The 57,029-nt window shown below is 73.4% G+C and carries 54 protein-coding genes (2 of these 54 cut by a window edge); 31 read left to right on the top strand and 23 right to left on the bottom strand.

The features are described from left to right. The 7 genes from AC5L34_RS20185 to AC5L34_RS20155 form a co-directional block, all read left to right on the top strand. On the top strand, nt 1-2,272 hold the 3' portion of the coding sequence (locus AC5L34_RS20185) for a DUF2961 domain-containing protein (RefSeq protein ID WP_494826392.1). It extends 1,004 nt beyond the left edge of the window; 2,272 of the gene's 3,276 nt are visible here — the last part of the coding sequence; the start codon falls outside the window, past its left edge; it ends in the stop codon at nt 2,270-2,272. Next, nucleotides 2,272-4,395, top strand: coding sequence for a family 43 glycosylhydrolase (locus tag AC5L34_RS20180; RefSeq protein WP_494826391.1), 2,124 nt, complete (start codon nt 2,272-2,274; stop codon nt 4,393-4,395). The genes AC5L34_RS20185 and AC5L34_RS20180 overlap by 1 nt, the downstream gene beginning before the upstream one ends. 122 nt (nt 4,396-4,517) lie before the next feature. Then, the gene (locus AC5L34_RS20175) at nt 4,518-6,074 is read left to right on the top strand and encodes a sugar ABC transporter ATP-binding protein (protein ID WP_494826390.1); all 1,557 of its coding nucleotides are present in this window, start codon (nt 4,518-4,520) and stop codon (nt 6,072-6,074) included. Further along, on the top strand, nt 6,071-7,138 hold the full coding sequence (locus AC5L34_RS20170) for an ABC transporter permease (protein WP_441177615.1): 1,068 nt from the start codon (nt 6,071-6,073) through the stop codon (nt 7,136-7,138). Before AC5L34_RS20175 ends, AC5L34_RS20170 begins: the two co-directional genes overlap by 4 nt. A 26-nt stretch (nt 7,139-7,164) precedes the next feature. Then, on the top strand, nt 7,165-8,166 hold the full coding sequence (locus AC5L34_RS20165) for a substrate-binding domain-containing protein (RefSeq protein WP_494826389.1): 1,002 nt from the start codon (nt 7,165-7,167) through the stop codon (nt 8,164-8,166). A 52-nt stretch (nt 8,167-8,218) separates the two neighbouring features. Beyond that, nucleotides 8,219-9,760: an FGGY-family carbohydrate kinase gene (locus AC5L34_RS20160; protein ID WP_494826388.1), complete on the top strand. Its 1,542-nt coding sequence runs from the start codon at nt 8,219-8,221 to the stop codon at nt 9,758-9,760. Beyond that, nucleotides 9,757-11,391 (top strand): fucose isomerase, encoded by a 1,635-nt coding sequence (locus AC5L34_RS20155; protein ID WP_494826387.1) that lies wholly within the window; start codon nt 9,757-9,759, stop codon nt 11,389-11,391. The genes AC5L34_RS20160 and AC5L34_RS20155 overlap by 4 nt, the downstream gene beginning before the upstream one ends. Before the next feature lie 24 nt (nt 11,392-11,415). Here the strand turns inward: AC5L34_RS20155 and AC5L34_RS20150 are convergent, their stop codons facing one another. Further along, nucleotides 11,416-12,471: a LacI family DNA-binding transcriptional regulator gene (locus AC5L34_RS20150; protein ID WP_441177620.1), complete on the bottom strand. Its 1,056-nt coding sequence runs from the start codon at nt 12,469-12,471 to the stop codon at nt 11,416-11,418. A gap of 305 nt (nt 12,472-12,776) precedes the next feature. Between AC5L34_RS20150 and AC5L34_RS20145 the strand changes: the two genes are divergently transcribed. Next, a complete protein-coding gene (locus AC5L34_RS20145; protein WP_494826386.1) occupies nt 12,777-13,085 on the top strand; it encodes a hypothetical protein in 309 nt (102 codons plus the stop codon). On the opposite strand, the gene AC5L34_RS20140 is transcribed toward AC5L34_RS20145, so the two are convergent. From AC5L34_RS20140 to AC5L34_RS20105, 8 genes are all read right to left on the bottom strand, one after another. Further along, a complete protein-coding gene (locus AC5L34_RS20140) occupies nt 13,072-14,343 on the bottom strand; it encodes a glycoside hydrolase domain-containing protein (protein WP_441177622.1) in 1,272 nt (423 codons plus the stop codon). The two genes, AC5L34_RS20145 and AC5L34_RS20140, sit on opposite strands and share 14 nt — an antisense overlap. Before the next feature lie 102 nt (nt 14,344-14,445). Continuing rightward, a complete protein-coding gene (locus tag AC5L34_RS20135; protein WP_441177623.1) occupies nt 14,446-15,906 on the bottom strand; it encodes an SDR family NAD(P)-dependent oxidoreductase in 1,461 nt (486 codons plus the stop codon). A gap of 139 nt (nt 15,907-16,045) precedes the next feature. Continuing rightward, a complete protein-coding gene (locus AC5L34_RS20130) occupies nt 16,046-17,089 on the bottom strand; it encodes a fatty acid desaturase family protein (protein WP_441177624.1) in 1,044 nt (347 codons plus the stop codon). Further along, entirely contained in the window at nt 17,086-17,469 is a 384-nt protein-coding gene (locus AC5L34_RS20125; RefSeq protein WP_441177625.1) for a DUF3618 domain-containing protein, read from the bottom strand. Before AC5L34_RS20125 ends, AC5L34_RS20130 begins: the two co-directional genes overlap by 4 nt. Beyond that, nucleotides 17,466-17,906: a phage holin family protein gene (locus tag AC5L34_RS20120; protein ID WP_441177626.1), complete on the bottom strand. Its 441-nt coding sequence runs from the start codon at nt 17,904-17,906 to the stop codon at nt 17,466-17,468. Before AC5L34_RS20120 ends, AC5L34_RS20125 begins: the two co-directional genes overlap by 4 nt. 129 nt (nt 17,907-18,035) lie before the next feature. After that, nucleotides 18,036-18,251 (bottom strand): hypothetical protein, encoded by a 216-nt coding sequence (locus AC5L34_RS20115; protein WP_441177627.1) that lies wholly within the window; start codon nt 18,249-18,251, stop codon nt 18,036-18,038. Nucleotides 18,252-18,420: 169 nt separating this feature from the next. After that, the gene (locus AC5L34_RS20110; protein ID WP_494826382.1) at nt 18,421-19,278 is read right to left on the bottom strand and encodes a SigB/SigF/SigG family RNA polymerase sigma factor; all 858 of its coding nucleotides are present in this window, start codon (nt 19,276-19,278) and stop codon (nt 18,421-18,423) included. A 91-nt stretch (nt 19,279-19,369) separates the two neighbouring features. Beyond that, nucleotides 19,370-20,098 carry a GAF and ANTAR domain-containing protein gene (locus AC5L34_RS20105; protein WP_441177629.1) on the bottom strand — a complete coding sequence of 243 codons (729 nt, stop codon included), beginning with the start codon at nt 20,096-20,098 and terminating at the stop codon, nt 19,370-19,372. A gap of 332 nt (nt 20,099-20,430) precedes the next feature. On the opposite strand from AC5L34_RS20105, the gene AC5L34_RS20100 reads away from it, so the two are divergent. After that, nucleotides 20,431-20,817 (top strand): LapA family protein, encoded by a 387-nt coding sequence (locus tag AC5L34_RS20100; protein ID WP_494826380.1) that lies wholly within the window; start codon nt 20,431-20,433, stop codon nt 20,815-20,817. 93 nt (nt 20,818-20,910) lie between these two features. On the opposite strand, the gene AC5L34_RS20095 is transcribed toward AC5L34_RS20100, so the two are convergent. Beyond that, nucleotides 20,911-21,327: a sigma-70 family RNA polymerase sigma factor gene (locus AC5L34_RS20095; protein ID WP_441177631.1), complete on the bottom strand. Its 417-nt coding sequence runs from the start codon at nt 21,325-21,327 to the stop codon at nt 20,911-20,913. Nucleotides 21,328-21,749: 422 nt separating this feature from the next. On the opposite strand from AC5L34_RS20095, the gene AC5L34_RS20090 reads away from it, so the two are divergent. Further along, on the top strand, nt 21,750-22,949 hold the full coding sequence (locus AC5L34_RS20090; protein ID WP_494826378.1) for an ice-binding family protein: 1,200 nt from the start codon (nt 21,750-21,752) through the stop codon (nt 22,947-22,949). Between the two features lie 181 nt (nt 22,950-23,130). Here the strand turns inward: AC5L34_RS20090 and AC5L34_RS20085 are convergent, their stop codons facing one another. From AC5L34_RS20085 to AC5L34_RS20065, 5 genes are all read right to left on the bottom strand, one after another. Further along, nucleotides 23,131-24,609: a glycoside hydrolase family 130 protein gene (locus tag AC5L34_RS20085; protein WP_441177633.1), complete on the bottom strand. Its 1,479-nt coding sequence runs from the start codon at nt 24,607-24,609 to the stop codon at nt 23,131-23,133. Next, nucleotides 24,606-25,610 carry a glycosyltransferase gene (locus AC5L34_RS20080; RefSeq protein ID WP_494826403.1) on the bottom strand — a complete coding sequence of 335 codons (1,005 nt, stop codon included), beginning with the start codon at nt 25,608-25,610 and terminating at the stop codon, nt 24,606-24,608. Before AC5L34_RS20080 ends, AC5L34_RS20085 begins: the two co-directional genes overlap by 4 nt. A 29-nt stretch (nt 25,611-25,639) precedes the next feature. Further along, entirely contained in the window at nt 25,640-26,779 is a 1,140-nt protein-coding gene (locus tag AC5L34_RS20075) for a glycosyltransferase (RefSeq protein ID WP_494826376.1), read from the bottom strand. Nucleotides 26,780-26,976: 197 nt separating this feature from the next. Continuing rightward, nucleotides 26,977-27,990: a glycosyltransferase family 4 protein gene (locus tag AC5L34_RS20070; protein ID WP_494826374.1), complete on the bottom strand. Its 1,014-nt coding sequence runs from the start codon at nt 27,988-27,990 to the stop codon at nt 26,977-26,979. Further along, nucleotides 27,987-28,778, bottom strand: coding sequence for a DUF5994 family protein (locus AC5L34_RS20065; protein WP_441177638.1), 792 nt, complete (start codon nt 28,776-28,778; stop codon nt 27,987-27,989). The genes AC5L34_RS20070 and AC5L34_RS20065 overlap by 4 nt, the downstream gene beginning before the upstream one ends. Nucleotides 28,779-29,358: 580 nt before the next feature. Between AC5L34_RS20065 and AC5L34_RS20060 the strand changes: the two genes are divergently transcribed. From AC5L34_RS20060 to AC5L34_RS20050, 3 genes are all read left to right on the top strand, one after another. Then, entirely contained in the window at nt 29,359-30,102 is a 744-nt protein-coding gene (locus AC5L34_RS20060) for a DUF8817 family protein (RefSeq protein WP_441177639.1), read from the top strand. A gap of 88 nt (nt 30,103-30,190) precedes the next feature. Then, entirely contained in the window at nt 30,191-31,291 is a 1,101-nt protein-coding gene (locus AC5L34_RS20055) for a calcium:cation antiporter (RefSeq protein WP_441177640.1), read from the top strand. 113 nt (nt 31,292-31,404) lie between these two features. Continuing rightward, complete coding sequence (locus AC5L34_RS20050; protein WP_441177641.1) at nt 31,405-32,154, top strand: neutral zinc metallopeptidase; 750 nt, start codon at nt 31,405-31,407, stop codon at nt 32,152-32,154. A 16-nt stretch (nt 32,155-32,170) separates the two neighbouring features. Here AC5L34_RS20050 and AC5L34_RS20045 read toward each other — a convergent pair whose 3' ends face one another. Continuing rightward, on the bottom strand, nt 32,171-32,719 hold the full coding sequence (locus AC5L34_RS20045) for a hypothetical protein (RefSeq protein WP_494826371.1): 549 nt from the start codon (nt 32,717-32,719) through the stop codon (nt 32,171-32,173). Nucleotides 32,720-32,902: 183 nt separating this feature from the next. On the opposite strand from AC5L34_RS20045, the gene AC5L34_RS20040 reads away from it, so the two are divergent. Then, complete coding sequence (locus AC5L34_RS20040; protein ID WP_441177643.1) at nt 32,903-33,556, top strand: HAD family hydrolase; 654 nt, start codon at nt 32,903-32,905, stop codon at nt 33,554-33,556. A gap of 48 nt (nt 33,557-33,604) precedes the next feature. Here AC5L34_RS20040 and AC5L34_RS20035 read toward each other — a convergent pair whose 3' ends face one another. The 5 genes from AC5L34_RS20035 to AC5L34_RS20015 form a co-directional block, all read right to left on the bottom strand. Further along, nucleotides 33,605-36,154 carry an ABC transporter permease gene (locus tag AC5L34_RS20035; RefSeq protein ID WP_441177644.1) on the bottom strand — a complete coding sequence of 850 codons (2,550 nt, stop codon included), beginning with the start codon at nt 36,152-36,154 and terminating at the stop codon, nt 33,605-33,607. Continuing rightward, entirely contained in the window at nt 36,154-36,921 is a 768-nt protein-coding gene (locus AC5L34_RS20030; protein ID WP_121398229.1) for an ABC transporter ATP-binding protein, read from the bottom strand. The genes AC5L34_RS20035 and AC5L34_RS20030 overlap by 1 nt, the downstream gene beginning before the upstream one ends. 340 nt (nt 36,922-37,261) lie before the next feature. Then, entirely contained in the window at nt 37,262-37,948 is a 687-nt protein-coding gene (locus AC5L34_RS20025) for a response regulator (protein WP_441177646.1), read from the bottom strand. Between the two features lie 26 nt (nt 37,949-37,974). Next, nucleotides 37,975-39,171: a sensor histidine kinase gene (locus AC5L34_RS20020; protein WP_441177647.1), complete on the bottom strand. Its 1,197-nt coding sequence runs from the start codon at nt 39,169-39,171 to the stop codon at nt 37,975-37,977. A 118-nt stretch (nt 39,172-39,289) separates the two neighbouring features. Next, complete coding sequence (locus tag AC5L34_RS20015) at nt 39,290-40,213, bottom strand: RecB family exonuclease (protein ID WP_441177648.1); 924 nt, start codon at nt 40,211-40,213, stop codon at nt 39,290-39,292. Between the two features lie 191 nt (nt 40,214-40,404). On the opposite strand from AC5L34_RS20015, the gene AC5L34_RS20010 reads away from it, so the two are divergent. From AC5L34_RS20010 to AC5L34_RS20000, 3 genes are all read left to right on the top strand, one after another. Continuing rightward, nucleotides 40,405-41,496, top strand: a complete 1,092-nt coding sequence (locus tag AC5L34_RS20010; protein WP_441177708.1) for a M50 family metallopeptidase — start codon at nt 40,405-40,407, stop codon at nt 41,494-41,496. Further along, on the top strand, nt 41,493-42,488 hold the full coding sequence (locus tag AC5L34_RS20005) for a tRNA (adenine-N1)-methyltransferase (protein WP_441177649.1): 996 nt from the start codon (nt 41,493-41,495) through the stop codon (nt 42,486-42,488). The genes AC5L34_RS20010 and AC5L34_RS20005 overlap by 4 nt, the downstream gene beginning before the upstream one ends. Nucleotides 42,489-42,569: 81 nt before the next feature. Continuing rightward, nucleotides 42,570-43,142 carry a hypothetical protein gene (locus AC5L34_RS20000; RefSeq protein WP_441177650.1) on the top strand — a complete coding sequence of 191 codons (573 nt, stop codon included), beginning with the start codon at nt 42,570-42,572 and terminating at the stop codon, nt 43,140-43,142. Between the two features lie 84 nt (nt 43,143-43,226). Here AC5L34_RS20000 and AC5L34_RS19995 read toward each other — a convergent pair whose 3' ends face one another. Beyond that, nucleotides 43,227-43,523 carry a ferredoxin gene (locus tag AC5L34_RS19995; protein ID WP_089000442.1) on the bottom strand — a complete coding sequence of 99 codons (297 nt, stop codon included), beginning with the start codon at nt 43,521-43,523 and terminating at the stop codon, nt 43,227-43,229. A gap of 177 nt (nt 43,524-43,700) precedes the next feature. On the opposite strand from AC5L34_RS19995, the gene arc reads away from it, so the two are divergent. The 9 genes from arc to AC5L34_RS19950 all read left to right on the top strand — a co-directional run bounded on the left by arc (nt 43,701) and on the right by AC5L34_RS19950 (nt 52,655). Then, the gene (arc, locus tag AC5L34_RS19990; protein ID WP_089000441.1) at nt 43,701-45,482 is read left to right on the top strand and encodes a proteasome ATPase; all 1,782 of its coding nucleotides are present in this window, start codon (nt 43,701-43,703) and stop codon (nt 45,480-45,482) included. 165 nt (nt 45,483-45,647) lie between these two features. Then, on the top strand, nt 45,648-47,165 hold the full coding sequence (gene dop, locus AC5L34_RS19985) for a depupylase/deamidase Dop (protein ID WP_121398237.1): 1,518 nt from the start codon (nt 45,648-45,650) through the stop codon (nt 47,163-47,165). 106 nt (nt 47,166-47,271) lie between these two features. Then, the gene (locus AC5L34_RS19980) at nt 47,272-47,487 is read left to right on the top strand and encodes a ubiquitin-like protein Pup (protein ID WP_363899676.1); all 216 of its coding nucleotides are present in this window, start codon (nt 47,272-47,274) and stop codon (nt 47,485-47,487) included. A gap of 21 nt (nt 47,488-47,508) precedes the next feature. After that, complete coding sequence (locus tag AC5L34_RS19975) at nt 47,509-48,195, top strand: endonuclease VII domain-containing protein (protein WP_441177652.1); 687 nt, start codon at nt 47,509-47,511, stop codon at nt 48,193-48,195. Further along, entirely contained in the window at nt 48,114-48,953 is an 840-nt protein-coding gene (prcB, locus tag AC5L34_RS19970) for a proteasome subunit beta (protein WP_192581475.1), read from the top strand. Before AC5L34_RS19975 ends, prcB begins: the two co-directional genes overlap by 82 nt. 61 nt (nt 48,954-49,014) lie before the next feature. Further along, entirely contained in the window at nt 49,015-49,854 is an 840-nt protein-coding gene (gene prcA, locus AC5L34_RS19965; RefSeq protein WP_494826364.1) for a proteasome subunit alpha, read from the top strand. Between the two features lie 444 nt (nt 49,855-50,298). Further along, the gene (pafA, locus tag AC5L34_RS19960) at nt 50,299-51,657 is read left to right on the top strand and encodes a Pup--protein ligase (protein ID WP_357881540.1); all 1,359 of its coding nucleotides are present in this window, start codon (nt 50,299-50,301) and stop codon (nt 51,655-51,657) included. 68 nt (nt 51,658-51,725) lie between these two features. Further along, nucleotides 51,726-51,911, top strand: coding sequence for a hypothetical protein (locus AC5L34_RS19955; RefSeq protein ID WP_494826361.1), 186 nt, complete (start codon nt 51,726-51,728; stop codon nt 51,909-51,911). 195 nt (nt 51,912-52,106) lie between these two features. After that, on the top strand, nt 52,107-52,655 hold the full coding sequence (locus AC5L34_RS19950) for a carboxymuconolactone decarboxylase family protein (protein ID WP_494826360.1): 549 nt from the start codon (nt 52,107-52,109) through the stop codon (nt 52,653-52,655). 18 nt (nt 52,656-52,673) lie between these two features. Here AC5L34_RS19950 and AC5L34_RS19945 read toward each other — a convergent pair whose 3' ends face one another. Further along, nucleotides 52,674-53,759, bottom strand: a complete 1,086-nt coding sequence (locus AC5L34_RS19945; protein ID WP_441177655.1) for a DUF3866 family protein — start codon at nt 53,757-53,759, stop codon at nt 52,674-52,676. A gap of 284 nt (nt 53,760-54,043) precedes the next feature. Between AC5L34_RS19945 and AC5L34_RS19940 the strand changes: the two genes are divergently transcribed. The 5 genes from AC5L34_RS19940 to tatC all read left to right on the top strand — a co-directional run. Then, nucleotides 54,044-55,042: a helix-turn-helix transcriptional regulator gene (locus AC5L34_RS19940; protein ID WP_101409810.1), complete on the top strand. Its 999-nt coding sequence runs from the start codon at nt 54,044-54,046 to the stop codon at nt 55,040-55,042. Next, nucleotides 55,039-56,103, top strand: coding sequence for a helix-turn-helix transcriptional regulator (locus AC5L34_RS19935; protein ID WP_494826358.1), 1,065 nt, complete (start codon nt 55,039-55,041; stop codon nt 56,101-56,103). The genes AC5L34_RS19940 and AC5L34_RS19935 overlap by 4 nt, the downstream gene beginning before the upstream one ends. Nucleotides 56,104-56,113: 10 nt before the next feature. Continuing rightward, the gene (locus AC5L34_RS19930) at nt 56,114-56,362 is read left to right on the top strand and encodes a hypothetical protein (RefSeq protein ID WP_089000431.1); all 249 of its coding nucleotides are present in this window, start codon (nt 56,114-56,116) and stop codon (nt 56,360-56,362) included. Between the two features lie 208 nt (nt 56,363-56,570). Further along, a complete protein-coding gene (tatA, locus tag AC5L34_RS19925; protein WP_121398247.1) occupies nt 56,571-56,897 on the top strand; it encodes a Sec-independent protein translocase subunit TatA in 327 nt (108 codons plus the stop codon). A 17-nt stretch (nt 56,898-56,914) separates the two neighbouring features. Continuing rightward, nucleotides 56,915-57,029: the 5' portion of a twin-arginine translocase subunit TatC gene (gene tatC / locus AC5L34_RS19920; RefSeq protein WP_494826356.1), read on the top strand. 836 nt of this gene lie beyond the right edge of the window; the window shows 115 of its 951 coding nt (coding positions 1-115); it begins with the start codon at nt 56,915-56,917; the stop codon falls past the right edge of the window.

Genomic DNA, 57,029 nt, shown 5'->3' with positions numbered 1-57,029 from the left:
GGCGACGCTCTCCGTCGCCAACACCACCGGCGCCGCCGTCGCCGGCGTCCAGGCGGAGGTGACCACCGCGCCGGGCGCCGCCTGGGCCGCAGCGCTCGCCGCCGACGGCGCCGCCGGCTACTTCACCACCCAGTCGCGCCGCGCCGAGACCGTGGGGGGCAACGACTGGATCGTGGCCGACCAGCCGGGCCGGGGGCGCTTCGTCGGGGTGTCGCAGACCGCCCGTGGACACATCATCGGCGGCAACACCCGCAACTACCTGGAGGGTGACGAGCGCATCCACGTCGACGGCTCGCCCACGCCGCAGATCTACGGCACCGGCACCGAGGACTTCTACGAGTCCGGGTGGTACTTCAACCGGGGGGAGTACAGCGGCGTCTTCACCGGCAACACCGCCCACCTGTTCCGCTCCGGCGGCTGCGTCGACGAGTGCGACGCCATGTACCGGCTGATGATCGGCGACGCGGTCCCCTACGCCACGGCGCTGCGCTTCGGCATCGAGCACGGCCCGACCAACGACATGCCGGCCGACTACGCCTCGACGGCCTTCCTCTACACCCAGCCGACGGTCGCCCTGCGCCGTACCGACACGCTGGTCACCGGCGACGCCGCCAGCCGCGCCGGGCACGCGTACACCGACTCCGGCACCCAGCATTCGCTGACGGCGCCGTACGAGGGCGACGACGACAACGTCCCCGTCACCGGCCAGGTGCGCGCCAGCGGCGGCGCCGTCAGCTTCCGGCTCGCCGTCGACCCCGGCAACCAGGGCGTACGGCTGCGCCGGCACGGCGACCAGGCCGCCGCGTACCAGCAGGCCGCCGTCTCGGTCGACGGCAGGCCGGCCGGGGTGTGGCGGCAACCGCTGGGCAACGACCGGCAGCGCTGGCTGGCCGACGAGTTCGTCCTCCCGGCCGCGCTGACCGCCGGCCGGTCGACGGTCACAGTCACCCTGACCCCGGCCGCCGGCGCCCCGGCGTGGACGGCGGCCCGCTACGAGGCCGACAGCATGGTCGCCCCGTTCCTCGACATCACCAGGCCGGGTGCGGTCGCCGGTCTCGCCCTGGCCGGCGGGCGGGTGCACGCCATCGGCCTGTCCTGGTCGCCCTCGCCCGACGACGTGGGAGTCGCCGGCTACCGGGTCTACGCCTCGCGCAACCCCGGCGTCGCGATCACCCCGGCCAACCTGGTCGGCACGACCCGCGCGACCACCTTCCGGCACGGCCCGCTGCCGGCCGGGCAGACCCGCCACTACCGGGTCGTCGCGGTCGACGGCGCCGGCAACGCCTCCGCGCCGTCGGCCGAGGTGTCGGCCACCACCCGTACGCGCAACACCAGCGACGCCAACGGCGACCGCCGCGACGACGCCGTCGCGTTCACCCGGGGCGCCACCGCCGACGTGACGACCTCCCTGTCGGACGGCGCCAGGTTCGTGCCGGACAGCCGCGTCTGGAACGACTTCTTCGCCGTCGGCGAGGAGATCCCGCTCACCGGCGACGTCGACGGCGATGGGCGGGCCGACATCATCACCTTCACCCGGGGCGACAGCGCGGACGTCTACGTGGGGTTGTCGACCGGCACGACGTACGCCGCCGGGGTCAGGTGGCACGACTTCTTCGCCACCGGCACGGAGATCCCCGCGGTCGGCGACGTCAACGGCGACGGGCGCGCGGACATCATCACCTTCACCCGGGGCGCCACCGCCGACGTGTACGTGGCGCTGTCGACCGGCAGCGGCTTCGGCCCGGGCGTCAAGTGGCACGACCACTTCGCCCTCGGCGACGAGCTGCCGGCGGTGGGCGACGTCGACGGCGACGGTCGCGACGACGTGGTGACGTTCACCCGGGGCGCCACCGGCGACGTGTTCGTCTCCCTCTCCGACGGGACCCGGTTCGTCGAGGACGGCTGGAAGTGGCACGACTCGGTGGCGCTCGGCGATCAGCTGCCGGCGCTGGGCGACGTCGACGGCGACGGTCGCGACGACGTGGTGACGTTCACCCGCGGCGCCACCGGCGACGTGTTCGTGGCGCTGTCCGACGGGACGCGGTTCGTCCCGCAGGTCGCCAGGTGGCACGACTGGTTCTCGGTGGACGACGAACTTCCCGGCATCGGCGACTTCAACGGCGACGGAAGGGCGGACCTCGTGACGTACACCCGGGGGACCAGAGCGGACACGTACGTGGCGCTGTCGACCGGCGGCGGGTTCGGCGCCGGGGTCAGGTGGCACGACCAGTTCGCGCCCGGCACCGACCTGCCCCGCCCGAGCGTGTCGTGATGCGCGCGCCCCGGATGCTCGCGGTGCTCCTGCTCGGCGCCGCGCTGCTGACCGTCCCGGCCGCGCCGGCCGCCGCCGAGGACGTCGTACGGGCCGAGGCGGAGTCGCTGGCGGTGGTGTCGGCCACCGCCCCGGTCGAGGCGCAGTCGAACTGCTGCGGGGTCGCCTGGTCGGCCGGCCGCCAGCTGTGGCTGCGGGGCGCCCGGGCGGGGGACTCGGTCACCGTGACGCTGCCGTCGGTGCCGGCCGGGCAGTACGACATCGGCGCGGTGCTCACCCGCGCCGCCGACTACGGCACCCTGCGCTTCGCCGTCGACGGGGTGGCCGTCGGTCAGCTCTTCGACGGCTACGCCCCCACCGTGCGGCGCGTCGAGGCGGTGCCGCTGGGGTCGGCCTCGCTCGCCGCCGGCAGCCACCGGCTGACGGTGACGGTGACCGGCCGCTCCGCCTCCTCGACCGGGTTCTTCGCGGGCCTGGACACGCTCACCCTGCGCCGCGTCGGCCCGCTGGCGGCGGTCACCACGACGGCGTACGAGACGGTGGGCGAGACGCCGGCGCGCGGGCCGCTGACCCGGGTCTACGACCCGGGCGTGGGGGAGCCGACAGCGTGGTACTACAACGACCACACGATCGTGCGCGACCAGCGGACCGGGGTGTGGCACGCCTTCGCCATCGCCCACGCCGAGCCCGGCGCGCCGCAGGACGAGAAGAGCTTCGGCCACGCCACGGCGCCGACGCCCACCGGGCCGTGGACGAAGCAACGACCGGCGTTGACGGCCGACCCGGCGAGGGGCGAACAGTGGATCTGGGCGCCCCACGTCGTCTACGACCAGGGCGTCTACCACATGTTCTACGCCGCCGGCAGCCCCGACTACGCCAACTACCGGATGCACCTGGCCACCTCGACCGACCTGTTCACCTGGACCCGCAGCCCCGCCAACCCGCTGTTCACCGACGGCTGGGAGGCCCGCGACCCGATGGTGACCCGCGTCGGCGACCGGTGGGTCATGTACTACACGGCGACCTCGAACCCGCAGGGCGGCAACCACGTGGTCGCGTACCGCACCAGCACCGACCTGCGCACGTGGAGCGGCCGGGGCGTGGCGTACGCGTCGCCGCACACCGGCCGGGCGGCCGGGCAGACGGAGTCGCCGTTCGTGGTGCGCCGGGGGGACTGGTGGTACCTCTTCGTCTGCTGCCACGGCACCGACTACGGCGCGGCGTACCGGCGCACCGCGGTCTACCGCAGCCGGGACCCCCTGCGCTTCGAGGGGGCGGAGAAGGTGACCGTGCTCGACGCGCACGCCGCCGAGGTCGTGGTGGACGGCGACAACTGGTACCTCAGCCACGCCGGCTGGGGCCAGGGCGGGCTGTGGCTCGCCCCGCTGACCTGGTCCAGTCAGGTGGTCGCCCGGGGCTACCAGGTGAGCACCGGCTTCCTGCGCGCCGACGTACGCACCTGGCCGCACACGCGCCTCGCGTCGCTGGCGGTCGACCCGGCCGGCGGCGGGGCGTACCGGGCGGCGCTGGACTCCTCGCACCGGGGCACCGGTCCCTACCTGGCGGTCGGGCGCTTCGACGTCACCGACCGGGCGGGCCCGCCGGCCCGGGTGGACGTCTCCGCCGACGGCTCCCGGATCCACCTGGTCGGCATGCGCATGGGCGACGAGCCGGTCACCGCCGACTGGCTGCTGACGGTGGCGCCGCGCTGGAGCGGGCCGGCGTTGCAGAGCGACGTCACCTGGTCGGTGACCGGCCCGACGACGGCGCCGGTGTGGGAGGTGGCGTTCAACGTCGACGGCGCCCTGCCGTCGGTGGGCGACCCCGCCGTGGCGGCCCGCCCGACCGGTGACGTGACCGGGATGCCGACGTGGTCGATGACCTCCGGGGCGAACCTGTCCCTGGTGGCGGCGCACCGCTGGGCCTCCGCGTGGCGCGGCGACAACACCTGGTACGACGCCGGTCACGCGATGGCGGCCTGGCAGCCGCTCTGGCGAAACGGGGGCGTGGCGTGGCCGCCGGGGGCGTACGCGGGCGGCACATGGCGGTTCGCCGCCAGCGGGGCGGGGCGGGACACCGCGTTCGCCGAGACCGTGCACGCGGCGGTCAACGCGGTGCCCTGAGGGGGGCCGCCGGTGCGGGTCGGGCGGCGGGGCGGCAGCCCGGCCCGTACCGGGGCGTTGACACGACTTCGACGCTCCTCTATGTTGCCAGAAATCGATTTCCGATCTCTCCGGAGGCCCGCATGAGCGACCAGGTCGTCGTCGCCATGTCCGGCATCGCGAAGCGCTTCGGCGGCGTGCACGCCCTGCGCGGCGTGGACCTCGTCCTGCGGGCCGGCGAGGTGCACGCCCTGCTGGGGGAGAACGGGGCCGGCAAGTCGACCCTGATCAACATCCTGTCCGGCGTCGTCACCGACCACGACGGGCAGATCTCGGTCGGCGGCGAGCCCGTACGCTTCGCCGGTCCGGCCGCCGCCCAGGCCGCCGGCATCGCCACCATCCACCAGGAACTCGACCTCGTGCCGGCGCTCTCCGTCGCCGAGAACCTCGTGCTCGGCCGGGAGCCGCGCACCCGGCTGCGGACGCTCGACCGGCGCGCCATGACCCGCACCGCCCGCGACTGGCTGGGCCCCCTCGGCGCGCAGATCGACCCACGCCGGCCCGTCGGTTCGCTGCGCGTCGGCGAGCAGCAGCTCGTCGAGATCGCCAAGGCGCTCTCCCTCGACGCCCGCGTGCTCATCATGGACGAGCCGACCGCCGCGCTCGGCGATGCCGAGGTGCGGCGGCTGATGTCCACCATCCGGGCGCTACGCGAGCGCGGCGTGGCCGTCGTCTACATCTCGCACCGGCTCGAGGAGATCGAGCAGATCGCCGACCGGGCCACCGTCCTGCGCAACGGCGAGGTGGCCGGCACGCTGCGCCCGACGCGCGCCGACCGGCAGCGGATCATCACGCTGATGGTGGGCCGTCCGGCGGAGGCGCTGTTCAGCGAGGGATCCACCGGGCCCGCGCGCCCCGCGGGGGACCCGGTGCTGGAGATCGACGACCTGACCGTACGGCCCCGGGGCACCCGCCCCGGGCGCTGCGAGCCCGCCGGCGTCAGCCTGAGCGTCCGCGCCGGGGAGATCGTCGGCCTGGCCGGCCTGATGGGGGCGGGCCGCACCGAGCTGCTGGAGACCCTGTACGGCGCCGGCCCGCCCGGGCGCCGCAGCGGCCAGGTCCGGTTGGCCGGCCGCCCGTACGCCCCGCGCGACCCCCGCGCGGCCCTGCGCGCCGGCGTCGGCTTCGTGCCGGAGGACCGCCGCCGCTCCGCCCTGGTCCTCGAGCACCCCGTGGGTCGCAGCATCGTGCTGGCCGCCCTGAGCCGGCTCACCACCGCCGGATTCGTCCGCGGCGGGCGCGAGCGCGACGCGGTACGCCAGCAGGTCGCCGCCCTGGCGATCAGGACGTCGTCGGCCGCCGCGCCGGTCGGCTCCCTCTCCGGCGGCAACCAGCAGAAGGTCGTCTTCGCCCGGCACCTGCTCACCCGCCCACGCCTGCTGCTGCTCGACGAGCCGACCCGGGGCGTCGACGTCGGCGCCAAGGCGGAGATCTACCGGCTGCTGCGCCGGCTCGCCGACGACGGCATGGGCATCCTGCTCGCCTCGTCGGAGCTGCCCGAGCTGACCGGCGTCTGCGACCGGATCGTGGTCCTGCGGCGCGGGCGGGCCGTCGCCGAACTGCCGGCCGACGGGTGCACCGGCGAGGACATCCTGACCGCGGCGATGGGCGGCACGTCCGCCGGAGGAGACGACCGATGACCCACCTGCGCGCACCGGAGAAGGGGTCCGGCACGCCGGTGCCGGGCGGCGGCGGCGACCGGTGGTGGCACCGCCCCGGCGGCCGGGGCGAGCTCGTCGAGCGGCTCTTCGCCGTGCAGAGCCTCTTCGCACTGCTGGTGGTGTTCGTGCTGGCCATCGCCGTCTCGCCCCGCCGCGACGGCGAGATCCTGTTCCTGTCCACCGAGAACCTCGGCAACATCGTCCGCGCGGTCTCCGAGATCGGGATCATCGCGGTCGGCATGACGTTCGTCGTGCTGCTCGGCGGCATCGACCTCTCCGTCGGCGCCATCCTCGGCCTGTCCGCCGTCGGCACCGCGACGCTGATGGTCGACTCGGGGCTCGGCATCCTTCCGGCGGTCACCGTCGTCCTGCTGATCGGCGCCCTCTTCGGCGCGTTGCAGGGCTACGCGACGGCCCGGCTCGGCATCCAGTCGTTCATCGTCACCCTCGCCGGACTCCAGGTCGCGCGTGGCCTCGCCCGGATCTGGTCGGGCGGGCTCGGCATCCCGATCGCGTACGGCGACGGCCCGCAGGAGGCGCCCCCGGCGTTCGAGATCCTCAACGGCACCATCAACGGCGTGGTGCCCGTCCCCGCGGTGCTGTTCATCGGCATCGGCGTGGCCGCGATCGTCGTGCTGCGCAAGACCGCGTTCGCCCGCCACGTCTACGCCATCGGCGGCAACGAGAAGGCCGCCCGCCTCTCCGGCGTGCCCGTGCTGCGCGTCAAGGTCGCGGTCTTCGCCATCGCGGGCCTGCTCGCCGCCGTCGCCGGCATCGTCCACGCCGGACAGCTCAACCAGGGCAGCCCCAACGACGGCGCCGGTTACGAACTCGACGCCATCGCCGCCGTGGTCATCGGCGGCACCAGCCTCGCCGGGGGCACCGGCTCGATGGGCGGCACGCTCGCCGGGGCGCTGCTGCTCGGCATCCTCAACAACATCCTCGCGCTCAACAACATCGACGCCAACGTGCAGCTACTGATCAAGGGACTGGTGATCGTGGCCGCCGCCGGGCTGCAGAAGCTCCGCCGCAGCATCGTCTGAACCGCCACCGAACAAGGAGCGTCATCATGCGCACCCGTACCGTCCTTCTCGCCCTGCTGTGCACCGGCGCGCTCGCCGCCTCCAGCGCGTGCAGCGTGGAGAAGCCGTCCGACGGCCGCGACGCCGCCGCCAGGAACTGCGGCACCGGCAAGGACTTCCTGATCGGCATGTCGCAGGCCAACAACGCCGAGCCCTACCGGCAGGTCATGAACAACGACGTGCAGACGGCGGCGAAGTCCGTCCCCGGGTTCAGCGTGGTGGTCTCCGACGCCGCGCAGGACAACAGCAAACAGGTCGCCGACGTGGAGAACTTCCTCACCCAGAAGATCGACCTGCTGATCATCTCGCCGAACGAGGCCAAGCCGCTGACCGCCGTGGTGCGCAAGGCGTACGACCGGGGGGTCCCGGTGATCGTGCTCGACCGCAAGGTGGAGGGCGAGGCGTACACGGCCTTCGTCGGCGGGGACAACGTCGCGATCGGCAGGGCCGCCGGCGAGTTCTACGCCACGACGCTGCTGCCCGACGGCGGCAAGGTCATCGAGATCGCCGGGCTGCCCGGCTCCACGCCGGCGGCCGAACGCGCCCAGGGCTTCCGGGAGGGCATCGCGGCCAACCCGAAGATCGAGGTCGTCGCCTCCCAGCCGGGGGACTGGCTGCGCGAGAAGGGCCAGTCGGTGGCCGACGCGCTGCTCAAGGCTCACCCCGACGCCGCCGCCGTCTACGCCCACAACGACCCGATGGCCGAGGGCGCGTACCTGGCGGCGAAGGCGGCCGGGCTGCACACGAAGGTGAAGTTCACCGGCATCGACGCCCTACCGGTGCCGTCGGGCGGCATCAAGGCCGTCGAGCAGGGCCGGCTCGCGGCGACCTTCCAGTACGCCACGGGCGGCCGGGAGGCCGTCGACCTGGCCCGCAGGATCCTCGTCGACTGCGCCGGGGACGTCCCGCGTACCACGACCCTCGACACGATGCGCGTCACGAAGGAGAACGCGACCGAGACGTACGCGAAGCTCGGCGGCGTCGCCTGAGCACCGACCCGTCACGGCCCGACGGCCGCGACCCGCACCTGAAGATCGGGGGATGGCTGGCATGACGGTGGCCGCGGTGCTCGGCGTCGACATCGGCACGTCCAGCAGCAAGGGCGTCCTGGTGGACCTGTCCGGGGGCGTGCTGCGCTCCGCGGTGCGGGAGCACCGGGTGGACCGGCCGCGACCCGGCTGGGTGGAGATGGACGGCCGCATCTGGTGGGACGAGTTCGTCGGCCTCACCCGTGAGCTGCTGGCCCCGCGCGACGCCCACGTGGTGTCGGTCGGGGTCAGCGGCATGGGGCCGTGCGTGCTGCTCACCGACCCTGCCGGCACGCCCCTGCGTCCGGCCATCCTCTACGGCGTGGACACCCGCTGCACGCCGCAGATCGCCCGGCTCACCGAGCGCTTCGGCGCCGACGAGATCCTGCGCCGGTGCGGCTCGGCGCTGTCGACCCAGGCGGCGGGGGCGAAGGTCGCCTGGGTCGCCGACGCCGAGCCGGAGCTCTTCGCCCGGGCCCGGCGGCTGTTCATGCCGAGCTCCTGGCTGCTCTGGCAGCTGACCGGCCGGTACCTGCTCGACCAGCACTCGGCCAGCCAGTGCACGCCGCTGTACGACAGCGCGGCGCAGACCTGGTACCGCCCCTGGGCCGACGAGATCGCCCCGGGGCTGGAGCTGCCCGAGCTGCGGTGGCCCGGCGACGTGGCGGGGACGGTCACCGCCGGGGCCGCCGCGACCACCGGGCTGGCGCCGGGCACCCCGGTCGTGACCGGAACGATCGACGCCTGGTCGGAGGCGGTCAGCGTGGGCGCCCAGGGCGTCGGCGACCTGATGCTCATGTACGGCACCACGATGTTCCTCGTGCACACCGTGCCGCACCCGCTGACCAGCCCGTCGCTGTGGGGCACGGTCGGCGCGCTGCCGGGCACCCGCAACCTGGCCGGCGGTATGGCGACCTCCGGGGCGATCACCGGGTGGCTGCGGGAGCTGTTCGACGCCGCCGACTACCCCGAGCTGCTGCGCCTGGCCGAGCGGTCCGGGCCGGGCGCGCGGGGCCTGCTCATGCTGCCGTTCTTCGCCGGCGAGCGCACCCCCATCCTCGATCCCGACGCCCGGGGCGTGATCGCCGGCCTGACGCTCTCCCACGGGCGCGGCGACATCTACCGCGCGGCGCTGGAGGCGACCGGGCTGGCCGTGCGCCACAACATCGAGACGATCGAGGCGGCCGGCGGCGACATCCGCCGCGTCGTGGCGGTGGGCGGCGGCACCCGGGGCGACCTCTGGACGCAGATCGTCTCGGACGTCACCGGCCGGGCGCAGCACGTCCCGTCGATCACCATCGGCGCCAGCTACGGCGCCGCGTACCTCGCCGCCGGGGCGGTGCAGCCGGTCGACATCCACCGCTGGAACCCGATCCGGGAGGTCCGCGAGCCGCGCGCCGAGCTCGCCGCCGACTACGACGAGCTGTACGGGCTGTACCGGCAGTTGTACGCCGGCTCGAAGTCCGTGGCCCACGCGTTGGCGGCCCGCCAGGCGCGCCTCGCGACCCCGCCCCAGCCAGGAACCGACGAGCCGATGGAGGAAGTCAACCCGTGAGCAACTACACCATTCCGGTGCTGGTCGAGCCGCCGGCCGCCGTCCCCCGGACGGTCTACACGGTCGCCAGCGGCGACCTGCGGCCCGCCGCGAACGTCACCGGTTGGCCGACCCAGCAACGCCTCGAGTCGGACCTCGCGGCCGCGGTCACCGCCCTGGGCTGGCAGACCCGGCGGACCCACCCGGTCGACGACCGCGCCGGTCACGGCTTCATCGACAGCCAGCGCGCCGGCATCGAGGTCTTCCAGCAGATCCCCCTCGACGCCCCGCTCGTCGTCGTGGAGGCGGTGTGGCAGTACAGCCACCACGTGCTGGCCGGGCTGCGCGCCCACCGGGGCCCGATCCTGCTCGTGGCGAACTGGAGCGGCGAGTTTCCGGGCCTGGTGGGCCTGCTGAACCTCGCCGGCAGCCTCACCAAGGCGGGCGTGCGGTACTCGGCGTTGTGGAGCGAGGACTTCACCGACGAGTGGGCCCGCAACGGGCTGAAGGCCTGGCTGGAGACCGGCGAGGTGGTCCACGACGAGAGCCACGTTCGGGATCTGCCGCCGCTGCCGTCCGACCCCGAGGTAGCGCTCGGCGTGGCGTTGGCCCGGCAGCTCCGGCGCCGGCCGGCCGTCATCGGCGTCTTCGACGAGGGCTGCATGGGCATGTACAACGCGATCATCGACGACGAGCTGCTCAACCCGCTCGGCATATACAAGGAACGGCTGTCGCAGAGCGCGCTGGTGGCGGAGATGTCGCGGGTGTCCGACGAGGAGGCGCAGGCGGTGCGGGCGTGGCTCGACGCCGCCGGGATGACCTTCCACACCGGCACGGACGAGGCCATCGAGCTGACCGACGCCCAACTGCTCAGCCAGTTCAAGATGTACGTCGCCGCGCTGCGCATCGCCGACGACTTCGGCCTGGACGCGGTCGGCATCCAGTACCAGCAGGGGCTCAAGGACACCGTGCCGGCGAGCGACCTGGCCGAGGGGCTGCTCAACGACGTGTCCCGGCCGCCGGTCACCAGCCGGGACGGCACGCGCGAGCTGTACGCGGGGCGGGCCCTGCCGCACTTCAACGAGGTCGACGAGGGCGTGGCGGTGGACTCGCTGGTCACCAACCGGATCTGGACCGCGATGGGGATGGACCCGGCCACGACCCTGCACGACATCCGCTGGGGGGAGTCGTACGGGCCGGACTTCGTCTGGGTGTTCGAGATCTCCGGCTCGGTGCCCGCCTCGCACAACGGCGGCTACGACCGGTCGTACAGCATGCGGCAGCCGCCGATGTACTTCCCGCTGGGCGGCGGCACCCTGAGCGGTGTCTCCCGACCGGGCGAGATCGTCTGGTCGCGGATCTTCATCATGGACGGCGTGCTGCACGCCGACCTGGGCCGGGGCACCGTGGTGGAGCTGCCGGCCGCCGAGACGCAGCGTCGGCTGCGGGCCACCACCCCGCAGTGGCCGATCATGCACGCCGTCCTGCACGGCGTGGGCCGCGACCAGCTGATGGCCCGGCACAGGGCCAACCACGTCAACGTGGTCTACGCCGATGACGCCGACGCCGCCGACCGCGCCCTGCGGGTCAAGGCCGCGATGCTCGACGCGCTCGGGGTGCGGGTGCACCTGTGCGGCGACGTGTCGCTGTGATCCCGGGCGCGCTGCGGCGCGGGTTCAGCGGGCCTGGGCGGGCAGCCCGCCCCGCCCGGCGGTGGGCTGCCCGCCCGGCCCACCCGGCGAGCGGACCGAGCTTTCGCGTATCCGCAGGGTGGTCCGCAGGGTGACGGTCGAGGAGGCCTTCGCGGGGTTGGCGATCCGCTCGGTGAGCAGCGACGCCGCGGCCCGCCCCAGGTCGTACGTGGGCTGTGCGACCGTGCTCAGCGAGGGGCGCACCAGGTGGGCCCAGGGGATGTCGTCGAACCCCACCACGCCGCACCGGGCGGGCACGGTGACACCCCTGTCGACCAGGCACTCCATCGCGCCCACGGTCATCAGGTTGTTGGTGACGAAGACCGCGTCCGGCGGCTCGGCCGCGCCCAGCAGGGACGCCATGGCCCGGTAACCGCCGTCCTCGCGGAAGTCGGCGTGGCGGACCATGTCCTCCGGCACGCTCCGGCCGGCCGCGCGCAGGGCCTGCTGGTAGCCGCGCAGCCGCTGCACCGCGGTGGAGATCCGGCGCGGTCCCGTGATGCAGGCGATCCGGCGGTAGCCGCCGTCGACCAGGTGGGCGGTGGCCGTCTCGGCGCCGTGGACGTTGTCGACGAGCACGGTGTCCACGGCCACCCCGTGGGGCTGCCGGTCGATGGCCACGACCGGCATCCCGGCCTCGGTGAGCCGGTTGATCAGGGCCGGTCGCCCCGACGGCGAGATGATCACCCCGGCCATGCGTTCGGCCAGGGCCGCCGTCACGTAGCGGGTCTCCTTGTCGGGATCCTCGTCGCCGTTGCAGAGCACCACGGAGAAGCCGGCCTCCTGCGCCACGTCCTCGATGCCGCGTACCAGCGAGGTGAAGAACGGGTTGCCGATGTCGGAGATGATGACCGCCCAGAGGCTGGTGCGCTGCCGGCGCAGGCTGCGGGCCACCGCGTTGGGTCGGTAGTCCAGGTCGAGCATCGCCTGGCGTACCCGCGCCGCCAGGTCCGGATCCACCGACGAGTGGCCGTTGAGCACCCTCGACACCGTCGACGCCGAGACCTCGGCCACCCGAGCCACGTCGTAGATGGTCGTCATGTGGCCGCCCCTGTCGGTGTCGTACGCTCGGTCCCGCGTCGGCCCCGGAGGCAGCCGTACGCGCGAGCGCCACCGTGCGTCGCGACCCGCCGTCCGAGAGTGTCCGCCTGAGATCCTATAGGGCAGGCAATCGATTTCTCCCCACCGTCCCAGCCCCGCCCGCCGACGGCGGATCCGGGCCCCGCCAGCGGCACCCCGCCGCACGCCGGGACGGTGGCGCGAGCCGTGCAGAGTGGGGATGCCCGCACCGGCGTGGACGTCCGGCAGCGGTCGGGAGTGCGCGGTGGTGTGGGGAGGAGCGGGGCGTGACGTCAGACGGGGCGAGTGATCTGTCGCGGGACACCGCCCGGACCATCGGGCTGGCGAGCCGGATCCTGCTGGCCTACTTCGACGACGACATGGCCCAGGTGGCGGCCCTGGTCAACCCCCGCCCGCAGGAGGCCGTCGAGGCGCTGATCGTCCTGGCCCAGTCGGCGATGGTGCAGGCCACCGGCGGGCCGGACGAGGCGATGACGAAGCTGCGCGAGTTCGCCGTACGGGCCGAGATCGAGCTGGGCGAGTGCTACCCGGACCGACGCGTCGACCCGGGTAGCACTCCGCTCAGGCGCGGGTGAGGCGTACGGCGTCGGCGACCACGTAGCCGCTGCCACTGGTCCAGCGGCTCACCCCGACCTTGTTGGCGTCGCCGGCCGCGAGGGTGAACACGCCGATCGACACCCACCGGCCGCCGTTGACGCGCTGGTCGACCGGCACCGTCCGGTTGCCCGAGGCGGTGGCGACGATGTACGGCGTCTGGCCGTTGTACCCGGGATCGGCCGGGTACCAGACCGAGATCTCGTACGTCCCCGTCTCCGGGATGTTCGCCCGGTACCAGGCGACGTCGCTGGCCGACGCCGGGTTCGCGAAGCGGTAGTCCGTGCCGAACCGGCTGCCGGAGTACGCCGACGTGCTCCAGTTGGTGCTCGCCGTGAACCGGCCGGACGTGGTGTTGTCGACGGTGGTGCTCCACTGCTGCGGGGGCGGCTGCTGGGACGTGCTGACGTCCAGGTAGTTGCGGTCGATCTTCATCGTCACGCCGCCCCAGGTCTCCGTCACGTCGCCGGCGTACTGGTGCAGCCGTTGGTGGTTGGCGTAGTACGCGTCGGAGCAGTAGGCGCCGGCGTCGGTGTCGGCCACGCCGTTCCACCAGGCGATCCAGATCTGGTCCAGCCTGGTGTAGCTCGCGTTGTCGTACTCCAGGCAGACGTCCCGGATCCCGGAGGATCCGCTGGAGTACATGCCGGCCAGGTAACCCCGGGTGTGCAACCGGTCGACCCAGCCGGACAGGAACGACAGCACCGCGGCGCGGCACGCCGTGGTGGTCGGGTAGTGCTCGATGTCGTTGTAGATGGTGCTGCCGGCGCCGATGCCCAGCGCCTGCGCGGCGTTGGCGGCGCTGTCGGCGGCGGTGCGGCCCTGCGAGCGCGCGGTGGCGGGGTCGGCGGACATCTTCGGCGCGCGGGTGCCGCAGGGCGCCTGGTAGCCGAGTTCGATGGGGATGAGCCGCCAACCGTTGGCGGTCTGGTTGCTGACCCAGGTCGCCGTCAGGTTGGGCTGCGCACAGGTGCGGCTGGCGCCGCTGATGTAGATGCCCACCGCGCGGTACGGCGAGCTGGCCCGCCAGGCGTTCATCGCCGACTGCGACGGGGCGGCGCAGGTGTCGAAGCCCTTACCGACGAAGGTGCCGGGCTGCGGACCGACGGCCGACACCGCCACGGACTGCGGCTGCGGCGGTGGGGCCGGCGTGGACTCCGCCGCGGCCGCCGATCCGAGCGCGGTGGTGAGCGCCGCCGTGGTGGCGAGGCTCATCAGCCAGGTGGTGGTCCTCTTCATCCGGTCTCCCTCGAAGAATTTTTACACGAGGATGAAATCAGTGAAGAACTTTTACACAGCTGATCGACGGTTGGCAATAGCTTCGATCGATGGACGTGCCGGTCACCAGGCGCAGGGCGCGTAGTCCTTCAGGAAGCAGCCGTACAGGTCCTCGCCCTGCTCGCCACGGACGATCGGGTCGTACACCCGGGCCGCGCCGTCGACCAGGTCCAGCGGGGCGTGGAAGCCGGCGTCCGCCAGCCGCATCTTCGTCGGGTGCGGACGCTCGTCGGTGATCCAGCCGGTGTCGACGCTGGTCATCAGGATGCCGTCGGTCAGCATCTCCTGGGCGCTGGTGCGGGTCAGCATGTTCAGCGCGGCCTTGGCCATGTTGGTGTGCGGGTGCCCCGGGCCCTTGTAGCCGCGGCCGAACTGGCCCTCCATGGCCGAGACGTTCACCACGTACTTGCGGCGGGCCGGTGCCGCGGCCATCGCCGCCCGCAGACGGCTGACCAGCACGAACGGGGCCGTCACGTTGCACAGCTGCACTTCCAGCAGCTCCACCGGGTCCACCTCCTGCACCCGCTGCACCCAGCTGTTGACCGGGTCGAGGTCCGGCACCAGGCCGCCGGCGTCGATGGCGGTGGCCGCCGCGATCCGTTCCGGCGAGGCGGAGCCACTGGTCAGCGCGAGCGCCGTGAGCGCGTGCGGGGTGAGCGGAGTCGACTGCGGCGCGGCGGTCAGGCTGCCCGCCGGGTCGCTCCCGCCGGCAGGCTTGGCGAACGTGACGATCTCCGGCAGGGGACCGTCCGGCAGGGCCGCGGCCTCCGCGGCGACGAGCTGAGCGTACGCCCCGGGGCTGCGCCGTACGGTCTGCGCCGCGTTGTTGATCAGGATGTCGAGCGGACCCTGGCTGCTGACCGAGTCGGCGAGCGCGATCACCTGGGCGGGGTCGCGCAGGTCGATTCCGACGACCCGCAGCCGGTGCAGCCACTCCGCGCTGTCGGGCATCGCCGCGAACCGGCGCACCGCGTCGTGCGGGAACCGGGTGGTGACCGTGGTGTGCGCGCCGTCGCGCAGCAGCCGCAGCGCGATGTACATGCCGATCTTCGCCCGGCCGCCGGTGAGCAGCGCCCGCCGGCCGGTCAGGTCGGTGCGGGCGTCGCGGCGCTCCCGGTTGAGCGCCGCGCAGGTCGGGCAGAGCTGGTGGTAGAAGGCGTCCACCTCGCGGTAGCGCTGCTTGCAGACGTAGCAGCCGCGCGGGTTGTGCAGGAAGCCGGCCGTGGTGCCCTCGGTGGGGGAGGCGAGCGGGATCCCCTGGGTCTCGTCGTCGATCCGGCCCGGGGCGCCGGTGGCGGTGGCCGCCGTCACCGCGCGGTCCGCCGCCGCGATCGCGTCGCGCCGCTCCTCGCGCCGGCGCTGCTTGATCACCTTGTAGAGCCTCGCCGTGGCCCGCTGCACGCGCACCACGTCGGGGTGATCGGGAGGAAGGTCCTCCAACGCCTCGAAGACGCTGAGACAGATCTCCAGTCGGCCCTGGTCGATGCCGTCTTGACCGGTTTCCGTAATTTTGTCCGCCGCCATGCCGTCGCTGTCTCGTCCCGTTTCCCGCGCCGGGTCTTCCCGGCCCACGCCAAGTCCGACCCGGAACTGTACGCACCACGCCGGCACCAGCGCATCCCGCGCCCGTCGACCGGCCCGGGAACCGCCTCCCGGCCGTGTCTCAGCGGGGGCCGACGTCGTCGGCCGGCCGACTCGATCCGACCTCGTGCAGGTGCCCCAGCACCTGGGCCCACGAACGCGTCAGGCTGGTCTCGTGGTAGGGGATGGCGTGGTCGGCGCAGAACTGGCGGACCAGTGGCCGGGCGCGCCGGAGGTTGGGTCGCGGCATGCTGGGGAAGAGGTGGTGCTCGATCTGGTAGTTCAGGCCGCCGAGCAGGGCGTCGATGAACCAGTTGCCGCGCACGTTGCGGGAGGTGAGCACCTGGCGTCGGAGGTAGTCGAGCCGGTCGTCGGCGGCGAGGATCGGCATGCCCTTGTGGTTGGGGGCGAAGGCGCTGCCGAGATAGAGCCCGAGCAGGCCCTGGTTGACGAGGACGAACGCGACGGCCTGCGCCGGGCTCAGCACGAGCAGCACGGCCCCGAGGTATCCGACGACGTGCAGGGCCAGCAGCGCGGCCTCCGCGGGGCGTCGCCTGAGCCGACCCGGGCCGACGACCGCCTTGACGCTGTTGGCGTGCAGGTGCAGGCCCTCCAGCAGCAGCAGCGGAAAGAACAGGTACGCCTGGTACCGGACCACGACCGCGCCCGCCCCGCGCTGCCCCCGCGCCTGCTCCCGGGTGAACGACAACGGCCGGACGACGATGTCCGGGTCGTGGCCCTCGGTGTTGGGGTGCGCGTGATGGCGGTTGTGCTTGTCGATCCACCAGCCGTAACTGAGGCCGATCAGGAGATTGCCGTGCACCAGGCCGACCAGGTCGTTGGCGCGGCGGGTACGGAAGATCTGGCGGTGACCGGCGTCGTGACCGATGAACCCGGCCTGCGCGAAGACCACCGCCAGGACGGCTGCGACGCCCAGTTGCCACCACGACTCACCGAGCCACCCGAACAGCGCCCACGTGCCGACGTAGCACCCGCCGAGGGCGCCGATGCGCAGCGCGTAGTAACGACGCCGACGATCGAGCAGGCCCGCGCGCCGGATCACGCGCGACAGCTCCGCGTACTGACTGCCACCGTGGCGTTGGGTGTCGAGGGTGGCGTCGCTCATGGTCGACGCTCGTACTGACGCATCGTCACGACGAGACCAACGGTGGTGGCGACGACCACGACCAGGAGGGGGTGTCGGCGGGCGGCCGATCCGATCCCGCCCAGCCGGTCGCGAAGCGCACGGGCTGCTCCGTCGAGCCCCGCGCCGTCGGTCTTCGGCCGGGCGGTCTGAACCGCCTTCGCCGCCCTGTCGCGCAGCACCTGAGCCGAGTCGGTCAGGCGCCGCCGGGCCCGGCCCCCGATCTCGAGGGCACTGTCCCGACCCCGGGCCCGCACGTTGGTCCTGGCCGCCAGAGCCTGCACGGTGGCACCGAGTTCGGCGCGGGTCGCCTCGATGTCCGCACGGGTGCGATCCGGGTCGCTGCTCGCGTTCGGGGTCATCGTCCTCGTCCCTCCCTGGCCGCCTGCCGCACCGACTCCGCGTCCGCGCGTACGCTGTGCAGCGTCGCCTCCGGCTTGACGGGCATCGTCTGCTTCACCTGCTTCTTTCCGAACAGCGCCAGCAACCCGGCCATCGCGAAGAGAGCCACCGCGACGACCAGCGCGGCCACCCACGCCGGCATGAACTCGGCGAGGACCAGGACGAGCGCGGCGACGAGCGTTCCCGTCCCGAACAGCGCCAATCCGCCGGCGCCGCCGACCATCGCGGCGCCGGAGCCGGCGTGTCTACCCTTGGCGGTCAACTCCGCCCGGGCCAGCGCCAGTTCCTCCCGTACCAGGCGGGTGATCTGGTCCGTCGCACGCTGTACGAGTTCGGCGACCGTGACGTCCTCGCGTGGCCCGTCGGCCGCCCGGGCGCCGCTGGGCGGGTCACTCATCCGCCGTCACCTCCACAGGCAGTTGGGCACGCGCCGGGGCGCGTTCGTCCAGGGCCGTCGGGCGGGCGCCGCCTGGTCACGCCGGGCCGGCGTGGTGCCTGCCTGGTCGTGGGGCGGCGCTCCCCGTCCTCACCGCGCTGCGGCTGCCGATGACGCAGTCTGCTTGTCCCGGCCGGCCGCGCCGCCGGAGACCGGCATCCCGACCGTGCTCGCGTCGGCGAACGCGCCGTCGCGCAGGGCGGGAAGATCGCCGCCCATCGTGTCGCCCACGGCGCGACGGCGCCGAGCCCGTACGACGGCTGCCGCCGCCACCACCGCTGCCAGGGACATCGCCGCCGCCTGCATCAGCGGGACCCTCCTGCTACGTCGACGCCTCATGCCGCACTACCCCTCTCGGTTGCGAATCCGACCTTGTTCTCATCGTGGAGACAGCGCAGGGGCAGTGGGTGGCGATTCGGCGCATTCGACCCGGTCGGGGCATTCGGGCCGGTGATACGCCGCGGGCCGGGGACGGTCAGCGCGGCATGCCGGCACGGAGCCGGGCAAGGGACTGCTTCAGCAGCCGTGACACGTGCATCTGCGACAGCCCGCATCGCTCGGCGATCAGCTTCTGGGTCAGCTGGCCGTGGAACCGCAGCGTGAGGATCCGACGCTCCCGCGGGGGAAGGTCTGCCAGGAGCGACCGCAGTACGAGGTGATCGTCCACCCGGGCGAAGGCGGGATCGACGGCACCGATGAGCGCGAGCGTCCCGAGGTCGTCGGTGTCGTGACGCGGCGCGTCGAGCGACATCAGCCGGTAGGCCTGCGCCGCGAGGGCGGTGGCCTGGATCTCCTCGACGCGCACCTCAAGGTGCTCGGCAAGTTCCGCGGCACTCGGGTGGTGGCCCCGCGACTGCGTCAACTCCGCCGTGCCGGCGCGCATCCTGCCGTTCAGCTCCTGGGCCCGGCGCGGTACCCGCATCGCCCACGTGGTGTCGCGGAAGTGCCGACGGAGGGCACCGAGAATGCTCGGGACCGCGTAGCCGGAGAAGGGCACACCTCGCTCGACGTCGAACCCGTCGACCGCTCTGACCAGGGCCAGCGCCGCAACCTGCGCCAGGTCGTCGTACGGCTCGCCGCGTCCGGCGTACCGGCGGGCCAGCCGGTCGGCCATCGGCAGGCCGTTCTCGATGATCCGGACACGGAGCCTCGCGCGACCGGGATCGTCGCAGTCCAACGCGGCGAGGTGGCGCAGCGACTGCTCGCGGCTGTCCGGCACGTCGAACAGTCGAGGACGGCGAACGGCCGGGGTGGAGTCGAGCATCGTTGGACGCCCCTTCGGGTAGGTGGCGGCGATCTCGGCGGCCACCGGGGACCCGGGCGACAGCCTCACCGTACGCGCTGTCAGGGGTCCGTGCACCACGGGACGGAGCCCTGGCGGAACCCGGCGAGGAAGAGGACGCCGCCGGCGGCTGAGCCGATGCTCAGGTGGGCCGCCGAGCCGGCTGCACCGGTGGGAGCTGCTCGGAACCGTCGACGATCGCCCGGGCCAGATCGGACAGTGGCCGGTTGCGGCTGCGGGCGCTGTCGCGCAACAACGAGAACGCCTCTCCCACATCCAGCCGGAGACGCTCGGCGAGGACGCCCTTGGCCTGTTCGATCAGGACGCGGCTGTGCAGCGCGGTCTGCAACTGCTCGGCGAGGATGTCGCGTCGATGGATGGCGCGCTGCTGGAGCAGCCCGATGGTGGCCACGTCGGCCAGGGCCTGTCCGAGGCGGAGCCTGCCGTCGTCGAGCGCGCCCGGTCGGATGTCGAAGAGGTTCAGCGTTCCGATCACCTCGGAGCGCAGGCGCATGGGCAGGGCGTGAACCGCGGCGAACCCCACCTCGGCCGCGGCAGCCGCGAACCGGGGCCACCGGCCGGCGGTGGACAGTTCGACCACCGACACGGGGCGGCCCGTACGGAAGCAGTCCACGCAGGGACCCTGATCGGTCTGCAACTGGAACAACTCCAGCAGTCGGGTGCGTTCGGAGGAGGCGGCCACCACCTGGAGGGTGTCCCGCTGGTCTGTCAACAGCAGACCGGCCGCCGAGACGCCCAGCAACTGGACGCATCGTTCGGTCAGGGAGTGCAGGAACTCCAGCACGTCGAAATCGTCGACGAGCGTGTCGGCCATTTCCACGAACACATCGGACAACCGGATCTCGGTCATGTCGCTCACCCTCGTCGTACGGCTGTCCGCCGGCTCCGATCGTGGTCCGCGCCGTCGCTTTCCGGCCCCGGCGGACGGACGATCCGGGCGGCGCCCACACCGTACTCGGGAACCGGCTCCCGCGCGCGGCCTCGGGGGTGCCGGCGGCCCGGGCGCGGCGGGCCGCCGGCACGACCGCCGGGGCATCGAGGCGCGTACGATGGCAGTTGCCGCTCGAGACCCTGGTGGCCGACTGGTCCGCCGCTGGCGGACGCCCCTCCACCGCCCATGCCTGCGGTGGCTCATCCGGCTTCCAGGCATGTCGACCGTTCCTCGGAAGGTGGCGGTTCGTGATGACCGCACCGCAGAACCATCCCCACCCGACTCCTCCGGTCAACGGAGACCCACGACCCGAATCCGCTGCCCGGCTGGTGAACCGGATGCCGAGGGTGCAGCGCTCGCGGATGGGCGGCCTGTGGGTCGCCAGCGTCCTGTTCGCGGTCGTGCTCCTGTTGCTCCTGATCTTCGTGCTGCAGAACGGTCAACGCGCCGAGGTGTCGTTCCTCGGCGCGCACGGGACGTTGCCCATCGGTGTCGCCCTGCTGTTGGCCGCGGTCTTCGGCGTCCTGCTCGTCGCCCTCCCGGGCACCGCGCGCATCATGCAACTCCGGCTGCGTCAACGTCGCGCGACCGGGCGCCCCGACGCGGGACCCCCGCCTGGTCCGCAATCCACCCGGTGACCCGTACGTCCGCGTCACGTCAGGCACCGGTCTCCAGAACCGGTGCCTGACGCTCCCTGATTCCGCCGTCTCCACCCCGCCGGTGGACGGGCATCAGGCCGACGCCAGGCCCGCCTCCGGGTCACCGTGCGGCGGCTCTCCTTCCAGGATGGCGGCCAACTCGCGGCGGACGAGACCGTCGTAGCCCGTGGCGACGCGGGGCGCCGGTCCGTTGATCTCACGGAGCCGGTCCGCCGTCCGGCGGACGACGATCGCGGTCACCCAGGCGAGGCCGTCGAGCTGGCGGGATCCTGGCAGTGGCGCGAGCCGCCACACCTCGACGAAGACCGCCCGGGTCACCGCGACCGCGGGCGCCGGGCCGCCGAGGCTCTCCCGGACCCGGGCGAAGACGGCCGGGGCGAGACGGCGGTAGAAGCGACCGAAGGCGGCCGGGTCCCGATCGGCGATCCGCTTGACGAGATCGTCGACGGACTCGGGACCCGGGACGACGTAGCGGGTTGGGACAGGCATCCGATGCTCCCGGTGGTGTGCCTGCGGGGAAGGGGGCACCACCAGGGGCCGGGGCGGCTGCTGCGTGCCTCAGCCTACGGCACGACCCTGCCGCCCGACGGATCGCGCCGCCACCGTTCTTGTCGGCTTCCAAGTCTGGTGCCGGTCCACGAAGCGCCGTTCTGAATGGAGTGGCGGCCGGCTGCGAGATCGGGCCCTCAGGAGAGGGCGCGTCCGGTCGACGTGAGGATCGTTCCGGGTCTGCCGCTCACCGGTCGGCCTGGCGCCCCGCCGGTCGATGTGCGGCGACGATTTCGGGAGTTATTGGAGCATTGTGGCCATGAATGTGCAAAAGTCCGATCTACCTATATTTGCACTTGTGTGGCTCCCGGCCCGCTGTCCCGACAGTGCCGGCCGGAGACGCACCATGAGAGGGCCTCATCGTGACAGTCACCCGAATCCGTCATCTCCGGCGCGCGGCAATGCCGGCGCTCGCGGCCGTCGCCGCCGCCAGCGCGGCCGTCGCCGTGCTGATCGTCAGTGGCACCGGCGCCAGCGCCGCCGAGGCGCCGGTCGGCCTGGGCACAGCGGCGAACTTCTCCGTACTGGCCGGCTCCACCGTGACCAACACCGGTCCGAGCTTCCTGGCGCAGAGCCTCGGCGTCCACCCCGGCAACACCGCGCCCGGCTTCCCGCCCGGCGTCGTCGGCGGCGAGATCCACCTCGGCGACGCCGTCGCCCTGCAGGCCAAGGACGACCTGACCACCGCGTACAACGACGCCGCCGGTCGGACTCCCTTCACCAACCTGCCGGCGGAACTCGGCGGCGCCACGCTCACCCCGGGGGTGTACCGCATCGGCGCCGCGCAACTGACCGGCCAGCTGACGCTCAACAGCCAGGGTGACCCGGCGGCGGTGTTCATCTTCCAGATCGCCTCCACCCTCATCACCGCCTCCAACAGCAGCGTCGTGTTCATCAACGGCGCCTCGCCCTGCAACGTCTACTGGCAGGTGGGCAGCTCGGCGACGCTCGGCACCGGCACCCGGTTCATGGGCAACATCCTGGCCCAGACCTCGATCAGCATGAACACCGGCGCGACCCTGCAGGGCCGGGCCCTGGCCCGGACCGGCGCCGTCACCCTCGACACCAACACCATCAACGCCCCCGTCTGTCTCCAGCCGACAGGAAGCCCGACCACCACCCCCACGGGCACTCCGACGGGCCAGCCCACCGGCACGCCGACGGGCACTCCGACGGGCACGCCGACCGGTACCCCCACGGGCACTCCGACGGGCACGCCGACCGGTACCCCCACGGGCACTCCGACGGGCACGCCGACCGGTACCCCCACGGGCACTCCGACGGGCACGCCGACCGGTACCCCCACGGGCACTCCGACGGGCACGCCGACCGGTACCCCCACGGGCACCCCGACCGGACAGCCCACCGGTACCCCCACGGGCACCCCGACCGGACAGCCCACGGGTACCCCGACCGGGTTCCCGACCCCGAGCCGCACGCAGCTGCCGGTGACCGGTGGTAGCGGCGGTGGCGCGCTGGTCCCCGTGCTGACGGGCCTCGGCAGCCTCGCCGTCGCCACCGGCGCGAGCCTGCTCTTCCTCTACCGCCGCAGGACCTCCTAGGCCTGACGGGGTGGGCCCCGGCGGCCGGTCACCGGCAGCCGGGGCCCGCACCGCTAGGGCACGAGTTTCCGTCACCCGACGGCATCTTCCACAAAGGTGCCGTCGGGTGACGGCTTCGTGCGATCGACCGGCCCGAGGTCGATGAGGTTCCCGGCCGGTAGGTCCGCCGGGCGGTCTGCGCTCAGCCGGAGCGGTGGTCGACCATCGCCTCGACCAGCGCGTCGAGGGGTACGGTGGCGAAGCCGACCCGGGCGTCGCTGGCCCCGTACGGCAGCCAGAGCAGCCCGTCGTGGAGCAGGCCGCCGCAGGAGTAGACGACGTTCGGCACGTATCCTTCGCGCTCGGTGTCGTCGGGGGCCAGCAGCGGCCCGGGCAGTTCCGCGAGCACCCGCTCCGGCCGGTGCAGGTCGAGCAGCAGGGCCCCGATGGCGTAGCGGCGCATCGGACCGACGCCGTGGGTGAGCACCAGCCAGCCCGCCGCCGTCTCGACGGGCGATCCGCAGTTGCCGACCTGGATGAGCTCCCAGCCGCGGCGCGGCCCGTGCAGCGGCACCGGCGCCTGCCAGGACCCGTCGTCGGCCAGGACGGTCAGGCCGATGGTCTCGCCGTCGGAGCGGCAGAGCGCCAGGTGCCGGCCGTCGACGGTCCGGGGAAAGAGCGCCATCCCCTTGTTCCGGGCGCCCGGTCCGCGCATCGGGTCGATCCGGAACCGGGTCAGATCGTCGCTGGCCAACCTCCGGGCGGCGATGTGGCGACCGTCGTACGCGGTGTACGTCGCCTGGTACGTCGGGGTGCCGGCGTCGTCGACGAACCTGACGAACCGGGCGTCCTCCATGCCGTTGCTCTCCGCCGCGGTGGCCGGCCAGAGCACCCGCTCGTGCAGGAGGGTGTCGGCCGGGAAGGCGACGGCGTAGCTGGCCGCGGAGAGCCGGCGCAGCTGCTCCAGGGTGTCCGTGGTGGTATGGCGGTACAGCAGGTCGGGTGGCAGCGCGGCCAGTGTCCGTTCCAGGCCGGCCTCGTCGTACCGCTCCGGCAGGGCGGCCAGCACGGTCGCGCAGACCTCGTTGTCCCAACCCTCCTCGCGTAGCCCGGCGGCGAGCAGGTCCCGTCGGTGATGGACGTGGCTGCGTCGGCCGCTCACCAGCGGTCCCGAGCGCCTTCGCACGGCGAGGCGGCTCCCGGGCCCCAGCACGGCGCTGGCGAACCCGATGGAGGAGAGGTGACCCTCTCCGATCTGGCGCAGGCTGACCGCCACCCGCAGCTGCCCCGGGTGCAGCCCGGACTGGTCGGGATGGGCCACCATGGACGGATTGCACAGGGCCGCGGCCTCGACGGCGTACTCGTGGCTGAAGTAGGCGCCGACCAGCAGCCGCGCGGTGGGGGAGAGCTGCCGGCTGCGTTCGACCCGGTGCCGGACGAGCTCGTAGTGGTGCCGGAAGGTGCCCTCCAGGTCGCGGTGCCGGTCGCCGAAGTCGCGCAGGGTCCGCCGGAGCAGGAGCCGCGTCTCGTCCGGGTCGAGGCTCGCGATCCGGTCGACGAGGTCGTGCGCGCGGGTGCGCGCCACCGCGGCGTCCTCTCCCGGGACGAAGAGCTTGACGACGACCCGTCGGGGATCGGGAGCGAGCGTGTGGCTCTGGCGGGTGGCCAGGATCCCGGTCACGACCACTGCCGGGCGTGCTGGAGGGTGGAGATCAGCGCCAGGGTCGACTCGGCGCCCTGGTTGAAGTTGGGGCCGTGCGGGGTGAGCCCGTCGTAGCCGCCGCCGGTCGCCGGGTCCCACATGGCCATGCCGAGGTCGTTGTGACCCAGGAACCATCCGACGGCCCGCCCGAGCGCGATCCTCCAGGCCGGGTCGCCGGTGATCGCGGCGGCGGTCGCGCACGCGTCGGCGAGGGCGGCGACCTCGATGGGCTGCTGGTCGTGCCGCGGACGAGCGCCGTCGCGCCGCCAGCCGCCGACGGGTACGACCGAGAGCCGCCCGTCGCGCACCTGCACCTCGCACAGCCAGGTCAACATCCGCAGCCCGTCGGCGAGCAGTGCGGCGTTCCCGCGCAGGTGGCCGGCGGCGATGACGACCTCCGCGAGGGCGGCGCTGGCGTAGCTGAGCCGCTGCTGCGGCCACGGCCAGCGCGGGTCGGGATCGCCGGCACCGACCGCCCCGGCGGCGTCGTCGAGCAGCGCCCCCGCCACGGCGTGCCCGGGATGGCGGCGCAGCACCTCGGCGGCGCCCAGCCCGGCGAAGGCCATGGCGTGCGGCGCGGCCGACCGCCGGGCCGCACCGCGGCTGAAGGCCACGAGCGCCTCGGTGCGGATCCAGTCGGCGGGGTTGCGGGCGGCGGCCGTCCCCAGCCCCCACAGCGCCCGCCCCCACCAGTCACCGAGACCGGGCTGGTCGGTCCAGCGCCGGTCGTGGCCGAGGCGGTTGTGGAAGGCGCCGCGACCGTCCTGGGCGTGGGTGAGGAAGGCCAGGTAGCACTCGGCCAGCCCGAGCACCTGCGCCGACGGTTCCGGCTCCCGGCTGGCGACCAGCAGACCCCGGGCGACGTCGTCGGTGCAGTAGCCGTGTTCCCGACGGACGATGGCGTGCCGGGCGTGCTCGAAGAGGCCGGTGTCGTCACTGAGCCGGGCCAGGTGGGTGAGACTCGGCGCGGGTACCGGCATGCCGGCGCCGGACCGGTCGCCCGACGTGGTCACGCCGCTGCCGGGGTGACGGTGGGCGACCGGCCGGCGACGAGCCGCCCGGCGAGGGCCTCGTACCGCGCCGCCACCGACGGCCAGCGCAGGTCCGCCGCGATCGGTCGGGAGCGCCCGGCGAGGTTCGCGGACAGGCCGGGTTCGGTGAGGATCCGCCGGATCGCGTCCGCCAGTGCCGCCGGGTCCCGATGGGGTACGACCAGCCCGGGGCCGCCGGTGAGCAACTCGACGGCGTGCGGGAAGGGCGTGGCGACGACGGGGACGCCGGCGGCCACCGCTTCGGTCAGGACGCCGGAGGTCACCTGTTCGGTCGAGTCGTAGGGCAGCACGACCACGTCGGCGGAGCGGATCAGCGCGCCGAGCGTGGCCTGGTCCTGGTACGCGGCCTGGTAGTCCACGCAGTGCGCGACGCCGAGTTCGGCGCCGAGGCGGTGCAGGCCGGCCCGGTACGCCTCGCCCTGGTGCTCGATCACCTTCGGATGGGTCCGGCCGGCGACGGTGTACGTGGGGGTCGGGTCCAGGTCCTGCAACCGGGCCAGCGCCCGCAACGCCCACTCGATTCCCTTGCCCGGCCCGAGCAGTCCCCAGGTGAGCAGGTGCGGGCGGGTGCGCCGCAGGGTGGGCGCGCCCACCGGATCGGCGGCCCCGTGCGGGATCACCGACACCTTCGCGGGGTCGACGGCGTAGCCGACGAGCAGCCGGTCGTGGGCGGTGCCGGTCATCGTGACGACCGCGCCGGCGGCGGCCACGATCTGCTCCAGCAGCGTCTTCTGCCGGGCCGAGGGCTGACGGAGCACGGTGTGCAGGACCACGATGCTCGGCACGGTGAGCCGGCGCAGCACCGGCAGGACGTCCTCGCCGTCGGTTCCCGGGTAGATGCCGTACTCGTGCTGCACGACGGCCACGTCGAAGGCGTTGAGCGCCGCGGCGGCGCCCCGCCAGCCGACCGCGTTCCGCGTGGACCAGGTGTGCACGACGCCCGGTTCCGGGCGCGGGGAGTCGCCGGGGGCGGTGACCCGCACGACGCCGCCGGGCGGTCCGCCGGCGGTGAGATGGGCGGCGAGGGCCGCGTTGAAGGTGGCCAGCCCGCACCGGGTCGGCGGGTGGGTGCTCAGGAAGCCATAACGGGTGGACATCGGGTGCCGTGCCTTCCGGTTGTCGGCCGCCACCGAGGGACGGGGCGGGCCTCACGAGGTAACGGCGCGCGTCGGCCGAGTGGGCGGCCGACGGACGGGTTCACCGGCGACCGCCGCGTCAACGGGGTGGGGCCGGTGGCGGACCGGGGTCGAGTGGGAGCCGGACTTGTTGGTGGGACCTGGGCGCGTGGAGGACGTCAGCGTTCGGGGCGACGGGTGAGGTCGTCGTAGACGGCGAGGTAGTCGGTGACCATCCGGTCGGCGCCGAAGCGCTGCCGGGCCCGGGCCCGGCAGGCGGCGCGGTCGATCGACGTCACCCGACCGACCGCCTCGACGGCCTGCTCGGCGGTCCGCACGAGCAGCCCCGTCACCCCCTCGTCGACCACCTCGGGCATCGACCCACGGGCGTACGCCACGACCGGTGTGCCGCAGGCCATCGACTCCACCACCGACAGGCCGAACGGTTCGTCGAAGGCGACGGGGTGCAGCAGGGCGGCGGCGCCGCCCAGGACCTCGCCGCGGCTGCGTGGGCCCACGGCGCCGAGGAAGGTGACCCGCTCGCCGTCGACGTGCGGCGCCACCTGCTCGCTGAAGTACCGCTCGTCCTGCACGATGCCGCAGATGGTCAGCGGCCGGCCGGCCCGCCGGGCGATCTCGATGGCGGTGTGGGTGCCCTTGTCGGGATGGATCCGGCCGAAGGCCACCAGGCCGGGGCCGGGGTCCGGGGTGAACGGCAGCCCGTCCAGGTCGACCCCGTGGTACACGGTGGCGAGGTAGTCGAGCCCCCGGACCCGGTCGGCGTCGGAGATGGAGACGTATGCCGAGCGGCCCTTCTCGTACGCCGGCAGGATCCCCGCCCCGGAGAAGCCGTGCACGGTGGTCAGCAGCGGGGCGTCGCAGTGCGCGGCGAAGGCCAGCGGCAGCCAGTCCAGGTGACTGTGCACGAGGTCGAACTCGGCGGAGCGGGCCAACGCGTGGGAGACGTGCATCGCCTCCCAGACCCGCCCGTCCATGCCCTGATCCTCGGCGTAGCCGCGTGGGCACACCCCGTCCAGGGCGGCGGAGGTGATCGAGTCCAACGTGGCGAAGAGCGTCACGTCCACACCCCGCGCGACGAGGCCTTCGGCCAGGAGGCCGGTCACCTGTTCCCACGGACCGTAGTGGCGCGGCGGCGTCCGCCAGGCCACCGGGCCCAGCAGGGCCACTCTCACCGTGTCGTCGACCCGTCCAGTTCGGCGAGGTCGAGACGCAGGGTCGCGAGCAGCCCGGCGTGCCGGGTGGTGTCGACCTGCGCCGGCAGTTCCCGTTCGACCCAGTCGGCCCTGGTGTGCTGGCCGCGCCGACGCAGTGCGGCGACGATCGTGTGCCGGGAAACTGTCATGGTCTGCTCCTTGGTGGTGATGGTGAGAAGGTCGCCGGTGCGCCGCTGCCTGGGGGGCGCTGTCGGGGCGGGCATCCCGGCCGGTCCAACGTCGGCCGGGCGGGAAGGGGCGTCGGGGTCGGTGCGGAGACGGCCGCCCTCGCCCTCCCAGGTGTGCCTGTCGGCGCTGCCGGTCCGCGCGGCGGACGTCGTGCCCGCGGCGGCGAGCAGATTCGGTGAACGCACCAGGTTGCCGGCGGTGACGGCGAGCGCCATCGCCGCCTCGGCCAGGCCGACGGGGGTCTGCGGCGGGACGACCAGCAGGTCGACCCGGTCGTCGTTGAGGCAGATCGCGGTCAGCAGGGTGGCGGGCTGGCTGGCGAAGTAGCCCACCCGCACCACCCTGCCGTCGACGGCCAGGCGGCGCGGGTTGCCGTCCCAGACGTCGGCGTTGAGGACCAGCCGGACGATCGGCCCGTGCAGCAGGTCGATGGCGAGGACGAGGCCGGGCAGCTCGGCGAGCGGATCCGTCGAGCGGGGCCACCAGCCGCCGTCGAGCAGCGTACGCGTGGTGCGCGTCGGTTCGATCCGCAGGCGCGGCGGCGATGGGGGAGCGAGTGCGTGGGTCGTTGGCGTCATGTCGGATTCCTCATCGCCGTGACCGCGGCGTAGCGGTGGGGTCGTGCGTCAGCGTCGCGTCCTGCGCCGGGCGGACGCCCGGTGCGCCGACCCGCCCGGTCGGATCGTCGGTTGCCCCGCTCGGGGGTGCGGTACGGGCGGTGCCGGTCACCGTGGTGTCGACCGCGAGCGTCGCGCGGGTCAACGGCACCCTCGGCCGCTGGCAGGTGAGAAGGACTTCCCGGAGCTGGTGCGTCGTGCCACCGCGAAGGACGCGGTGATCGAGGCGGGCCGGATGACCGTCGGATCGGGTCGGACGTCGCGTGCCCTCGGGCGGAGCCGGCGTGGCGGGCACCCTCAGGAGTGGGATGCCGTCGTTTCCGGGATGCCCCCAGCCTACGCCTGCCCGGGCCGGTCCGCGCGGCACCGACGTCCCGTCAACGCACTGAACCCACACCCCGCCCCCCGATGCACGCGGCCGACGGCGAGCTCGCGCGCCGCTGCGCCCTCCTGGCCGGCCGAGCACCGCCCGAGGGGCACACGTCACGCCCGGCGCGCTGGCACAATGGCCGGGCCGTCGACGGGGGATTGGGGCGCAGCGATGACCGAGCACCGCATCCAGCCGAACGAGACCACGGTGCCGTTGCTGCACTGCGTGTCGGCGGAGGAGACCCTGGCGTTCTGGCGCGCGCTCGGCTTCGAGGTCACCTACGAGCAGACGAAGCCGTACCTCTACCTGGCGTTCCGCTGGAGCGGGTTCGAGCTGCACTACGGCGGCGCGCCGAGCGGCGTGGACCCGTCGGCCGAGAGCACCGGCGGCTGCCTGGTGATGGTCGACGCGGTCGCGCCCTACCACGCGGCGTTCAGCGAGGCGATGCGCCGCACCCACGGCAAGGTGCTCGCCAAGGGGCGCCCCCGGATGACCCGCTACCGCCCCGGCGCGTCCCGGTTCAGCGTCGTCGATCCGTCGGGAAACACCATCGTCTTCATCCAGCGCGACGAGCCGGCGGAGCTGGAGTACGGCGGCGCGAAGTGGTTGCCGGGCCTGGCCCGGGTCCTCGACAACGCGCGGATCCTGCGGGAGTTCAAGAGCGACGACCTGGCCGCCTTCCGGGCGCTCAACTCGGGGCTGCGCCGGCACGGCGACGCCGCGCCGGCGGTGGAGCAGGCGTTGGCGCTGGCCGGGTTGATCGAGCTGTCGCTCGCGCTGGAGAAGCCGGAGCTGGTGCCCGACTGGGGCGCCCGGCTCGCGGCGCTGCCGCTGACCGCGCCGGAGCGGACGCAGGTGCGGCAGGCGGTCGCCGAGCCCGCCGTACTCGAGGCGTGGCTGCCGGACGCGACCTGAGGTCCCTGGCCGGGGACGGTGGCCCCGAGTCGCAACCCGAGGCGTCGGTACGCGTTCAGCCGGCCGTCTGCTCTGCGAAGGTTGGGGCATGGCCGCGCCGTTTCGCTCACGTCTGACCGACTGGACCGTGTTCGTCCCGCTGCTGGCGATCCTGGTGTTGATCCTGACCTGGGGGCGTGACCTCTCCGGTCCCGTCGTGGTGGTCGTGGCCCTGCTGCTGGCGGGCGCGGTGCTGGCCGCCGTGCACCACGCCGAGGTGGTGGCCCACAAGGTGGGGGAGCCGTACGGCTCGCTCGTGCTCGCCGTGGCCGTCACCGTCATCGAGGTGGCCCTGATCGTCACGCTCATGATCAGCGGCGGCGAGAAGACGCAGTCCCTCGCGCGCGACACCGTCTTCGCCGCCGTGATGATCACCTGCAACGGCATCCTCGGGCTGTCGCTGCTGATCGGGGCGCTGCGCCGACGGGTGGCGGTGTTCAACTCCGAGGGCACCGGCGGGGCGCTGGCCACCGTGACCACCCTCGCCGCGCTGAGCCTCGTGGTGCCGACCTTCACCACCAGCCGGCCGGGACCGCAGTTCACCCCGGCGCAGCTCGCCTTCGCCGCCGTGGTCTCGCTCGCACTCTACGGCCTGTTCGTCATGCTGCAGACCGGCCGCCACCGCGACTACTTCCTGCCCGTCGACAACCAGGGGCGGGTGCTCGACACCGAGGGGCACGCCGAGCCGCCGTCCGGCCGGGCCGCCCTGCTCAGCCTGGGACTGCTGCTGGTGGCGCTGGTCGCCGTGGTGGGCGACGCCAAGTCGGTCTCCCCGGCGATCGAGTCGGCCGTGGCCGTGGCGAACCTGCCCCCGTCCTTCGTGGGGGTGGTCATCGCGCTGCTGGTGCTGCTGCCCGAGACGCTCGCCGCCGCCCGGGCCGCCCGCCGCGACCGGGTGCAGATCAGTCTGAACCTGGCCCTGGGCTCGGCCATGGCCAGCATCGGGCTGACCATCCCGGCGATAGCGCTCGCGTCGATCTGGTTGGAGGGCCCGCTGCTGCTCGGTCTCGGCGGCACCCAGGTGACCCTGCTCGCCCTCACCGTCGTCACAAGCGTGCTGACCGTGGTGCCGGGGCGGGCCACCGTGCTCCAGGGCGGCGTGCACCTGGTGCTGCTCGCCGCCTTCGTCTTCCTCGCCGCGAGCCCCTGACCGTCCCCGGGCCGGTGAACCGGCGGCCCCGCCGCCGTGTGCGTCCGTGTCCGGGCATGAGGGACCCACCACGGGGGTACTGCACGCCGCGACGCCGACGCCGGGAGGGCACAGTGACGACGCGCCTGGGACGCCGACCGCGAAGCTCGCTGGCCGGCCTGCTGGTGGCCCTCGTCGCGGCGGCCGGGTGCGTGGTCGGCGGGGTGTCCGAACCCGAGGGACAGCAGCCCGCGCCACGGCGACCCGGCGGCGCCACCTCGCCGGGCGACGAGCAGACCCGGGCCGACGGCACCACCAGCGTCGCGGAGTTCCGGCAGGACGTCGCCGACGCGCAGAGCATCGCCGAGCGGTACTGGGCTGCCCAGTTCCGGGCCTCGGGACAGCGGTTCCGCCCGATCCGCCGGATCATCCCGTACCAGCGGGCGGGGGAGGTCTCCTGCGGCGGGCAGCCGCTGCCGCGCAACAACGCCGTCTACTGCTCGGCGGGCGACTTCATCGCCTACGACGTGAACTGGTCGGTGGCCGCGTTCCGCCAGGTCGGCGACGCCTTCGTGTTCTACCTGCTCGGCCACGAGTACGCGCACGGCATCCAGGCCCGGCTCGGCATCCGCTACTCCTACACCATCCAGCAGGAGTTGCAGGCCGACTGCATGGCCGGGGCCTACCTCGGCGACTCGGTACGCGCGAAGGCGCTGCGGCTCGCCGACGGCGACCTGGAGGAGTTCCGGGAGGGGCTGCTGGCCGTCGGTGACGCCCCCGACCAACCCTGGTTCGCCGAGGGCGCCCACGGCACCGCCGAGCAGCGCACCGAAGCGTTCTTCCGCGGCTACGAGCAGTCCCTGGACGCCTGCGGCCTGAGCTGAACCCGCCGCGGCGGCGCTAGTTCCACCACTGCCGCACCCACACCTGCGCCCCGCCGCCGTTGTCGCCGAGGTTCGGGTCGTTGAAGGAGAAGATGAGCCGCGACGGCGCACCGCCGTTGGAGTAGAGCATGCAGCCGCTGTCGGCGCCGACCGGGAACCACCGGCCCGAGGTGTAGGTGAGCCCGTTGCGCAGCACCAGCATGGATCCGGAGGTCACCTTCGCGATCAGCGCGTACCGGGGGGCGTCGGGCGCGGGCCAGCCGCTGCCGGCCAGCGGCAGCTCGCCGGAGATGGACTTCCGGGTGCCCCAGTGGTCGATGCGGATCGTGCCTATGGCCGACGCCCGGAACACGTCCCGGTCGACCATGCCCACCGGCGAGGGCCACGTGGTGTGCACGTTGCCCGGCGCGAACCAGTCCCGCTCATCCTCGTGCTGGGGGGTCTCCAGGTCGTAGCAGCGTTCCAACGGCAGGCTCGCCGCGGCGGCCGGCCCCGCCGGCCAGATCGCGACGGCTGCGGCGAGCAGGACCACGGTGCACCGGGAGACCAGGGATCGGACGCGCATGGCGACCTCCGCGCGAGGGCCGCCGTGGCGGCGGCCGGTTGTCCCCGAGTCTCGCGTGCGGGCGCAACCCGTCGGCCACGTCACCCCGCGACACCTGGGCGCGCGCCGGCGCCGTGCCGGCTGAGAGGATCCCCGGGTAGCCACCCGAGGGAGGACCCGCTGAACAGCCACCACCTGGCCGCCGTGCTCTTCGACATGGACGGCACCCTGGTCGACAGCGAGAAGCTGTGGGACGTCGCGCTGCACGAGCTGGCGGCCGAGTACGGCGGCACCCTCTCCGACCCCGCCCGCAAGGCGATGATCGGCTCCAGCATGGCCGCGTCGATGCGCCTCCTGCACGACGACCTGGACCAGCCGGGGCGCGATCCCGAGGCCAGCGCGGCGTGGATCAACGCCCGCATCCTGGAGCTGTTCCGCACCGGGCTGCGCTGGCGTCCCGGCGCGCTGAACCTGCTGCGGGCCGTCCGGGCGGCGGGCATCCCGACCGCGCTGGTGACCTCCAGCGGCCGGCCGCTGGTGGAGGTGGCGTTGGACACCCTCGGGCGCGACAGCTTCGACGCCATCGTCTGCGGCGACGAGGTCGAGGCGGCCAAGCCGCACCCGGAGCCGTACCTGACCGCCGCCCGGCTGCTCGGCGTGCCGATCGCCCGCTGCGTGGCGATCGAGGACTCGCCGACGGGGGTGGCGAGCGCGCTCGCCGCCGGCGCGGCGGTGCTGGCCGTACCGGCGGAGGTGCCGATCGGGCCGCTGGACGGCGTACACCAGTTGGAGAGCCTGACCGGCGCGGACCTGGAGCTGCTGGCGGCCCTGCTCGGCGCGCCGCCGCCCGTCGGCTGAGACGACGAGGGCCCCGCCGACCGGCGGGGCCCTCGTCGCGCGTCGGGATCAGTCGTGGGCGATGGCGCCCAGCACGTTGATCCGGGCGGCCCGCACCGCCGGCAGCGCCGCCGCGACCACCCCCACGATCGCGGCGAGGCCCAGGAAGATCCCCATCTGCGTCCAGGGCAGCACCAGGTCGGTGATCCCCTCGTCGCGCAGCGCCTCGACCACGGCCGCGCCGAGGCCGGCGCCGACGACCACGCCGAGCAGCGCGCCGAACACCGAGATCACCACCGCCTCCACGGTGATCATCCGCATGGTCTGCGCCCGCCGCAGGCCGATGGCCCGCAGCAGCCCCAGCTCCCGGGTGCGCTCCAGCACCGACAGCGCCAGGGTGTTGATGATGCCGAGCACGGCGATCACGATGGCCAGCGCCAGCAGGATCTGGATCATCGTGAGCAGCCCGTCCAGCTGGCCGGTCTGCTGCTCGATGAACGCCTCCCGGTCGGCCACCGACACCTCGGGGGAGTCGGCGAGCAGCGCCTCGATCTGCGGCTGCACGTCGGCCACCCGGGTGCCCGGCGCCAGCTGGATGAAGCCCTGGATCGGCTGCGGGATGGTGAAGTCGCGTGCCGCCTCCGCCGGCAGCACCACCGGGTTCGTCAGCTGGGAGCTGGCGTAGATGCCGGTCACGGTGTAGGTGCGTGCCTCGCCCCGTGACGTCTGCACCGGCACCTTCGAACCGACCGAGAGGCCGCGGGCCGTCGCCGTGTCCGAGCTGACCAGCATCGCGTCCGGCGCCAGCCGGTCGATGTCGCCGGCGGTGGGCTCGGCCCCGAAGATCTGCCGCAGCGCGGCGACGTCACTGCTCGCCGCCACCCAGGTGCGCTCGCCGCCGACGATCGCCAGGTCGCCGTACTCGCCGTCGACCAGGCGCACCCCGGGGATCGCGGCGGCCTTCTCCAGCACCGCCGGGTCGAAGCTCGGCGGGCGGGGGCCGCTCTGCGCCCCGGCGATCACCAGTTCCGCCTTCAGGCTGTCCTGGGCGAGCCCGCCGATGCTGCTCTTCGCCGAGTCCAGGATCACCGTCACCCCGGTGACCAGGGCGATGCCGACCATCAGCGCGGCGGCGGTGATGGCGGTGCGGCGCGGGTTGCGCCCCGAGTTGAGCCGCCCCAGCTTGCCCGGCACCGACCAGGCGAAGATCGCGCCGAGCAGGCTCACCACCGGCCGGCTGATCAGCGGCGTCAGCAGGGCCACGCCGATGAAGGTGAACAGCACCCCGCCGAGGATGGTGGCCAGGGTGTTGCCCCCGGCGTTGCCGGTGAGCCCGAGGGCCAGCAGCGCGCCGCCCACGGCCGTGACGATCGCCCCGGCCACGGTGACCTTGGTCAGCGGGCGGTCGGGGGTGGCCACGTCCTGCATCGCCGCGATCGGCGGGATCCGCGACGCCCGCAGCGCCGGCAGCAGCGCCGCCACCACGGTGATCACGAGGCCGACGGCGAACGCGCCGACCACGGCGGAGAGGGGTACGCCGATCCCCGCCAGGGTCAGCCCGCCGGCGAAGGTGCTGAACAGGTACGCCAGCAGCGCGCCGATGCCGATGCCCGCGCCGAGGCCCAGCACCGAGGCGACCAGCCCCACCGCGACGGCCTCCAGCACCACCGAGCCGATGATCTGGCGTCCGCTCGCCCCGACGGCGCGCATCAGCGCCAACTCCCGGGTGCGCTGCGCCACGATGATCGAGAAGGTGTTGAGGATCAGGAAGGTGCCCACCAGCAGCGCCACCGCCGCGAAGCCGAGCAGGATCCGGTTGAAGAAGGACAGCGCCTCCTTCATGCCGGCCGCCGCGTCCTCCGACAGTTGTGCACCGGTCTTGACCTCGAAGTCGGTGCCCACCGCGGCGGCTACGGCGTCGCGCAGCGCCTCGTCCGACACCCCGTCGGCGGCGGTGATCGAGATGTTGCTGAAGGTGTCGGGCGCGCCGAGCATCAGCTTCTGCGCGACCGGCGTCGTGAACATGATCTCGTTGGCGCCGCCGATGGAGTCCCGGTCGCCGCTGTAGCCGAACACGCCGACGATGGTGAACTCCTGCTTCGGCTGGAGGGTCAGCACGCCGACCCGGTCGCCGACCTTCACCTTGCCGGCCGTCGCGAGCGCCCTGTTGATGACGATCTCGTCGTCGGCCTGCGGGGCCCGCCCCTCGCGCAGTCGCACCAGGTCGCTCTCGCCGGTCCAGTTCTCGCCGAGCTGCGGTGGACCGAACGAGGCCACCACCTTGCCGTTGCTGCCGATCAGCCGTGCCCCGTCGACGCCGACCACGCCGGTGGCCTCGGCCACGCCCGGCACCGCCCGCACCCTGTCCAGGGTGGCCGCCGGCACCGGCGCCGGCACCGGGATGCCCTCCGTCTCGCCGACGTCGATCTTCGGCTTGGCGGCGACGTTGACGTCCACCCCCTCGTACGCGTCGGCGAAGATCGCGTCGAAGGAGCGGCCGAGGGTGTCGGTGAGCACGAACGCGCCGGAGACGAACATGACGCCCAGCACCACGGCCAGGCCGGAGAGGATCAGCCGGACCTTGCGGGCCAGCAGGCTCTTGAGGGTCGCGCGGAACATCAGCGCCCCACCTCGGCGGGGGTGTCCAGCTTCTTCATGGTGTCCAGCACCGTGTCGGCGGTCGGCTCGATCAACTCCGAGACGATCTGCCCGTCGGCGAGGAAGACCACCCGGTCGGCGTACGCGGCGGCGGTCGGGTCGTGGGTGACCATGACGATGGTCTGCCCATGCTCGCGTACGGAGTTGCGCAGGAAGTTGAGCACCTCCGCGCCGGCCCGCGAGTCCAGGTTGCCCGTCGGCTCGTCGGCGAAGATCACTTCGGGGCGGGCGACCAGCGCGCGGGCGCACGCCACCCGCTGCTGCTGGCCGCCGGAGAGCTGCGCCGGCCGGTGGTCCAGGCGGTCCCGTAGCCCGACCGTGGCGATCACGGTGTCGTACCAGGCCGGGTCCGGCTTGCGCCCGGCGATCGACAACGGCAGCAGGATGTTCTCCTTGGCCGTCAACGTCGGCAGCAGGTTGAACTGCTGGAAGATGAAGCCGACCTTGTCGCGGCGCAGCTTCGTCAGGCCCGCGTCGCCCAGGCCGGTGACCTTCGTGTCGCCGATCGACACCGTGCCACGCGTCACCGAGTCCAGGCCCGCGAGGCAGTGCATCAACGTCGACTTGCCCGAGCCCGAAGGCCCCATGATCGCCGTGAACCGGCCGCGCTCGAACTCCGCGCTGACCCCCCGCAGCGCGACGACCTGTGCCTCGCCGCTGCCGTACACCTTCCACACGTCGCTCGCCCGGGCCGCGGCCTGCGCCTGCTGGCCTACCGTCGCGGTCACGTCATCTACCTCTTCCGTCTGTCTTCGGTCCGCGCCGCCCCCGCTGGTCCGGCACGGCAGTCCCATCATCTGTGCTCGCCCGCCGCGATCCGTCCGACTCCGGTCGGAGCCGGGGCGGATTTCGCGCTGCGGGTGCCCCCCACCGCCGACTCAGGGTTGCCCCTGAGTCGGCGGCCGGTCGAGGGCCTTCCCACCGGCCCGGACCGATCCTGCACAGTGACGCCGCGTCAGGGTCAACCACGCGACGACCCCCGCGGTCACGGTAGGTGACGGCGGCAACCGTGCCGTCGTGCCGCGGCGCGCTCGGCGGTACGCCCCACACGCCGTCGGCGACGAGGCGCTACGCGCGCGGGCGCACCAGACCCGACTCGTACGCCAGCACCACGGCCTGCACCCGGTCGCGCAGCCCGAGCTTCGTCAGCACGTGCCCGACGTGGGTCTTGATGGTGGTCTCGCTGACCGACAACGCCCGGGCGATCTCGGCGTTGGACAGCCCCCGGGCCACGTGCACGAGCACCTCCCGCTCCCGCTCGGTCAACGCGTTCAGCGCGCGCGGCGGCGCGGCCGCGGGATCGGGCAGCGCGTCGGCGAAACGGTCCAGCAGACGCCGCAGGATCCGCGGCGCCACCACCGCGTCCCCGGCGGCCACCGTGCGGATCGCGGCCACCAGGTCGTCGGCCGGCACGTCCTTGGCCAGGAAGCCGCTCGCCCCGGCCCGCAGCGCCCCCACCACGTACTCGTCCAGGTCGAAGGTGGTCAGGATCAGCACCCGCACCGGCAGGCGGGCGTCGACGATCGCCCGGGTCGCGGCGACCCCGTCCATCCGCGGCATCCGGATGTCCATCAGCACCACGTCGGGCAGCAGCCGACGGGACAACTCCACCGCCTCCAGACCGTCGGCGGCCTCGGCCACGATGTCCAGGTCGTCCTCCGTGCCCAGCACCATCCGGAAGCCCGTACGCAGCAGCGGCTGGTCGTCGGCGAGCAGGATGCGTACCGGCCGTGCCGGCACCGTCGTGTCGGTCATCCGATTCCCCCGTCCCGATTCCTCGGTCACGCCGCCGCACCCCGCGGCTCCACCGGGATCCGCGCCGACACCCGGAAGCCCCCGCCCGGGCGGGCCCCGGTGCGCAGGACACCACCGTAGAGGGCGACCCGCTCCCGCATGCCGACCAGGCCGTGCCCGATGCGGTCGCCGTCCGGCCCGGGCCCGCGCCCGGTGTCGGTGATCTCCACGTCGACCGTGCCCCCGTCGAAGCTCAGCAGCACCTGGGCGGTGGCCGCGCCCGCGTGCTTGAGCGTGTTCGTCAGCGCCTCCTGGGTGATCCGGTACAGGGTCAGCGCCACCCCCTCCTCCAGCACCGCCGGCGTGCCCTCCACCCGCAGCGCCACCGGCAGGCCGGCCTCACGCACCTGCTCCACCAGCGCCTCGATGCCGGCGAGGCCCGGCTGGGGAGCCAGGTCGGCGGCCGGCTCGGCGTCGGTTCGCAGCACGTCGAGCAGTCGGCGCATCTCCCGCAGTGTCTCCCGGCTGGTCTGCTCGATGGTGGCGATCGCCCCGTCGGCCGCGTCCGGGTCCTTCGGCAGTACGCGGCGCGCGCCCGTGGCCAGCACCCCCATCACGCTGACGTGGTGGGCGACGACGTCGTGCAGTTCCCGGGCGATGCGCCGGCGTTCGTCGGCGACCGCCCGTTCGGCCAGCGAGCGCTGGTTCTCCTCGGCCGCCCGGGCCCGCTCCCGCAGCGCCTCCGTCGAGGCCCGGCGGGCGTGCACGGCACGCCCCACCGAGTACGACACGACGCCGACCAGCAGGTTGTTCAGCACCAGGTAGGTGGGACTGACGTTGGCCAGCAACTCGTCGGGCGGCGGGGCGAGGACGCTGGTGACGCAGACCGGCACCCACAGCGCCAGTGCCGCCACGGCCGCCGTACGCGGTGGTCCGACGGTGGCCGCCGTGTAGGTGAGCACCATGAAGGTCATGCCCTGGGTGGCCGGCGCGGGGCCGAGCAGCAGGGGCACCGCCAGCGTCGCCACCGCCAGCGCGACCGCCGCCCACGGGGCCACCCGCCGCCACGCCACCGGCACGGCGCACACCACGCTCCAGCCCAGCGCCGCCAGCAGCCGCCCCGGCCAGAACTCGCGGGGAGTCAGCGCGGTGAGCACCACCTCCGCCACGACGAGCCCCCCGGCGAGGAGCGCGTCCGCGGCGAGGGGGTGCCGGCGCAGCCACGCCCGGGGGGCCGAAGTCATACCGCGACGCTATCCGCCGGCCCGCCCGATTGATCGTCGCCGGCGGTGAGCTCGGCCTCCTCCCTCAGGAGGAGAGCCCCTCATCCCCGTCGGCGCCGGTCGGGTGAGGGCCTCGGGGTCACTCGTCGGCGCCCGGGGGCGTCGGGTGCGACCGGGCGTCGCGCAGCGGGTCCGGCGCCGCCAGGGTCGGAAACGGTGGCGGCGTGCCCCCGTAGGTCGGGCAGAGCGCCTGGTGGCTGCACCAGTCGCACAGCCGGCTCGGCCGGGGGCGGAAGTCCTGCTGCGCGGTCGCCTGCTCGATGGCCCGCCACAACGCCACCACCGTGCGCTCGAAGCGCAGCAGCTCGTCGGCGTCGGGGGCGTAGTCGCAGACCTCCGCGTCCTTGAGGTAGAGCAGCCGCAGCACCCGGGGAACCACACCCCGGGTGCGCCAGAGCACCAGCGCGTAGAACTTGAGCTGGAACAACGCCCGGGCCTCGAACGCCTCCCGCGGTGCGCCGCCGGTCTTGTAGTCGACCACCCGCAGCGCCCCGTCGGGCGCCACGTCGAGCCGGTCGACGTAGCCCCGGATCAGCAGCTCCTCGTCGACCACCGCCGAGATCAGGCTCTCCCGCTCGGCCGGCTCCAGCCGGCGCGGATCCTCCACCGCGAAGTAGCCCTCGAGCAGCGCGGCGGCGGAGCGGAGGAACTCGGCCGCGGCGGGGGAGTCGCCGTCGGCGAACAGCGCCGCCAGCTCCGGCTGCTCGGTGACCAACCGGTCCCACTGCGGGCCGACCAGGTCGCCGGCCGCCGTCGGGGTGCGCCCGGTGGCCGGCAGGTCGAACAGCCGCTCCAGCACCGCGTGCACCAGCGTGCCCCGGGCCTGCTCGACGGTCGGCCGCTCGGGCAGCCGGTCGATGCTGCGGAACCGGTAGAGCAGCGGGCAGGTCTTGAAATCCGCCGCCCGCGACGGCGACAGCGAGGCCCGCACGGTCGCCGGGACGTCGGCCGGGACGTCGGCCGGGGTCGAGGACTGCTGCGTGGTCACCGGTTGCGCCGTCATGCCCGAAGGTTAGGGCACCGGTGTGACACCACCGCCGTCGCCGCACCGGCGCATGATCGCCTCGCCGCGCCGGCGCGTGGTCCCGTCGCCGCGACGGCGCATGATCTCCGCCGCGTAGCATCGAGCCGATGGAGCAGACGAGGCGACCGCGCCGCCGGCCCGACGCGCGGGGCGGCCTGAGCGTGGGCCGGGTGTTCGGGGTGCCGCTGCACCTCAACGGCTCGATGGTGCTGCTCACCCTGCTGGTCACCGTGCTGTACGCCGAGTTCGCCCGCCGGCAGCTCGACCTGTCCCAGCTCGCCGGCTACCTCATCGGCTTCGGCTTCGTGGTCTCCCTGCTCGGCTCGGTGCTGCTGCACGAGCTCGGCCACGCCCTCACCGCCCGCCGCTACGGCATCGGTGTGCGCGGGATCACCCTGGAGCTGCTCGGCGGCTACACCGAGATGGACCGCGACGCCCCGACACCCCGGATCGACCTGCTGGTGTCGCTCGCCGGCCCGGCCGTCTCCGCCGTCCTCGGCGCCCTCGCGGTCGCCGCCACCCTCGCCCTGCCCGACCGCACCCTGGCCAACCAGCTCGCCTTCCAGTTGGCCGTGAGCAACGTCATCGTCGCGCTGTTCAACAGCCTGCCCGGGCTGCCGCTCGACGGCGGCCGGGCGCTGCGGGCCGCGGTCTGGGCGGCGACCGGCGACCGGCACCGTGGCACCGAGGTCGCCGGCTGGGTGGGGCGCGCCGTCGCCGCCGGCACCGCCGCGCTGGTCGTCCTGCTCACCCTCACCCGTGACCTGGCCCCACTGGCGCTGCCGCTGATGCTGCTCGTCGCGTTCACGCTGTGGCGCGGCGCCGGCCAGTCGATCCGGATGGCCCGGATCAGCCGCCGCTTCCCGCTGATCGACCTGTCCCGGCTGGCCCGGCCCGTGTTCGCCGTGCCGACCGGCACGCCGTTGGCCGAGGCGCACCGCCGCCGCGCCGAGGGCGGCACCCCGGGCGCGGCCCTCGTGGTCGCCGACACCGCCGGGCGGCCGGTCGCCCTGGTCGACCCGGCCGCCGCGCAGGCCGTACCCGCGGAACGCCGCCCGTGGCTGGCCGTCGACGCGGTCGCCCGCTCCCTGGCCAACCTGCCGACGATGCCGGTCGGGCTCGACGGGGAGCGCGTCATGGAGACCGTGCAGACCCACCCGGGCGCGCAGTACGTGGTGACCTCAGGCGAAGATGTCGTGGGCGTTCTGCACATCGCGGATCTGGCTCAGCTCCTCGAACCTCAACGGAAGATGAACACGTGACCGCAACTCCCCCCGCCGCCCCGGCCGACCCGGGCGTCCCGGTGCCCGCCGCCACCCCGGCGCTGCCCCCCGTGCACCGTGGCCCGTTCCGGCCCGGCGACCGGGTGCAGCTGACCGACCCCAAGGGGCGGATGCACACGGTCACCCTGGAGCCCGGCAAGGCGTTCCACACCCACCGCGGCATCCTGGAGCACGACGCGCTCATCGGCCTGCCCGACGGCAGCGTGGTCACCACCACCGGCGGTGGCACCGCCTTCCTGGCCCTGCGTCCGCTGCTGTCGGACTACGTGCTCTCCATGCCGCGCGGCGCCCAGGTGATCTACCCGAAGGACTCCGCCCAGATCGTCGCCATGGGCGACATCTTCCCCGGGGCCAAGGTCCTGGAGGCCGGCGCCGGCTCCGGCGCGCTGTCCTGCTCGCTGCTGCGCGCGGTCGGCACCGGGGGCGAGCTGCACTCGTTCGAGGTGCGCGACGACTTCGCCCAGATCGCCCGGCGCAACGTCGAGGCGTTCTTCAACGGGCCGCACCCCGCGTGGCACCTGCACGTCGGCGACGTCGCCGGCTGCGCCGAGACCGGCTTCGACCGGATCATCCTCGACATGCTCACCCCGTGGGAGACCCTCGACATGGTCGAGCGGGCCCTCGTGCCCGGCGGCGTGTTCATCGGCTACGTCGCCACCACCCCGCAGCTCTCCGAGCTGGTCGAGGCGCTGCGCGAGCGCGGCGGCTGGACCGAGCCGCGGGCCTGGGAGTCGCTGGTGCGCGACTGGCACGCCGAGGGCCTGGCCGTGCGACCGGACCACCGCATGATCGCGCACACCGCGTTCCTGGTCTCCGCGCGTAAGCTCGCCCCCGGCGTCACCGCGCCGCCGCGGCGCCGCAAGCCCAGCAAGGGCGCCGAGGCGTACGCCGAACGCCGCCAGGCGCTGCGCGAGGCGGAGGCCGCCCGGCAGGCCCGGCAGGCGGCCACCGAGGACGCGGAACGGCCGTGACGGCGCGGCGGGGCGACGAGGAGTGAACGGACGGATCCCGCCCGTCGGCGCGTGCCGGCGGGCCGGGCACGGGGAGGTGGAATGAGCCGGCCCGGCTTCGGCGGGGGCGACCTGCCGGCGGTGTTCCCGGACTGGTCGCCCTACCAGGACCTCGAATCGGCGGCCCGGGCGTACCTGCGGGATCCCGACGTCGCGCTGGAGGCGCTCGGCGGGGTGCTGGGCGGCGCGTCGGTGCTCGGCTTCACGCTGGAACGCTTCGTCAACGAGGTCAACGGGGTGTGGCAGGAGGTCGTGGTCTGCGACGGCAGCCGGCTCGTCCTCTGGCACGGTGAGGACGTGCCGCCGGGGGAGGGGCCACCGGGGTCGATGACCTCGTCGCTGCGGGTGGTGCCGATCTCCACGGTGACCGAGGTCGGCTGCCGGCGCCGGCTGACCCGCGCCGACGACGGCGGGATCCGGGTCGACAGCATCGACGTCTACCTGCTGCTCACCTCGCTGGACGAGGCCCCGCCCAGCGACGAGGCGGTGGGCGGGCCCCGGCACGACGCGCTGCGCTTCGGCAAGACCCTCGACGACGGCGGCGCGGGGCAGATCGCCCGGCTGGAGGAGTTCGCCCGCCTGGTCGCCTCGGTGGTCGGCCGCCCGATGCTCTGAGCCGTACGCCCGGGCGTCGCCCCCCGGGGGCGGCACACGGTCCGGTCGTCCTCCCGTGCCCGGCGGCGCGGGAGGACGCCGCCGTCAGTCCTCCTCGGCCTCCGGGCCGGCCACCTCGACGCCGTCGCTGCCGCGCACCACGTGGATGCACTCGCCCGGGCACTCCTTCGCCGAGTCGATGACCTCGAGGCGCAGGTGCTCCGGCACGTCGACCCGGCTGCCCGGCGCCGTCCGCAGCTCACCGTCGGAGCCCTTGACGTAGGCGAGCCCGTCGACGTCGAACTCGAAGACCTCGGGCGCGTACTGCACGCAGAGCCCGTCGCCCGTGCAGAGATCCTGGTCAACCCAGACCTGCAGCTGATCCGTCACGACCTCCGCCACGGCGCACCCCCCATGTTCTCCCGACCCACGCACCGACGGTACCCGAACGCCCGGACCGGCCCCCGGGGCCACCCTTCGCGATCAAGGTTCGGTGACGAGGGCGTTGCGTGGGACCGAATCGGCCTCATAGCGGCTAGTGTTAGGGCAGAACGTTCAAGCCCCCCGGGGAGGTGGGACGTGGCACGCAGCGACGACGCGGACTCGCGCGCCGCACGGTGGGAGAAGGAGGCCCACGATCTCTCCACGCAGGTCGCGTTCCTTCAAGAGGAACTCGCTCTGGTGCGGCGCAAGTTGACCGAAAGCCCCCGACACGTCCGGCAGCTCGAAGAGCGGCTGGCGGCCACCCAGGCACAGTTGGCGCGGCTGACCGAGAACAACGACCGGCTCGTGAGCACCCTCAAGGAGGCTCGCGCGCAGATCGTGACGCTCAAGGAGGAGATCGACCGCCTCGCGCAACCGCCGAGTGGTTACGGCGTCTTCCTCGCGCGGCACGATGACGGCACGGTGGATGTCTTCACCGGCGGACGCAAGCTCCGCGTCGCCGTCTCACCCTCGCTGGACGTCGCCGAGCTGCGGCGAGGCCAGGAGGTCCTGCTCAACGACGCACTCAACATCGTCGACGCGTTCGGTTTCGAGCGGGTCGGCGAGGTGGCGATGCTCAAGGAGATCCTCGCGGGTCCCGACGGCGCTCCGGGCGACCGGGCCCTGGTGGTCTCGCACTCCGACGAGGAGCGCATCGTGCACCTCGCCGACACCCTGATCGGCTCGCCGATCAGGGCCGGCGACTCGCTCATGATCGAGCCCCGCTCGGCGTACGCGTACGAGCGGATCCCGAAGAGCGAGGTCGAGGAACTGGTCCTGGAGGAGGTGCCCGACGTCGACTACACCGACATCGGTGGCCTCCACTCGCAGATCGAGCAGATCCGCGACGCGGTGGAACTGCCCTTCCTGCACGCCGACCTGTTCCGCGAGCACCAGCTCCGCCCGCCGAAGGGCATCCTGCTCTACGGTCCGCCCGGCTGCGGCAAGACGCTGATCGCCAAGGCGGTGGCCAACTCGCTGGCTAAGAAGATCGCCGAGCGGGAGGGCAAGGAGAAGCACACCAGCTTCTTCCTCAACATCAAGGGCCCGGAACTGCTCAACAAGTACGTCGGCGAGACCGAGCGGCACATCCGGCTGATCTTCCAGCGGGCCCGCGAGAAGGCCGGCGAGGGCACCCCGGTGATCGTGTTCTTCGACGAGATGGACTCGATCTTCCGGACCCGCGGCTCCGGCGTCTCCTCCGACGTGGAGAACACCATCGTCCCGCAGCTGCTCAGCGAGATCGACGGTGTCGAGGGGCTCGAGAACGTCATCGTCATCGGCGCCTCCAACCGGGAAGACATGATCGACCCGGCGATCCTGCGCCCCGGCCGACTCGACGTGAAGATCAAGATCGAGCGGCCGGACGCCGAGGCGGCCAAGGACATCTTCTCCAAGTACATCCTCTCCGGGCTGCCACTGCACCCGGACGACCTGGCCGAGCACGGCGGCGACCCCCAGGCCACCGTCGCGGCGATGATCGACGCGGTCGTGCTGCGGATGTACTCGGAGACCGAGGAGAACCGCTTCCTCGAGGTCACCTACGCCAACGGCGACAAGGAAGTCCTCTACTTCAAGGACTTCAACTCCGGCGCGATGATCCAGAACATCGTCGACCGGGGCAAGAAGATGGCCATCAAGGAGTTCCTCACCTCCGGACGCAAGGGCCTGCGCCTACAGCACCTCCTCGACGCCTGCGTCGACGAGTTCCGGGAGAACGAGGACCTGCCCAACACCACCAACCCCGACGACTGGGCCCGCATCTCCGGCAAGAAGGGCGAGCGGATCGTCTACATCCGCACGCTCGTCTCCGGCGGCAAGGGCACCGAGGCCGGGCGGTCCATCGAGACCGCCAGCAACACCGGCCAGTACCTCTGACGGACGCCCGCACGGGGCCCGTGGCGCGACGCGTCACGGGCCCCGTGCCGTCCGTGCCCGCCTCCGTACCCCGTCGCCCCGGTCCGCCGCGCCCCCTTCCGCCGCGCGGCCGACTACGCTCGACGTGACGGGGGACCGGGTCGGGCGAGCGAAGCGGGTAGGTCGATGAGCGTAAGACGGATCATGGGCACCGAGGTCGAGTACGGCATCTCCGTTCCCGGCCAGGCCGGGGCCAACCCCATGGTCACCTCCTCGCAGGTGGTCAATGCCTACGGGGCGCGCCCGGAACTCAACCGGGGCGGCCGCGCCCGCTGGGACTACGAGGAGGAGTCGCCGCTGCGGGACGCGCGCGGCTTCACCTACTCGGGCGCCGCCTACGACCCGGCCGAGGCACTCGCCGACGAGGACCTCGGGCTGGCCAACGTGATACTCACCAACGGGGCGCGGCTCTACGTCGACCACGCCCACCCGGAATACTCCACGCCCGAGGTGACCAACCCGCTGGACGTGGTGCGCTGGGACAAGGCGGGGGAGCGGGTCATGGCCGAGGCGGCCCGCCGCGCCGCCACCATCCCCGGCACCCAGCCGATCCACCTCTACAAGAACAACACCGACAACAAGGGCGCCAGCTACGGCTCGCACGAGAACTACCTGATGCGCCGGCAGACGCCGTTCGCCGACATCGTCGCGTACCTGACGCCGTTCTTCGTGACCCGGCAGATCGTCTGCGGCGCCGGGCGGGTCGGCATCGGCCAGGACGGCGGCCAGAGCGGCTTCCAGATCTCCCAGCGTGCGGACTTCTTCGAGGTCGAGGTCGGCCTGGAGACCACCCTCAAGCGGCCGATCATCAACACCCGAGACGAGCCGCACGCCGACGCCGACAAGTACCGCCGGCTGCACGTCATCATCGGCGACGCGAACCTGTCGGAGATCTCCACGTACCTCAAGGTCGGCACCACGGCGCTGATCCTCACGATGATCGAGGAGAAGGCGCTCGGGCCCGACCTCGGCATCGCCGACCCGGTCAGCGAGTTGCGCGCCGTCAGCCACGACCCGTCCCTGACGCACCGGATGCGGCTGCGCGACGGGCGGCGGCTCACCGCCCTGGACGTGCAGTGGGCCTACTACGAGCGGGTCCGGTCCTTCGTGGACGACCGCTACGGCACCGACGCCGACGAGCAGACCCTCGACGTGCTCGCCCGCTGGGAGCGCGTGCTGGACAGGCTGGGCCGCGACGTGATGCTCTGCGCCGACGAGCTGGACTGGGTGGCCAAGCTGCGGCTGCTGGAGGGCTACCGGGAGCGCGAGCAGCTCGGCTGGGGCTCGCACAAGCTCCAGCTGGTCGACCTCCAGTACTCCGACGTCCGCCCGGAGAAGGGCCTCTACCACCGGCTGGTCTCCCGGGGCGCGATGAAGACGCTGCTCGACGACGAGCAGACGCGTACGGCGATGACCGAGCCGCCGGAGGACACCCGGGCCTACTTCCGCGGCCGTTGCCTGGCCCAGTACGCCTCGGAGGTCGTCGCGGCGAGTTGGGACTCGGTGATCTTCGACGTCGGCCGGGAGTCGCTCGTGCGGGTGCCGATGATGGAGCCGGAGCGCGGCACCCGCAAGCACGTGGGCGCGCTCTTCGACCGCTGCCCCAGCGCGAAGGACCTGTTGGAGACCCTCACCGGCGGCTGAGGCGTCGTCGTCGATTGCCCGCCGTGTGCCGAAGCCGGCGCGCGGCGGGCTTTTCGTCGCCTGCGCGAGGTAAGTTGATCGCAGGGCGATCGTGGAGGAGGCAGCAATGGCCACTCGTGACAGCGGCGGGCAGTCGCAGTCGGGCAAGTCGCGTCAGGGCGAGGAGACCGAGGACGTCACCACCGAGGCGAACCCGGAGGTGGCGGAGCGGCACGCCGAGATCACCGAGGACGTGGACGACCTGCTCGACGAGATCGACTCCGTCCTCGAGGAGAACGCCGAGGAATTCGTCAGGGGCTATGTACAGAAAGGGGGTGAATAGGTTCTATCCGGCATTTCGGGCATGTCTAGACAGTGGGATGACCGAAACGGTGAGCGTCTCTGCCGAGACTGCGGCGTGTGGAAGCCCTTGGCGGACTTCTGCGCCAACAGCAGGAGACCAGACGGTCGAGGCAGCTACTGCAAACCGTGCTTCAATGTGCGTTCGAAGGCCAGCTACGCGAAGCGCGTCCGAGAACGGGATGGGCGTGAGGTGCGCCGGCTACCGGCGGTGCCGGAGGGGTACCGCCGGTGTCCGGCGTGCGATGCGGTCAAGGTGCTGGCGGACTTTCCCCGTAACCGATCCGGGCGGGGCGGCCACGGCCGATACTGCAAGCCCTGCCACAACGAGAAGGGCAGGGAGTCGCGGACGCGGCTCCACGGCGGCAGTCGCGAATACCACCTGCGGCGACGCTACGGCATCGGCGAGAAAGAGTTCCAGGACCTCCTGGCCGAGCAGGGTGGGGTCTGCGCGATCTGTGGCACGCCGGACCCCCAACATCTGGACCACGATCATCGCACCGGGTGGGTGCGCGGGATATTGTGCTTCAACTGCAACGGTGGTCTCGGCCAGTTCCGTGACGATCAGTCGCGGCTGGCGGAGGCGATCACATATCTGAGAGGAACCACGTGGCAGCGGGTTTTGATCCATCCGGGCGTCTACCAGATGTGTTCACCAACGCGGGGACGTCCTCCTTCACCTCGTTCCTGAGCAAGGTGGCCCCCGAGATGCTGCCCGGCCGCCGGCCACTGCCGCCGGGTATGGCCGCCGACATGGCGCCGCACGCGACGACCATCGTGGCCATCTCGGCCGCCGGCGGCGTCGTGATGGCCGGCGACCGGCGGGCCACCATGGGCAACCTGATCGCCCAGCGCGACATCGAGAAGGTGCACCCGGCCGACGCGTACTCCCTGGTCGGCATCGCCGGCACGGCGGGGATCGGCATCGAGCTGATGCGACTGTTCCAGGTGGAGCTGGAGCACTACGAGAAGATCGAGGGCGCGATGCTCTCGCTCGACGGCAAGGCGAACCGGCTCGCCTCGATGATCCGCGGCAACCTGGGCGCCGCGATGCAGGGTCTCGCGGTGATCCCGCTCTTCGCCGGCTACGACCTGGCCGCGAAGGACCCGGCGCGGGCCGGCCGCATCTTCAGCTTCGACGTCACCGGCGGCCCCTACGAGGAGACCGGCTACGACGCGATCGGCTCCGGCTCGCTCTTCGCCCGGTCGGCGCTGAAGAAGCGCTTCCAGCCGGGGCTCTCCATCGACGAGGCGGTCCGGCTCGCGGTCGAGGCGCTCTACGACGCGGCCGACGACGACACCGCGACGGGCGGCCCGGACCTGATCCGGCGGATCTACCCGGTGGTCATGACGGCGACGGCGGAGGGCACCCACCGGCTCACCGACGAGGAGATGTCGGCGATCGCCGAGAGCGTGGTCTCCGGCCGGATGGAGAACCCGGGCGGTTGATCCGCTCCCGCCCGCACCAGTCAGCAGCCGTCAGCACAGCGCCCTAAGGAGAACCGCCGCCGTGGCCATGCAGTTCTACGCCTCGCCCGAGCAGATCATGCGCGACCGCTCCGAGCTGGCCCGCAAGGGCATCGCCCGGGGCCGCAGCGCGGTGGTCCTGAGCTACGAGGGCGGGGTGCTCTTCGTCGCCGAGAACCTCTCCAGCGCCCTGCACAAGGTCAGTGAGATCTACGACCGGATCGGCTTCGCCGCCGTCGGCCGCTACAACGAGTTCGAGAACCTGCGCCGTGCCGGGGTGCGGATGGCCGACCTGAACGGCCTGAGCTACGACCGGCGTGACGTCACCGGCCGGGCCCTGGCGAACGCGTTCGCGCAGACCCTGGGTGCCATCTTCACCGAGCAGTCGAAGCCGTTCGAGGTGGAGATCTGCGTGGCCGAGGTCGGCACCACCGCCGAGGACGACGAGCTCTACCGGCTCACCTACGACGGCTCCGTCAACGACGAGCCGGGCCGGATGGCCATGGGTGGGCAGGCCGAGGCGATCACCGGCGTACTGAAGTCGCACCACCGTCCGGACATGTCGCTGGGTGAGGCGGTCAAGGTCGCGATGCAGGCGCTGAGCAGCGTCGGGGGAGAGGGCGGCGCCGCCCGCACCATCGCCGCCAACCAGCTGGAGGTGGCAGTCCTGGACCGGCGCCGGGTGGGGCGGACGTTCCGCCGCATCACCGGGGCCGCGCTGACCGCGCTGCTCGACGGCGACAAGGCCGAGGAGCCGGTGTCGGCCCGTCCGGATACGCCGACCTCGCCGAGCCAGGAGGCGAAGAAGCCCACCACGTCGGCCGGCTCGGCGGACCTGGAGGGCCAGGAGGCCCCCGAGGCCCCCGAGGCCCCCGAGGCGTAGTGGCAGCACGTGCCGGGCGGGCGGTCGGGGCGTCGACACGCCCGAACGACCGCTCGCCCGGATCCGCGCCCGCCGCCTGAACCGCTTTCCGTCTCGCCCGCGCTCCACTTACGGGTCGACGACGAGTCGGCCCTGCGGGCCTCGCATGGTCCGCCCGCCGTCCGCGCCGCCCTGGTGCGGGTCTGCGCCCGTCCGGGCCGGCGACTGCCAGCGCCGGGTCTCCAAGCGGGCCTGCGGAGGCCGGTGTACGGGGCCTCCCCGCCCGGCCGCCCCGGGGACCTTCGGCGGTCAGCGTCCACCTGGGACGCCGGGGCGTACGGGAACCGGGAGCGAGCCCGACGGTCGTCGCGCGGCGGGCTCCCCGGGGCGGCCCGCGGGCGCCCGGTGTGAGACGGGCGCGGTGTGCGCTGCCCATCTGGGGCCTCGGGCGGCTAATGTCTCATCATGGAGCGGCGAATCTTCGGCCTCGAGACCGAGTACGGCGTCACCTGCACCTACCGTGGGCAGCGGCGGCTGTCCCCCGACGAAGTCGCCCGGTACCTCTTCCGCCGCGTGGTGTCCTGGGGCCGGTCCAGCAACGTCTTCCTGCGCAACGGCGCCCGGCTCTACCTGGACGTCGGCTCGCACCCGGAGTACGCCACCCCCGAGTGCGACTCGGTGGTGGACCTGGTCGCGCACGACCGGGCCGGCGAACGGATCCTGGAGGGCCTGCTCGTCGACGCGGAGAAGCGGCTGCACGACGAGGGCATCGCGGGCGAGATCTACCTGTTCAAGAACAACACCGACTCGGCCGGCAACTCGTACGGCTGCCACGAGAACTACCTGGTGTCGCGGCACGGGGAGTTCGGCCGGCTGGCCGACGTCCTGATCCCGTTCCTGGTCACCCGGCAGCTGATCTGCGGCGCGGGCAAGGTGTTGCAGACGCCGCGCGGGGCGGTCTACTGCCTGTCGCAGCGGGCCGAGCACATCTGGGAGGGCGTCTCGTCGGCGACGACCCGCAGTCGGCCGATCATCAACACCCGCGACGAGCCGCACGCCGACGCGGAGCGCTACCGCCGGCTGCACGTCATCGTCGGCGACTCCAACATGAACGAGGTCACCACGCTGCTCAAGGTCGGCACCGCCGACATCGTGCTGCGGATGATCGAGGCGGGGGTGGTGATGCGTGACCTGACGCTGGAGAACCCGATCCGGGCGATCCGCGAGGTCTCGCACGACATCACGGGCCGGCGCAAGGTGCGGCTCTCCTCCGGCAAGGAGGTCAGCGCGCTGGAGATCCAGCAGGAATACCTGGCCAAGGCGACCGAGTTCGTGGAGCGGCGTGGCGGCGACCAGACCGCCAAGCGGGTGGTGGAGCTGTGGGGCCGGGTGCTGCGCGCGGTGGAGACCGGCGACCTGGAGCCGGTGTCGCGGGAGATCGACTGGGTGACGAAGCTGCGGCTCATCGAGCGCTACCAGCGCAAGCACGACCTGCCGCTGTCGCACCCCCGGGTGGCGCAGATGGACCTCGCCTACCACGACCTGCGTCGCGGCCGGGGCCTCTACGGGCTGCTGGAGCGGCGCGGGGAGGTGGACCGGGTGGCGACGGACCCGGAGATCTTCGAGGCCAAGGAGACGCCGCCGCAGACGACGCGGGCCCGCCTGCGCGGGGAGTTCATCCGGCACGCCCAGGAGAAGCGGCGCGACTTCACCGTCGACTGGGTGCACCTGAAGCTCAACGACCAGGCGCAGCGCACGGTGCTCTGCAAGGACCCGTTCCGGGCGTACGACGAGCGGGTGGAGCGGCTGATCGCCAGCATGTGACGCCGACGCCGGCCCGGGGTGGTGCTGAGCGCCGTCCGGGCCGGCGGGGCCGGTAGGCTGACCGCGCGATGACGACTTCCGAACCCCCCGAGAGCGGCCGCCAGCGGCAGAACTGGGCCGAGCGCCGCCGCGAGAAGATCCGCGCCGAGATCGAGCGCAACCGGCGCGGCGAGTACACGGTGCCCACCTGGGTGCTGGCCCTCGTGCTGGTGCTGATCGTGGGGGCCTGGCTGGCTCTGATCTTCCTGGTCTGAGCCGCTGCCGGCGTGGCGACGCCGACGCTCGGCGGTAGCCGACCGGGCACGGCTGCGGGCCCGTGGTCGTACCGGCGCGGCGACGCCGCAATCTCGAAGTTGTGCGCCCCCGATGGAACTGGAACCGTGGTGCCGTTCGGCGTTTCCGGTGACCGGCCGCGCACGCCGCGTGGTCGCGGCAGGGAGGGTGGCGGTATGGCACACATCGACCTCGGTCTCGACGAGCGGGCGCATCCGGGCATCAACGGTCCGATGCGGTTCCGCCCCGAGACGGCCAAGCCGCTCAACGAGCTCGCGGAGACGCTGCTGCGCGCCCCGCACCCGACGCTGACGCCCGGTGAGCGGGAGCTGATCGCGGCGTACGTGTCGGGGCTCAACGAGTGCCGGTTCTGCTGCGCGTCGCACTCGGCGTTCGCGGCGGCGCAGCTCCCCTCGGGCATGCGGCTGGTCGACCAGGTGCGCGCCGATCCGGCGACCGCCGAGGTCAGCGACAAGCTGCGGGCGCTGCTGGAGATCGCCGGCGCGGTGCAGCGCAGCGGCCGTGACGTGACGGCGGAGCTGGTCAAGGCCGCCCGGGTCGCCGGCGCGACGGATCTGGAGATCCACGACACGGTCCTGATCGCGGCGGCGTTCTGCATGTTCAACCGGTACGTCGACGGGCTGGGCACGCTGGCCCCGGAGGACCCTGGGGTGTACGAGCAGACCGCCGAGCACATCGTGCGCTACGGCTACGGCACGAGCTGACCGCCTCCGAGTGGCAGCTCAGGTCAGCAGGCGCGCGGCGTGCCGGCCGGCCGCGGCGGCGGCCAGGAAGTAGGCGTGGTCGGCGTCGAGGCCCCGGCCCATGGTGGACAGCGCAACGGGCGTGGCCCGCAGCGCGGCGTCGAGCCCGTCGGTCGGCACCCGGACGAGGGTGTGCCGCGCCGCGAGCGGCGCCAGCGCCGCGTCCACCTCGCCGGCCAGCGCCGGGGCAAGGCCGTCGGGCACCACCAGCTCGGCGGGGGCGAGGGCCACCCGGCCGTACGCGGTGAGGCTGTGGTGCGACACGCCCCGGTGGCGGGGCCGGGGGTCGGCGTCGGAGATCCGCAGCGAGCCGACCGGGCGCCCGCCCAGCGTGGCGACGGCGTTGACGGCCTCGCCGACGGCCACGCCCGAGAAGCCCCACCGGGTGCCGGTGCCCAGGTTGCCCGGCCCCTGGGCGACGATCGCCACGTCGGCGCCCAGGACGTGCCGGGCGGCCAGCAACCCGCTGTGCACGGTGCCCGCCTCCAGGTCCCCGCCGAAGGACTGGCCGACGGTGACCGTACCGACGAGGTGCCCGCGCAGCCCGGCGAGGGTGCGGGAGAACCAGGCCGGCAGGGCGCCGCCGTCGGTCAGCAGGTACGCCACCCGGGCGGCGGGGGCGTCGGCGTGGATGCCGGCCAGGATCGCCGGCAGCGCGGAGTGCAGGTCGGCGGTGACGACGGGCAGGCCGGCCAGGTCGTCGGCGGCGGCCATGACCTCCCGGTGCGGCGAGGCCTCCTCGTCGACGCCGAGCAGGATCGGCTGCAACGGGGTGTAGCGGGCCTTGACCAGGTGGCCGGCGTCGCGACTGTCGAGGGCCTGCGGCGGGTCCGGCGGCAGCCGGTCGGGCAGCGCGACGACCAGGGCGTACCCGCCGGTGCCGAGGCCCATCAGCAGCGCGCCGGCGTTGAGCAGGACCCGGTCGCCGGGCTCGGGCCGGCCGACGAGCGCGGGATAGGCCAGGGCCCGTACGGTGGCGCCGTCGGGCAGGTCGACGTCCAGTTCCACCGCCCCGGTCCACTGCCGCCGCAGCGCCGTCACCGTTCCCGACCGCCATCGCACCATGCCCGGCACGCTAGCGTCGCCGTCCGTGGCGGGCGCGCCCGGGGCGGGTCAGCCGCCGGAGCCGTCCGGCTTCCGCTCGTCGCCGGGGCCGGCGGCGCCCGCCACCACGACGGTCCCGACGCGCTCCGTCCTGGGCTCCGGCGCGGTCACCGGGCCACGGTAGGGTCGTCGCCGGTCCGCCGTCCGCCGCCCGGCGTCCGACGGGGCCGGCCGGTCGCGACGCGCCCCACGTCCTGCCCGCGTGGGTGCACGGGCGCGGCGCGTGGGCTGCTAGCGTCTACCGCGTGTCGCGGACCCGCACCGAACGCCTGGTCAACCTGGTTATCTGCCTGCTGTCCACGCGACGGTTCCTGACCGCCGCGCAGATCGCCGCGACCGTGCCGGGCTACGAGCACGATCCGGACGACGCGCGTGACCACGAGGCCTTCCAGCGCAAGTTCGAGCGGGACAAGGCCGAGCTGCGTGAGCTGGGCGTGCCGCTGGAGACCGGGACGGCCAGCGTCTTCGACGCGGAGCCCGGCTACCGGATCGCCCACCGGGAGTACGCGCTGCCCGACATCCCCCTCGAACCGGACGAGGCCGCCGCCGTCGGCATCGCCGCCCGGCTGTGGCAGCACGCCGGCCTGGCCGCCGCCGCCTCCTCGGGGCTGGCGAAGCTGCGTGCCGCCGGCGTCGACGTGGATCCGCAGGCCACGCTGGGCCTGGAGCCGATGGTGACGGTGGATCCGGCGTTCGCGCCGCTCACCGCGGCCGCCCGGGACCGGCGCGAGGTCAGCTTCGACTACCGGGTCCCCGACCGCGACGACCCGACCCGTCGCCGCCTCCAGCCGTGGGGCGTGGTCTGCTGGCGGGGTCGCTGGTACGTCGTCGGGCACGACCTCGACCGCGCGGCGACGCGCTGCTTCCGGCTGTCCCGGGTGGTCGGCACGGTCCGGGCGACCGGCGCCCCGGGGGGCTACGAGCCGCCGGCCGGGGTCGACCTGATCAGCCACGTGGCCCGCTGGTCGGGGCCGGCGGAGCGCACCGGGCGGGCCACCGTGCTGGTCGCCGCCGGGCGCGCGGCCGGGCTGCGCCGCTGGGCGGTCGGCGTCACCGCCGGGCCCGACGGCGACCGGCTGGTGCTGCCGTACGCCGACGCGGACGTCCTCGCCGGGCAGCTCGTCGGCTACGGTCCGGATGTGCGGGTGCTCGATCCCCCCGAGGTGCGTGACGCGGTGATCCAGCGGCTCAAGGAGATCGCCGCGCGGCACGAGGACCTCGCGGTCGCCGGGGGTGTCCGGTGACCCGCCCGGCCGCCCGGGGCGGCTCCCGCGCGTCGGCCGACCGGCTGGCCCGGCTGCTCAACCTGGTGCCCTACCTGCTGGCCCGGCCCGGCATCGAGCTCGCCGAGGCGGCGGGGGACCTGGGCGTCACCGAGCGGCAGCTGCGCGAGGACCTGGAGCTGCTGTGGGTGTGCGGGTTGCCCGGCTACGGCCCGGGTGACCTGATCGACATGGCCTTCGACGGCGACCGGGTGACGATCACCTACGACGCCGGCATCGACCGGCCGCTGCGGCTCACCCCCGACGAGGCCCTCGCGTTGGTGGTGGCGCTGCGGATGCTCGCCGAGACGCCCGGGGTGACCAACCGGGAGGCCGTCGAGCGGGCGCTCGCGAAGATCGAGCACGCGGCCGGTGACCTGGTGGCGGCGCCGGTCGAGGTCCGGCTGCCCGCCGACACCCGACGGGTGGAGGAGCTGCGGTCGGCCGTCGAGAGCGGCCGGGCGCTGCGCATCACCTACTACACGGCCGCGCGGGACGAGACCACCGAGCGGGTCGTCGACCCGCTGCGCATGCTCATGGTCGGCGGGCGGGCGTACGTGGAGGCGTGGTGCCGCCGGGCGGAGGCGGTGCGGCTGTTCCGGGCCGACCGCATCGACGCGGTCACCGAGCTGGACGAGCGGGCCGTCGTGCCACCGCAGGCCCGCCCGCACGACCTCACCGAAGGCGTGTTCCGCCCGTCGCCCGACCTGCCGCTGATCACGCTGCGCATCGGCCGGGGCGAGCGGTGGCTCACCGAGTACTACCCGTGCGAGCGGGTCGAGGCCGGTGACGGCGACCACTGGCTGGTCTCGCTGCGGGTCACCGACCTGGGCTGGGCCCGTCGCTTCGTGCTGGGTCTGGGTTCGGACGTAGCGGTGGTCGCGCCGGTCGAGCTGGCCGAACAGGTCCGGGCCGCGGCGGTCGCGGCCCTCGACGCGTACGCCTCGCCGGCGCCGGCCGCACCGCGCGGGCCGGCGGATGTCGCGGCCACGGCGCGGGCGGTGTCGCCGGCCGACCCGGCGGTGACCGTGAGCACCCAGTAGGCTGGCCGCCGTGGTGAAGTGGATCGTGCTCGCGGTGGTGCTGTTCGCGCTCGTCGTGTTCGTCCTGGCCCTGCGGCCGGTGCTGACGCGGCTGCCCCGACTGCGTCGCGCGGCCGTGGCCCTGCAACGCCGGGCGGGCGAGGCGGAGGCGCTGCGGGCGACCGCCGAGACCCTCCAGGCGCGGGCGGAGGCCCTCCAGGAGCAGCTCGACACCGCTCAGCGGCGGATGGCCGTGATCAAGGCGAAGCGCGGCGGCTGATCGGTCGGTGCCCGGTTCCTGCGCGAAGCGGCCCGGTTGCACGCAGGAACGATCCGGCGGCAGGTGGTTGACGGGACGTCCCGCGTTGGTCAAGACTTCACCGGCCGGGACGAACCACCACCACCCGGCGGGTGGCAACGGCCGTCGGCGCACGTACGATGGGCTGCGGTACACCCCTCACGACGACACAGAGCGACTGGAGCTTCCCATGGGTGCCCTCAAGCCGTGGCACATCGCCGTACTCGTGGTCGTGCTGATCCTGCTCTTCGGCGCGAAGCGGCTCCCCGACGCGGCCCGTTCGCTGGGCCGGTCGCTGCGGATCATCAAGGCCGAGACCAAGAGCCTGCACGACGACGACCGTGACCTCGCCGAGAAGGCCGACGCGCAGTCCGGCTACCAGCCGCTCCCGCCGCAGACCGTCCAGGGCCAGCCGTACGCGCCGCCGCCCGCCGGCCAGCAGCCGCACGTCGCCCCGCAGCAGCAGCCGTACGCACCCCCGGTCAACGACCCGGTGCAGCGCGTCCGCGACAACTGACCGAAGGGCCCGAGACCGTGGCCTTCGCCCTCAAGAAGCGCGGCCCGAGCAGCTTCGTGCGGGCCGCCGACGGCTCGATGACGCTCATCGAGCACATCCGCGAGCTGCGCAACCGGCTGTTCAAGGCGTCGC

This window comes from Micromonospora sp. ZG13 (genome assembly GCF_059359355.1).
Note: the sequence above shows the minus strand (reverse complement) of the source record. Positions and strands in the feature narration are given on the sequence as shown.

Coding starts and splice junctions, on each gene's coding strand:
- AC5L34_RS20165 (WP_494826389.1), top strand. CDS start 7,165: ATGCGCACCCGTACCGTCCTTCTCGCCCTGCTGTGCACCGGCGCGCTC.
- AC5L34_RS20015 (WP_441177648.1), bottom strand. CDS start 40,213: ATGACGGCGCAACCGGTGACCACGCAGCAGTCCTCGACCCCGGCCGAC.
- AC5L34_RS20020 (WP_441177647.1), bottom strand. CDS start 39,171: ATGACTTCGGCCCCCCGGGCGTGGCTGCGCCGGCACCCCCTCGCCGCG.
- pafA (WP_357881540.1), top strand. CDS start 50,299: ATGGAGCGGCGAATCTTCGGCCTCGAGACCGAGTACGGCGTCACCTGC.
- AC5L34_RS20130 (WP_441177624.1), bottom strand. CDS start 17,089: ATGAGCGACGCCACCCTCGACACCCAACGCCACGGTGGCAGTCAGTAC.
- AC5L34_RS20120 (WP_441177626.1), bottom strand. CDS start 17,906: ATGAGTGACCCGCCCAGCGGCGCCCGGGCGGCCGACGGGCCACGCGAG.
- AC5L34_RS20045 (WP_494826371.1), bottom strand. CDS start 32,719: ATGCGCGTCCGATCCCTGGTCTCCCGGTGCACCGTGGTCCTGCTCGCC.
- AC5L34_RS20135 (WP_441177623.1), bottom strand. CDS start 15,906: ATGGCGGCGGACAAAATTACGGAAACCGGTCAAGACGGCATCGACCAG.
- dop (WP_121398237.1), top strand. CDS start 45,648: ATGAGCGTAAGACGGATCATGGGCACCGAGGTCGAGTACGGCATCTCC.
- AC5L34_RS20055 (WP_441177640.1), top strand. CDS start 30,191: ATGGCCGCGCCGTTTCGCTCACGTCTGACCGACTGGACCGTGTTCGTC.
- AC5L34_RS20025 (WP_441177646.1), bottom strand. CDS start 37,948: ATGACCGACACGACGGTGCCGGCACGGCCGGTACGCATCCTGCTCGCC.
- AC5L34_RS20080 (WP_494826403.1), bottom strand. CDS start 25,610: ATGCCGGTACCCGCGCCGAGTCTCACCCACCTGGCCCGGCTCAGTGAC.
- AC5L34_RS20150 (WP_441177620.1), bottom strand. CDS start 12,471: ATGACGACCATCTACGACGTGGCTCGGGTGGCCGAGGTCTCGGCGTCG.
- AC5L34_RS19975 (WP_441177652.1), top strand. CDS start 47,509: ATGTCTAGACAGTGGGATGACCGAAACGGTGAGCGTCTCTGCCGAGAC.
- AC5L34_RS19945 (WP_441177655.1), bottom strand. CDS start 53,759: ATGGTGCGATGGCGGTCGGGAACGGTGACGGCGCTGCGGCGGCAGTGG.
- AC5L34_RS20075 (WP_494826376.1), bottom strand. CDS start 26,779: ATGTCCACCCGTTATGGCTTCCTGAGCACCCACCCGCCGACCCGGTGC.
- AC5L34_RS20035 (WP_441177644.1), bottom strand. CDS start 36,154: ATGTTCCGCGCGACCCTCAAGAGCCTGCTGGCCCGCAAGGTCCGGCTG.
- AC5L34_RS20065 (WP_441177638.1), bottom strand. CDS start 28,778: ATGACGCCAACGACCCACGCACTCGCTCCCCCATCGCCGCCGCGCCTG.
- AC5L34_RS20115 (WP_441177627.1), bottom strand. CDS start 18,251: ATGCAGGCGGCGGCGATGTCCCTGGCAGCGGTGGTGGCGGCGGCAGCC.
- AC5L34_RS19950 (WP_494826360.1), top strand. CDS start 52,107: ATGGCACACATCGACCTCGGTCTCGACGAGCGGGCGCATCCGGGCATC.
- AC5L34_RS20175 (WP_494826390.1), top strand. CDS start 4,518: ATGAGCGACCAGGTCGTCGTCGCCATGTCCGGCATCGCGAAGCGCTTC.
- AC5L34_RS20100 (WP_494826380.1), top strand. CDS start 20,431: ATGACCGCACCGCAGAACCATCCCCACCCGACTCCTCCGGTCAACGGA.
- AC5L34_RS19955 (WP_494826361.1), top strand. CDS start 51,726: ATGACGACTTCCGAACCCCCCGAGAGCGGCCGCCAGCGGCAGAACTGG.
- AC5L34_RS20180 (WP_494826391.1), top strand. CDS start 2,272: ATGCGCGCGCCCCGGATGCTCGCGGTGCTCCTGCTCGGCGCCGCGCTG.
- tatA (WP_121398247.1), top strand. CDS start 56,571: ATGGGTGCCCTCAAGCCGTGGCACATCGCCGTACTCGTGGTCGTGCTG.
- AC5L34_RS20170 (WP_441177615.1), top strand. CDS start 6,071: ATGACCCACCTGCGCGCACCGGAGAAGGGGTCCGGCACGCCGGTGCCG.
- AC5L34_RS20125 (WP_441177625.1), bottom strand. CDS start 17,469: ATGACCCCGAACGCGAGCAGCGACCCGGATCGCACCCGTGCGGACATC.
- AC5L34_RS20000 (WP_441177650.1), top strand. CDS start 42,570: ATGAGCCGGCCCGGCTTCGGCGGGGGCGACCTGCCGGCGGTGTTCCCG.
- AC5L34_RS20105 (WP_441177629.1), bottom strand. CDS start 20,098: ATGACCGAGATCCGGTTGTCCGATGTGTTCGTGGAAATGGCCGACACG.
- AC5L34_RS20140 (WP_441177622.1), bottom strand. CDS start 14,343: ATGAAGAGGACCACCACCTGGCTGATGAGCCTCGCCACCACGGCGGCG.
- AC5L34_RS20160 (WP_494826388.1), top strand. CDS start 8,219: ATGGCTGGCATGACGGTGGCCGCGGTGCTCGGCGTCGACATCGGCACG.
- AC5L34_RS20060 (WP_441177639.1), top strand. CDS start 29,359: ATGACCGAGCACCGCATCCAGCCGAACGAGACCACGGTGCCGTTGCTG.
- AC5L34_RS19980 (WP_363899676.1), top strand. CDS start 47,272: ATGGCCACTCGTGACAGCGGCGGGCAGTCGCAGTCGGGCAAGTCGCGT.
- AC5L34_RS20095 (WP_441177631.1), bottom strand. CDS start 21,327: ATGCCTGTCCCAACCCGCTACGTCGTCCCGGGTCCCGAGTCCGTCGAC.